Raw genomic sequence first — 49005 nt, forward strand, 5'->3', positions numbered from 1 at the left:
TTTTTTTAATAAGGAACCGCCTACCACCATATCCTACACCTTTCTATTCTTCGGCAGCGTCAGATGTTTATAAAAGACAGGGGCGGGGGTATCCCAGCGGTTCACCTCGAAATCGCTGCCGCCGCAGAAGGCGATGCGGTCGTCGATGACGAGGATCTTCTGGTGCTGGCAGGCGCCGAAGGGCAGCGTGCCGTCGATGCGGACATCGATATCGGGGCCCAAGCTCGCGCGGACGCTCTCGGGGGTGTGGTCGTTGCCCGCCGAGATCGGCCAGGGCATGTCCCAGATCAGGATGCGGATGGCGAGATCCGGCCGCTCCGCCTTCAGGCATCGCAGCAGCTCCGCCAGGGTCTGGCCGGCTTCGGGCGTCTCCGCCGCCGGCAGCAGGCGCACCCGCGGGTCGAAGCTCCAGCCGATCAGGGTGATGTGGCGGCGCGCCTTGAGCAGGGCGGCGCGGGCGGCGGCGAAATAGGCCGCCCCGTCGTGGAGCACGGCGACGCGTTCCGCCGGCTCCCGCCGCCAGCAGGTCAGACCGGGCCGCAACCAGCTCTCGGACACGCCGTCCCCCACCTCGATGATGTCCCGCCTCATGCGCCCGCGCCGGCCCTTCCCGCCTCGAGCTTGGCCCGCACCCGCCGCCGCGTCAGTTCCACCACCGCGACCGTGGCGACGAGCCCGAGGCCGAGGGTGATCCAGTGGGTCGGCTCGTCGCCCCCTGCCCGGCGGCCGATGGCGCCGAGATAGACGCAGACCACGGTGCCCGGCAGCATGCCGATCACCGTCGAGATCAGATAGGCCGGCGTGCCGACCTCCGTGACCCCGAGGGCATAGTTCTGCGCGTTGAACGGCACGAAGGGGCTGAGGCGCATCAGGGTGAGCAGCCGCCAGCCGCCGTCCCCCACCGCCTCCACGGTCGCCTTGAAGGCCGGCCGCCGCTCGATCAGCGCCCGCACCCGATCCCGGAACAGGTAGCGGGCGGCGAAGAAGGCGAGCCAGGAGCCGAGCGTGGCGGCGAGGAGCACCACCGGCATCACCGCCCAGCCGAAGGCCACCGCCCCCGCGATGGTGAGCGGCGTGCCCGGCACGACGAGGAGCGTCGCGACGAAGAACAGCAGGCCGAAGGCGAGAAGCCCATAGGGACCGAGCCCGTTCGCCCAGGCCGAGAAGGCGCGCAGCCATTCCTCGATTGGCAGGAGGAACCACACCCCCACCGCGAGGGCGGCGGCGAGCGCGGCGACGGCCCAGGTGCCGAGGGAGGAGAAGCGGGCTGGTTGACCGGCCGACCGGCGGGCAGGATCCATCGGGGGCTCGGGCGGGGCTCGGCAAGAATGCGGGACGGGCGCGGGACGCGAAAGTCGGACGCGAGCGCAAAGCGCGAGACCGCGCATCTGTTCCCGCGAGCCGCCCGATCCATGTCGCCGGCTCACCAGTCCCGGTCGAGCCGGACGGCGATCCGGCTGGGACGCGCCCCGGCCAGGACCCGTTCGAGGGAGGCGAGCGCCCGCCGGGCCTTGCCGAGCCGAGGGCGGCGCCAGCGGCGCTCGTAGCCCCGCAACGCCACCGCCGCCTCGCCGAGGCGGTCTCCGGCGGCGGCGAGGCGGTCCACCGCCCGGCGGATCGGCGGAGTTTCCTCGGTCAGCACACAGAGATCGGAGAGATGGTTGCGCAGGGCGTGGAGGTCGTCGCGTCCCCCGCCCTCGTCCGCAAGGGCGGCGAGCGCTCCGTCCATCGCCAGGATCAGGCCCGCGAGCGGCTGCGGCAGCGGCCGAAGCCTTCCTTCTCCCAGAAGGAGGGACGGATCGTCCGGTGCAGGCCCCTGCGCGGCGACTCCCATGAACGCTCCGCTGACTGAACACGGGACGCGCGGGAAGCGCGTCGCGGCCAACGCCTCACGCGGTGAGTCGGCGCGGCCTCGGAGGGCATAACCACCGGATACGGCACACCGGAACCGTTCAGACGCAACCTCATATGAAAAGACTTTTCACGATGCGGGAGAGCGAGGTTGCGACCCCTTCGCCTCCGGCGCCGAACGCGGACGTCTCAGAGCATAGACGAGCGCGCCGGCCGTCATCAGCGCCAAGGCGTACCATGTCAGCGCGTAGACGAGATGGTTGTTATGGAAGGCCACCACGGTGAGGCCGCCGACCGGCAGGCCACCGCGATTGGGGGTGGCGTCGGCATCCACGAAGTAGGGGGCGGCGTCGGACAGGTTCCGGGCGGCGGCGATGGCCGCCACGTCGCGGGAATACCAGCGGCCGGCCCCCGGATCGTTGCGGCGCAGGAAGCCGCCGCCCGGCTCGGACAGGCGCAGCAGGCCGGTGACCGTCACCTCCCCCTCCGGCTCGCCCGCGGCGCGGGCGGAGCGGTCGCGGGCCTCCGTCGGCACGAAGCCGCGATTGACCAGAACGGGAAAGCCCCGCTCGGTGTTGAGGGGGACGAGAACCCAGAAACCGCCGCCGCGCTCGGTCACGGCCTGGACCAGGGTGGCGCGGTCATGGGCGAAGCGGCCGGTGAGGCGGACGCGCCGGTACTCGGCGGACGGCCCGGTGAGACCGGCCCATTCCTCCGGTCCCGGCGCCGCGACCGGATCGGCGTGGATGCGCGCCGCGACGCGGTCGATCAGGTCGAGCTTCCAGGCGCGACGCTCGACCTGCCACGTGCCGAGGCCGAGAAACACCCCGACCAGCGCGAGGCCCGCCACCGCCAGGAGGATCCGGGCGAGAAGCGGGCGGCGCCGGCCCGGAGCCGAACCGGCCTCTGCTTCGGCGGCGCGCGCTCTGGGCGATCCGTCAGGGGGCGTGGCGCATCTCCTCGGCGGAGACCGGCATCATGTTGGCGTTCAGGTGGTGCATCACCCAGATCGAACCGCACAGCGTGATGACCACGATGGTGACCGTGAAGATCAGCGCCAGGAAGGTCCAGCCGCCCTCCGATTTGGTGTTCATGTGCAGGAAGTAGATCATGTGAACCACGATCTGCACCACGGCGAGCCCGAGGATGACGACGCCGGTGACGAGCTTGTCGCCGAGCACGTCGGCCATCACCAGCCAGAACGGGATCGCCGTCAGGATGACCGAGAGCACGAAGCCGGTCACGTAATCCTTGAACGAGCCGTGGCCGTGAGCGTCCTGCCCGTGATGGCCATGGTCGTGACCATGGCCGTGCGTGTGCGCTGCCCCGCTCATTGCAGGACTCCCATCAGGTACACGAAGGTGAAGACGCCGATCCAGATGACGTCGAGGAAGTGCCAGAACATCGACAGGCACATCAGCCGGCGCTTGTTCTCGGGCACGAGGCCGCGCAGGCGAGTCTGGACCATCAGGGTGACGAGCCAGATCAGGCCGAAGGTGACGTGCAGGCCGTGGGTTCCGACCAGGGTGAAGAACGCGGACAGGAAGCCGCTGCGCTGGGGCGTGGCCCCCTCGTGGATCAGGTGGGAGAATTCCCACAATTCGAGCCCGACGAAGGCGGCGCCGAACAGGCCGGTGACCGCCAGCCAGAGCTGGGTCTTGGAGAGATCGCCCTTCTCCATCTCCAGCATGGCGAAGCCATAGGTGATGGAGGAGAACAGCAGCATCGACGTGTTCACCGCCACGATCGGCAGGTCGAACAGGTCCTTGGGCGAGGGCCCGGCCGCGTAGCTGCGGCCGAGCACGGCGTAGGTGGCGAACAGGACCGCGAAGATGAGGCAATCGCTCATCAGGTAGATCCAGAAGCCGAGCATCGTGCTCCCTTCCGGGTGATGCTCTCCCTCGAGATCGAGGAAGTTCGGCACGTCGGCCGTCGAGGCCTGGGTCATGGCGGGGTTTCCGTGAGTTGCCATGGCGTGATCAGGCCCGCACAGCCGCCAGCGCCCGGGTCCGCTCCTGCTCGGTGCGGCTGACCGTGTCGGCGGGGATGTAGAAGTCGCGGTTGTAGTTGAAGGTGTGCCCGATCGCGACGACGAGGGTCGCCACGAAGGTGAGGGCCGCCAGCCACCAGATGTACCAGATCATCGCGAAGGAGAAGGCGATGCCGAGCACGCCGAGGATCACGCCGGTGGCGGTGTTCTTGGGCATGTGGATCGGCTTGTAGCCCTGGAGCGGACGCTGGAAGCCGCGGCTCTTCATCTGCCACCACGCGTCGAGGTCATGCACCACGGGCGTGAAGGCGAAGTTGTAGTCCGGCGGCGGCGAGGAGGTGGACCATTCCAGCGTCCGGCCGCCCCACGGGTCGCCGGTCACGTCGCGCAGGGCCTCGCGGTTTTTGATCGAGACCGCGAACTGGACGATCATCGCGCCGATGCCCAGTGCGATCAGGCCCACGCCGATGGCGGCGATGACGAACCAGATCTGGAGCGAGGGATCGTCGAAGTGCTGGACGCGGCGGGTGACGCCCATCAGGCCGAGCACGTAGAGCGGCATGAAGGCGACGTAGAAGCCGATGGTCCAGAACCAGAAGCTGACCTTCCCCCAGAACGGGTCGAGCTTGAAGCCGAAGGCTTTCGGGAACCAGTAGTTCACGCCGGCGAACATGCCGAACAGCACGCCGCCGATGATCACGTTGTGGAAGTGCGCGATCAGGAACAGCGAGTTGTGGAGCACGAAGTCGGCCGGGGGCACGGCGAGCAGCACGCCGGTCATGCCGCCGATCACGAAGGTGACCATGAAGCTCACGGTCCAGAGCATCGGCACGTCGAAGCGGATGCGGCCGCGATACATCGTGAACAGCCAGTTGAAGATCTTCGCACCCGTCGGGATCGAGATGATCATCGTCGTGATGCCGAAGAACGAGTTCACGCTGGCGCCCGACCCCATCGTGAAGAAGTGGTGCAGCCACACGAGGTAGGACAGGATCGTGATGACGATGGTCGCGTAGACCATCGAGGTGTAGCCGAACAGGCGCTTGCCGCAGAAGGCGGAGGTGACCTCGGAGAAGACGCCGAAGGCCGGCAGGATGAGGATGTAGACCTCCGGGTGGCCCCAGATCCAGATGAGGTTGAAGTACATCATCGGATTGCCGCCGAGGTCGTTCGTGAAGAAGTGCGTGCCGACGTAGCGGTCGAGCGTCAGCAGCGCGAGAACGGCGCCCAGGATCGGGAAGGCGGCCACGATGAGCACGTTGGTGCACAGCGAGGTCCAGGTGAAGATCGGCAGCTTCATCATCGACATGCCGGGCGCGCGCATCTTCACGATGGTCGCGATCAGGTTGATGCCCGACAGGGTCGTGCCGATACCGGCGATCTGCAGGCCCCAGATGTAGTAATCGACCCCGACGCCGGGGCTCATATCCGCGCCGGAGAGCGGCGGATAGGCGAGCCAGCCGGTGCGGGCGAACTCACCGATGAACAGCGAGAGCATCACCGTGACCGCGCCCGAGACCGTCATCCAGAACGAGAAGTTGTTCAGGAACGGGAAGGCGACGTCGCGGGCGCCGATCTGCAGCGGCACGACGTAGTTCATCAGGCCGGTGACGAAGGGCATCGCCACGAAGAAGATCATGATCACGCCGTGGGCGGTGAAGATCTGGTCGTAGTGATGCGGCGGCAGGTAGCCCTCGTTGGCACCGAAGGCGATCGCCTGCTGCGAGCGCATCATCAGCGCGTCGGCGAAGCCGCGCAGCAGCATCACGAGCGCCAGGACGACGTACATGATGCCGATCTTCTTGTGGTCGACCGACGTCACCCAATCGCGCCAGAGCGGACCCCAGAAGCGGAAATAGGTGATCGCGGCCAGCACCGCGATTCCGGCCACGGCGACGCCTGCGAAGGTCACTTGCAGAATCGGCTCGTGATACGGGATGTCCTCCAGGGAGAGACGCCCGAACAGCAAGTGCTGCAGGTCGGTGTTTGCGAACATGGGTCGAAACTCGTCCGTGAATCCTGATGCGGCGACGGATCAGTTGTTGGTCTGGTCGGGGGCGGCGCGGCCTTGCCCGCTGCCCTCGTGGGTCTTGTCGGCGTCGGGCGCCTCGCTCTTGGGCGCGCGGTGCGAGGCCGGCGTCGTCGCGCCGGGCGGCTCGTCGCCCCGTTCGGTGTGGCGGTTGTCGTACTGGAGCCGCCCGGCGTTCTCGTGGCTCTCCTTGCCGGCGCCGCCCTTGGCGTCGATGGCCATCATCTCGCTCATGCACATCTTGCCGGGAACGGCGCACATGCCGACGATCTTGTCGAAGAGCCCGTCACTGAAAGAGGAATAATAGGTGACGGCCACCCGCTCGCTCGGGCGCTCCAACTGAAGATAAGCATCGCGGCTCAGGTCCGAACCCTGCTGCTTCACTTTGGCGACCCAACGGTCGAAGCCGTCGCCTTCAAGCCCGTGGAACTTGAAGGTCATGTGCGAGAAGCCGCTGCCGCTGTATTGCGAGGCGAGCCCGTCATACTCGCCCGGCCGGTTGATCACCGCGTGCAGCTGCGTCTGCATGCCGGGCATGGCGTAGATCATGCCGGCGAGCGCCGGGACGTAGAAGGCGTTCATCACCGAGGAGGCGGTGAGCTTGAAGGCGATCGGCCGGTTCACCGGCGCGGCCAGCTCGTTGACGGTGGCGATGTTGTATTCGGGGTAGAAGAACAGCCACTTCCAATCGAGGGCGACGACCTGCACCTCGAGCGGCTTGACCTCCGCCGCCACCGGTTTGCCCGGCTCGATGCGCGAGAGCGGCCGGAACGGGTCGAGGGTGTGGGTGCTGATCCAGGTCAGCGCCCCGAGGGCGATGATGATCAGCAGCGGCGCGGTCCAGATCACGACCTCGAGGGCGGTCGAGTGATCCCAGTCGGGATCATGGCGCGCCGCCGTGTTCGAGGCCCGGTAGCGCCACGCGAAGAGCAGGGTCAACACGATCACCGGGATGATGATGAGGAGCATCAGCCCGGTCGAGGCGAGGACGAGGTTGCGCTGCTGCACGGCGATGTCGCCGGAGGGCTGCATCACCACGAGGTTACAGCCGGCGAGCAGGCCGAACAGGGGCAGCAGGACGAGTCCGCGCAGGATCCGGCGCGCGGAGCCGGCCCCGGCAGGAGCCCTGAGTGAACGGTCGGCGGTCATGGCCAAGAATCTTCGTTCCATCGCAAGGGCCGCGCGGGTCTTCTCCCGCACGGCGACGGTTCGTTTCGCTCAACAATCCGGGCGGGCGGACCCGAATCCGCCCGCGACGGGGATCACATCTGGCGCATCTCGGAGCGATCGAGGCTGAGGGCGAGCAGCGTCGCCAACGCACCCGACAGCAGGTACACGCCGACCATCGCGAGCCCGTATTCGGTGGAGAGGTACAGCACCACGAGGGGAGCGAAGCCGGCGCCGAACAGCCACGCGAGGTCGGAGGTCAGCGCCGCGCCGGTGTAGCGGTAGCGCGCACCGAGCCGGGAGGTCACGGCACCGGCGGTCTGGCCGTAGGACAGGCCCAGCAGCATGAAGCCGATATTGACGTAGATCGTCTGGCCGATGGCGTTCTCGCCGAAGATCAGCGGCGCCAGGATGCTGCCGCAGGCGAAGGCGGCGATCAGCCCGGCGCTGATGAGCAGCATGTTGCGGCGCCCGATCTGGTCGGCGATCAACCCCGAGGCGGCGATGGCGCCGGCGCAGACGATGGCGCCGGAGAACTGCACCATCAGGAACTCGCCGGCGGAGCGGTCGCTCGACAGGGTGAGCCAGGCGATCGGGAAGATCGTCACGAGGTGGAACAGGGCGAAGCTCGCCAGCGGCACGAAGGCGCCGATCCACACGTCGAGGGCGTGGTGGCGGGCCAAATCGACGACGCCGACCGGCTCCAGCTGGCCCTTGTCGAGAAGCCGGGTGAATTCCGGGGTAGCGACGAGCCTGAGCCGCGCGAACAGGGCCACGACGTTGATGGTGAAGGCGCAGAAGAACGGGAAGCGCCAGCCCCAATCGATGAAGTCGGCCTGGGTCAGGTTGACGACGAAGAAGGAGAACAGGGCGCTCGCCACCATGAAGCCGATCGGCGCGCCGAGCTGCGGGATCATCGCGTACCAGCCGCGCTGCTCACGGGGAGCGTTGAGGGCGAGCAGCGAGGCCATGCCGTCCCAGGCCCCGCCGAGGGCGAAGCCCTGCGCGACCCGCAGCACCGCGAGCAGCTCGATGGCGACGACGCCGATCGAGTTGTAGCTCGGCAGGAAGCTGATCGCGGCCGTCGAACCGCCGAGCAGGAACAGGGCGATGGTGAGCTTCACCCCGCGCCCGTGCTGCTTGTGGATCTTCATGAAGAAGATCGATCCGAGCGGGCGGGCGACGAAGGCCAGCGCGAAGATGCCGAAGGAGTAGAGCGTCGCCGCCAGCGGCTCCGCGAAGGGGAAGAACACCTTCGGGAACACCAGCACCGAGGCGATGCCGAACACGAAGAAGTCGAAATATTCCGACGCGCGCCCGATCACCACGCCGAGCGCGATGTCGTTGGGGTGGACGTCGTGGTGGCTCATGGCCACTTGCGCGTCCCGCTCGAGGGGATGGGAAGTGGCCGTGGCGTTGTCGGTGTTCATCGCGGGCAGCCGGCTCGCCTGAAGGTGCATCGATGCCGCCGCCTTGCCGCGGCGTTCGGCACGTGCCTAGCGGATGGGTTCACATACGCAAAGAGATTTTGGCGTCGCAACAGAGCGCACAGGCCGGCCATGCAACCAAAGCAGGGGTCATGCGCTCACGCGTGCATGGAGAGCTGCGCTAGGCACAGGATGCATAATAGATCCGGATCGGCAGGATAAATCGTCTCCGAAGGCGCCCTGGAACGATGCAGCCGGCCTCACATCGCGTGTCGACGCCCGTGGATTCGGGCCCGACCGGACCGTGCCTGCGGCATCCCCGCGCCCCGGTGAGGGTGGCCGCGGGGCGGATACGGGGGTCAGGGATGCGCCCCGCCGCGCGGCGGAGCCTTGATCCGGTACCAGCCGACGTAGAGCGCCGGCAGGAACAGCAGGGTCAGCAGGGTCGCCGCCAGGATGCCGCCGATCATCGCGTAGGCCATCGGCCCCCAGAACACCTCGCGGGCGATCGGGATCAGGCCGAGGCTCGCCGCCGCCGCCGTCAGCAGGATCGGGCGCATGCGGTGGCGGGTGGCCTCCACCACGGCGTCCCACGGACCCATCCCCTCCGCCTCGCATTCCTCGATCTGGCTCACCAGGATCACGGCGTTGCGGACGATGATCCCGATCAGCGCCAGGATGCCGAGGATCGCGACGAAGCCCATCGGCTTGTCGAAGAGAAGAAGGGCCGGGACCACCCCGATCAATCCGAGCGGCGCGACCGAGAACACCAGGAACAGCTTCTGGAAGCTCTGGAGCTGGATCATCAGGAACAGGGCCATGGCGAGCAGCATCACCGGCACCACGGCGGCGATCGGCCCCTGTCCCTTGCCCGCCTCCTCGACCGCGCCGCCGGTGGCGAGCGTATAGCCCTCCGGCAGCGCCTTCACGTAGGCGTCGATGGCCGGCTGCAGGGCGGCGACGACGGTGGGCGGCTGGGTCGCGTCGGTGATGGTGGCGCGCACCGTCAGCGTCGGCACCCGGTCGCGGCGCCAGACGATCGGCTGCTCCAGGTCGTAGTCGATCTTGGCGAAGGCCAGGAGCGGCACGACCGCGCCGTTGGAGAGGGCGACCTGCAGGCTCTGGAGCGTGTCGAGGGAGGTGCGCTCCACCGTGCGGGCCCGGCCCACCACGTTCACGAGATAGATCGAATCGCGCACCTGCGTGATCGCCTGACCGCCGACGATGCCGTTGAGGATGCCGGCGATGTCCTGGCTGGTGACGCCGAGCTGGCGCGCCTTGTCCTGAAGGATCTCGACGCGCAGCACCTTGCCGGGCTCGTTCCAGTCGAAGGTCGGCACCGCGAGGCGCGGGTCGGTCGCCACCACGTCGGCGAGCTTGAGGGCGAGGCGGCGCACCTCCTGCACGTCGGGCCCTGAGAGGCGGTACTGGATCGGGCGGCCCACCGGAGGGCCGAGATTGAGCGGCTGCACCAGCACGTCGGTGCCGACGAAATCGCGCCGCCCGATTCCCTGCAGGCGGGCCATCACCCGGTCCCGCACCTCCAGCGACTTCGTGACGATCACGATCTGCCCGAAGAAGGCGTTGGCGAGCTGCTGGTCCAGGGGCAGGTAGAAGCGCACCGCGCCCTGGCCGACATAGGAGGACCAGCGGTCGATATCGGGATCGTCCTTCAGATAGGTCTCGAAGCGGTCCATCTGCGCCCTGGTCTCGGCGATGGTGGCGTTCTGCGGCAGGGTCAGGTCGACGAGGACCTCGCTGCGGTCGGAGGACGGGAAGAATTGCTGCTGCACATGGCCCATCCCGACCACGGCGAGCCCCATCAGGGCGACGCAGAGGATCACGGTGACCCAGCGCAGCCGCATCGCCACCCGCAGCACCGCCATGAAGGCGCGGGTGAACAGGCCCTGCTTCTCGGCATGGTGCTTCATGGTCCTGGGCAGGATGGTCACGCCGAGCAGCGGCGCGAACAGGACCGCGACCACCCAGGAGACGAGCAGCGAGGCGGCGATCACCACGAACAGCGAGTAGGTGTACTCACCCGCCGAGGAGCCGTTGAAGCCGATCGGCAGGAAGCCCGCCACCGTCACCAGGGTGCCGGTGAGCATCGGGAAGGCGGTGGAGGTGTAGGCGAAGGTCGCCGCCTTCTTCAGGTTGTCGCCGAGTTCGAGGCGGGCCACCATCATCTCGACGGTGATCATCGCGTCGTCGACGAGCAGGCCGAGGGCGATGATGAGCGCGCCGAGCGAGATGCGCTGCAGCGTCACGCCCATCACCTGCATGATGACGAACACGATGGCGAGCACCAGCGGGATCGAGACCGCGACGACGAGGCCGGCGCGCAACCCGAGGCTGACGAAGCTCACCACCAGCACGATGACGACCGCCTCGACCAGGGCCTTGGTGAAGCCGCCGACCGCCTCCTCGACGATCTTGGGCTGGTCGGAGACGAGATGGATGCCGACGCCGATGGGCAGCTTGCCCTCGACGAGGTGCATCCGCTCCTTCAGATCCTCGCCGAACTTGAGCAGGTTGGCGTTGGGCCGCATGGCGATGGCGAGCCCGATCGCCGGCTGGCCGTCCACGCGGAACAGCGCCGCCGGCGGATCCTCGTAGCCGCGGGAGATCTCGGCCACGTCGGCGAGGCGGAAGAAGCGGTCGTTGAAGCGCAGGTTGACGTTGCGCAGGGACTCCTCGGAGGTGAACTGGCCGCTCACCCGCAGGGAGACCCGCTCCGGCCCGGCCTGGACCACGCCGGAGGCCGCCACGGCGTTCTGCGATTGCAGCGCCTTGATCAGCGCCTGGATGTCGATGCCGTAGCCCGCGAGCTTGCGGGTCGAGAAATCGAGGTAGATCGTCTCGCCCTGCACGCCCATCAGCAGGGTCTTGCCGATATTGGGCACCTTCAGGATCTCGGTGCGCACGCCCTCGACATAATCGCGCAATTGCCGGTGGGTCAGGCCGTCGGCGGTGAAGGCGTAGACATTGCCGTAGACGTCGCCGAACTCGTCGTTGAAGGCCGGCCCCTGCACCCCTTGCGGAAAGGTGTGCTGGATGTCGCCCAGGCGTTTGCGCACCTGATAGAACGCGGGCTGGATCTCCTCCTTCCGCGTGGTGTCGCGGAACTGCACGAATACCGTCGCCTGACCCGGCGTGGTGTAGCTCCTGACGTAATCGAGGGCGTTGATCTGCTGCAACTCCTTCTCGATCCGGTCGGTGACCTGATCGAGGGTGTCCTTGATGGTGGCGCCGGGCCAAGTCGCCTGGACCACCATGGTCTTGATGGCAAACGGCGGATCCTCCTCCCGGCCGAGCCGGGAATAGGCCATCACGCCGGCCACGAGGCAGACCAGCATCAGGAACCAGACCAGCGAGCGGTGGCCGAGCGCCCAATCGGAGAGATTGAAGTCCTTCACGCGCGAAAACCTCCGCAGGAACCCCGAACGCGCGTCAGTGGCGCTCGTCGGTCAGGCGCACGGCCTGACCGTCGCGCAGGGAATGGACGCCGGCCACGACGACCCGCTCGCCGGGCGTCAAGCCCGTCCGCACGGCGATGCGCCCGTGCTCGCCGTGGCCGTCCCCGTCGAGGGTCACGTCCCGGCGCGCGACATGCAGATCGCCCTCGCGCGTTCCCTCGCCCGGCACGATCCAGACCGAGCGCCGCCCCTCGGCCTCGAGCAGGGCGGTGGCGGGCAGGAGGAAGCGGCGCTCGGTGCGGCGCTCCAGCGAGACGGTGATGGTGGCCCCGAGCCGGAAGGCCGGGCCGGGCTCCTCCAGCGTCAGCCGGACGCGCCGGGTGCGCGTGCCGGCCTCGGCGAAGGGCGCGACCTCGCGGACGCGCCCCCGCGCGGTGATCTCCGGCGCGCTCTGGAGCACCACCGTGAACAGGCCGTCCTTGGGCATCGCCCCGGCCAGGGTGTCGGGGATGTCGACCACCGCCTCGCGGGTTTCCGGCCGGGCCAGCGTCACGATTCCCTGCCCCGGACTCACCACCTGACCGATCTCGGCGAGGCGCTGGGTGACGACGCCGTCGAAATCGGCGTGGAGTTCGGTGTAGCCGATCTGGTCGCGGGCCTTCTGCAGGCTGGCCCCGGCCTGGGCGAGGCGGGCCTGGGCGGTGTCGCGCCGGGCCACCGCCGCGTCGAGCTGGGCCTGGGTGACGTTGCCGCCCTCGGTCAGGCGCCGGGTGCGGGCCTCGGTGGCGCTGGCATTCTCGGCCTGGGCCTTGGCATCGGCGAGTTCGGCCTCGGCCCGGCTGAGATCGAACCGCGACACGATCGGATCGAGGGCGGCCAAACGCTGCCCCTTCTTCACGACATCGCCCACGGTGACGTCGCGCGCCACCACCCGCCCGCCGATCTGGAAGCCCAGCTGCGATTGGTAGCGCGGCTCGACGGTGCCGGCGAAGGGGCCGAAGATCTCGCTGTCGGTCGGCTGGGCCAGGGCGGTCAGCACCGGCCGCACCGGCGGCGGGGCCTGACTCTCCTGTGACGGCTGGCAGGCGGCCAACGCGACCGGGCCGACGAGGGCGCCGAAAACAGCGATACGCCTCATTGTCCGCCCTTCCCCGCCGCCGGGATCCCCTGCCCGGTCGCGGCTTCCCGCCCTCCGGCGACGGCGACGCGCTGGCCGGGGCGCAGGAACTGGATGCCGGCGACCACCACCGTCTCGCCGGGCTCGACGCCCGCTTTGAGCACGATGTCGTCGAAGCCGTAGCGGTCGATCTCGACCCGGCGGATCGAGACGGTGCCGGTGGCCGGATCGTGGATCCACACCGCCGGCCGGTCGTCGGAGCGGTAGAGCGCCGACCAGGGCAGCACCACCGCCTCGCGGGTGGCGAAGCGGCCCCGGCCGATCACCACCGCGCCCAGCGACATGGAGGGCGGCGTCGCCTCGAGCCCGACCTTGACCCGCACGGTGCCGCTCGTCGCGTCCACCGTCGGCGAAATCTCGCGCACGCGCCCCGTCGCCGCCACGGCGGGATCGGATTGGAGCGTGACGCGGATCGTCTTGTCGCCGGGCGGCTTGGCGGTCAGCGCTTCGTAGACGTTGAACACCGCGTCGCGCGGACCGTCCTGGGCCAGCACCATCACCGCCTGACCCGCCTGCACCACCTGCCCGACCTCGAAGGTCCGGCTCATGACGATGCCGGGCACGCCCGCGCGCAATTCGGTATAGGAGAGCTGCTCCTCGGCGGTGCCGAGGGCCGCCTTGGCCGAATCGACCGCCGCCTGGGAGGTCCGCAACTGCTGCTCGGCATTGTCGTAGGATGGCCGCGTGGTGTAGCCGCTGCCGATGAGCTGCTTCTGGCGCTCGAAGGTGACCTTGGCCTGGGTCAATTGCGCTTCCGCCGAGACCAGGGCGGCGCGGGCATTGTCGAGATTGGCTCGCTGCGTCAGCGGTTCCAGCACGGCGAGCACCTGATCGGCGCCGACATGATCGCCCACCTCGACCCGGCGCTCGGCGACCTTGCCGTTGGTGCGGAAGGCGACGTTGGTCTGGGCCTGGGCCTGGATGTCGCCGGTCAGCACCACATCCGAGGCGACGGGGGTTTTCTGCGCCTGCCGGACCCGGACCAGCACCACCGCGAGATCCTCCGCCGGCGCATCGGCCGGCGTATCGACCGGCGCGGCCTGAACCGGACGCTCCCCTGCGAGGAGGGCGGCCGCCATGACGAGAGTCAGGAAAGCGACAGGGGGACGGAGCCGTGAGGTCATCGGCCGAGTTTTCCGAACGGCGACGGCATAGCGAAGGGCGCTGCTGCCGCGGGGCGACTTTCGCGGCGCAGGCTTATCGCGTATCTTACCGACCGTCCAGACGGTTTTTAATCGGAGTTCGGGAGCGACCATGTCGCAGAGGACGCGCGGCCGGCGCGACGAGCGGGCGGGAGTGATCCTCGACGCGGCGAGTGCGGTGCTGCGCCACGGCGGCTCGCGGGCCCTGACGATCGACGCGGTGGCGGCGCAGGCGGGCCTGAGCAAGGGAGGCGTGCTGCATCATTACGCCTCGAAGGATGCGCTGATCCTCGCGCTGGTCGCCCGCGAACTCAAGGAGCTGCGGGAGGGCATCGCTGCCTGCGAGACCGAGCATCCGCCCGGACCCTCCGGGCTGGCGCTGGCCATGGTCACCCATCTGCGCCGCAGCTATTGCGGCGAGGACGAGTCGTCCCGCGCCCTGCTCCTCGCCGCCGTCGAGAATCCGGAGGCGCTCGCCGGCTACCGCGCCTTCGTGGCCGAGCGGCTGGCCCGGCTCGACGCCGCGCCTGGCGCGCCCGGCACCGGGATGGCCCTGTTCTTCTCCCTGCTCGGGGTGGTGATGGGGCGCACCCTCGGCTTCCACGACCTCAGCGCGGCGCAGATCGAACCGATTCTGAACGCCCTGGAGCGCACGGCACGGGATCTCGGCTGACGGATCGCCGCACCCTCGGACAACGCCATGGAGGGCTTTCCGGGGATGAGCGCCAGGATGGTGCGGAAGCAGGGCCTTTTCAGGCAGACCGGCCGCCACCATGCGAGGCCCGGCCCGACTCCGGCCTCGTTCCGGATGCCCGAGCCCCGCAGCCGGCGTCCGGCAAGTCGGGATGACGGATGTCGTCGGCGCTCGAGCGCCGCGCGGGCCGTCCGATACGGTTTCCGCTTGATCAAGCGGAAACCGTATCGGACGATGTTCTTACACCGAATCCTTGCATGGCACGTAACGATGGATGGCGGGAGCCAATCCATCATATGTTCTTTCAAAGAAAAGCGTCTCGCTATCGAAGGACGTTGAACGGCCTGTACCGCCACTCTAGCTTCGATGCCGCCCTCCGGATGCGGGAAGGACAATGCCGACGAACGACACCGATGCCCTCGCCGAAGTCGCCGCTTTGTGCGCGGCCGCTCGAGCGAGGCTTCCGGTTTCGGGCTTCCACCGGCTCCGCGTCCTGCTCGACATGATCCTGATCGATCTCGACCGCGAGGGTCCGCCGAAGGATCATGCGGCGGAGGAGCCGGACAAGCTCTGATACGGTCACCGCTTGGCGCAAGCGGTGACCGTATCAGAGCCCGCGCGGTGCCGCGCCGCGGCGGCTCGCGGGCCCGGATTCGACGACCGGAACGAGGCGCCGGATCAGGTGTCGTCGATCTGGCAGACGAGGCGGATCGTCATCACGCCGTCCCCGCTCTCATCGCGCACGGTCAGGACCAGGGTGCAGTCCTGGCTGTCCTCGGCCTCCGCCGCCATCAGCGCCGTCATCACCCGCAGGGCCTCGCGCCGCAGGGCGAGCGGCTCCCGGATCTCGCGACCCACCTCGTCCTTCAGATCCGCGCCGTCATTGATGTCGAAGAAATAACGCGGCATCGGGCAAGCGCTGTTCGAAAAGGGGCTCATCCGCCCGGCCGAGCGCCGAACGGCCGCATGGCGCAACCCGTCCGCCCGGCGCGGGCGCCCTCCCCGCGCCTCGGATTAACGGGCTGGAAAAGGGCCGGTTTCGGCCATGTGCGCCACGACTATACAGCCGCGATATCCATTTCGGGAGTGCCTGTCCGTCCTGGCCCATCATCAATGCGCGAGGATCTTCGACAAAAACTGCTGAGCCCGCTCGCTGCGGGGCCGGGAGAAGAAGGCGTCCTTCGCGGCATCCTCGACGATCTCGCCGCCATCCATGAACACCACCCGGTCGGCCACCTTGCGGGCGAAGCCCATCTCGTGGGTGACGACCATCATGGTCATGCCGTCGCGGGCGAGTTCCACCATCACGTCGAGCACCTCGCCGACCATCTCGGGATCGAGCGCCGAGGTCGGCTCGTCGAACAGCATCACCACCGGATCCATGGCGAGCGCCCGGGCGATGGCCACCCGCTGCTGCTGCCCGCCCGAGAGCTGGCCCGGAAACTTTTCCGCATGGGCCGAGAGGCCGACCCGGGCGAGGAGATCGAGGCCGCGCCTCCGCGCCTCCTCCCCGGAGCGCCCGAGCACCTTGCGCTGGGCGAGCGTCAGGTTGTCGGTGACGCTCAGGTGCGGGAACAGCTCGAAATGCTGGAACACCATGCCGACCCGTGCCCGCAGCCGCGGCAGGTTCGTCGCCCTGTCCTTCACCCGCGTGCCGTCGACGGTGATCTGCCCCTGCTGGAACGGCTCCAGGGCGTTGACGCATTTGAGCAGCGTCGACTTGCCCGAGCCCGAGGGGCCGCAGACCACCACCACCTCGCCCCGGGCGACCGCCGTGGTGCAGCCGGAGAGGACGGCGAGGTCGCCGTACCATTTCGAGACCGCCTCGACGACGATCATCGGCCCACCGGCAGCGGCCGGTCCCGGCGGCGCGGTCATGGCGCAGTCATGGGGACAAGCCCTCCCGAGATGTCACCGCACGACCGCGATGCGGGCCTGGAGGCGGCGCACCAGGAGCGAGGCGGCGAAGCAGACCGCGAAATAGACCAAAGCCGCGAACAGGTACATCTCCACCAGCCGGCCGTCGCGCTGGGCGACCTTGGAGGCCGCGCCGAGGAAATCGGTCAGCGAGAGCACATAGACCAGGGAGGTGTCCTGGAAGAGCACGATCGTCTGGGTCAGCAGCAGCGGCAGCATGTTGCGGAAGGCCTGGGGCAGCACCACGAGCCGCATCGTCTGGGCGTAGCTCATGCCCAGCGCCCGGGCGGCCGCGCTCTGGCCCTTCGGGACCGACTGGATGCCGGCGCGCATGATCTCGGCGAAATAGGCCGCCTCGAACAGCGTGAAGGTGATCAGCGCGCTGGCGAAGGGGCCGACTTGGATCGGGCTGGCCGCGCCCGTCGCCCAGGCGCCGAGATAGGGCATGAGGAAGTAGAACCAGAAGATCACCAGCACGAGCGGCAGGGCGCGCATCAGCTCGACATAGAGCTTGGCCGCATGGGTCAGGCCCGGCACGCCGGAGAGCCGCACCAGGGCGAGGCCGGTGCCGAGCACGAGGCCGCCCGACGCCGCCAGCGCCGTGAGGGTGAGCGTGAACACCATGCCCTCGCCGAACAGGTAGGGCAGCGAGGCGGCGACGACGGAGAGGTCGAGGCTCGCGAGCATCAGCGGCCTCCCGGCACGGCCAGGCGCCGCTCCAGCAGGGTCGCGCCCGCCACCACCACGAGGTTGACGGCGAGGTAGAGCAGGGTGGCTGCGGTGAAGGCCTCGAACACCTGGAACGAGAATTCCTGCATCGCGCGCGCCCGCGCCGTCAGTTCCAGCAGACCGATGGTGAGGGCGACGGAGGTGTTCTTGAGGTTGTTCAGGAATTCCGAGGTCAGCGGGGGCAGGATGATCCGGTAGGCATGAGGCAACAGCACGAAGCGGTAGGTCTGCGCCACCGTGAGGCCGAGCGCCGTGCCCGCCAGCGCCTGGCCCCGCGGCAGGGAGCGGATGCCGGCCCGCACCTGCTCGGCCACCCGCGCGGCGGTGAAGAAGCCGAGGCACAAAACCGCCGTGTAGAACGGCGCGTCCGGCATCTGCTTGACGGCGGCGCCGATCCGCGCGGGCAGGAGTTCCGGCAGCACGAAGTACCAGAGGAACATCTGCACTAGCAGCGGCACGTTGCGGAACAGCTCGACATAGGCCGCGCCCACCGCGTTGGCGGCCCGCGAGGGCAGGGTCCGCATCACCCCGATCACCGAGCCGAGCCCGAAGGCGATGGCCCAGGAACCGAGGGCGGTGAGCACGGTCCAGGCGAGCCCCGAGAGCAGCATGTCGGCATAGGTGCCGGTGCCCTCGGGCGAGGGCTCGAACAGGACGCCCCAGTTCCAGTGATAGGTCATCGGGAGCGGCCGCCGGTTCAGTAGGCGGCCGGGTCCGCGCTGTCGCTCGGGCTGGACAGAACCTTCCGCATCGCCTCGCTCAAGGGGAGATGCAGGTTGATGCCCCGCGGCGGGATGGCCTGCGTGAACCACCTGTCGTAGAGCGCCCTGCCCTCCGGGCTCGTGTAGAGCGCGGCGGTCGCGGCATCGACCACGGCCTTGAACGGCGCGTCGTCCTTGCGCAGCATGATGGCGTAGGGCTCCGGCCGCGACTGGGCCTCGGAGGAGATCGCGTAGGCCTCCGGCGTCTTCGCCCCGGCGACCAGGGCGGCGAGCAGCACGTCGTCCATCACGAAGGCGTCGGCGCGCCCGGTCTCGACCATCAGGAAGGCCTCCGCATGGTCCTTGGCGGGCAGGATCCGCATTCCGAGCCCGCGGGCCGCGTTGATCTCGTTGATCTGGCGGATGCTGGTGGTGCCCGAGGTCGAGACCACGGTGCGGCCCTTCAGGTCGTCGGTCCTGTCGAGCCCCTTCTCCTTCTTGGCCACGAAGCGCGTGGCGGTGAGGAAGTGGGTGTTGGTGAAGGCGGCCTGCCGCTGGCGGTCGGCGTTGTTGGTGGTCGAGCCGCATTCGAGGTCGATCGTCCCGTTGGCGATCAGCGGGATGCGGGTGGCGGAGGTGACCGGATTGAGCTTCACCTCCAGCTGGTCGAGCTTGAGATGGGCTTTGACCGCCTCGGCGACCTTGAGGCAGATCTCGTAGGCGTAGCCCACCGGCTTCTGGTTGCCGTCGAGATAGGAGAAGGGCACCGAGGCGTCGCGGTAGCCGAGCGTGAGGGCGCCCCTCTCCTTCACCTTCCTCAGCGTCCCGGTCAGCTCCTGCGCCTGGGCGGGAAGGCAGGGGGCCGCGAGGAGAGTGAGCAGGAGCGCGGCCTTGAGGCGCATCGGTGGAGTGTCCCAACCCTTGGCCGCCCGGCGGGCGGCGGCGGCACCATAGTGAGGCCGGCGGACGGGCTTGTCATCCGCCGGCCGCACGATGGCGTCGCCGAACACCGGACGGAGGCGGTTCAGGTCGGGCTCGATCAGGCCGTGCCGCCGCGCGCTCTCCGCCCAGAGCGGGGCGGCGCCCGCCAGGTGATGCTCCAACGTTCACCGTGCCGTCGAAGGGCGCCGTCGGCACCGGAGCCGCGCCCCTGTGCCGGGCAATCCAGGGGCGGCGGACCCTTGTTCCGCGACGATCGTCCCGGCCCGCCGCCCCGGCCGGCGCTCAGACCAGGCCGGTCAGGTAATAGACCCCGATCACGACGAACACGGCCACGGTCTTGATGATCGTGATCGCGAAGATGTCGCCGTAGGATTGCCGATGGGTCAGGCCGGTGACGGCGAGCAGGGTGATCACCGCGCCGTTATGCGGCAGCGTGTCCATGCCGCCGCTCGCCATCGACGCGACCCGGTGCATCACCTCCAGCGGGATGCCGGCGGCCTGCGCCGCCTCGATGAAGCGGCCGGACAGGGCGGCCAGCGCGATGGAGAGGCCGCCCGAGGCGGAGCCGGTGACGCCGGCCAGCACGTTGACCGTCACCGCCTCGTTGATCAGCGGGTTGGGGATCGCCGACAGCGCATCCGAGATCACCTTGAAGCCGGGCAGGGCGGCGATGACCGCACCGAAGCCGTATTCGGTGGCGGTGTTCATGCCCGCGAGCAGCGCCCCCGCCACCGCCGCCTTCGAGCCCTCGGAGAAGCGCGCGGCGAGGTTGCGGAAGCCGAGGAGCACGGTGGCCAGGATGCCGGCGAGCAGGGCGCCCTGCACCGCCCAGATCGCCGCCACCGTCTTGATCGGCACGGTGACCGGGTTGGCGGCCATCTCCGGCGTCAGCGCGGCGCTCGCCTGATCGCCATAGGTGCCGGTGATCCAGGCGAGCAGCAGCCGGTTGCCGATCCCGACGATGAGCAGCGGCAGGATCGCCACCGCCGGGTGGATCACGACCCGGTCCTCGACCGCCTGCGGCTCGTTGCTGTGGCCCTCGCCATAGCCCTCGTCCCCGGCCCGGCGGCGGCGCCATTCGAGATAGGCGACGCCCGCCGCGAACACGAACAGCGCGCCGATCACCCCGAGCCAGGGAGCGGCATAGGCATCGGTCTTGAAGAAGGAGGCGGGGATGATGTTCTGGATCTGCGGGGTGCCCGGCAGGGTGTCCATGGTGAAGGTGAAGGCACCGAGCGCGATCGTGCCGGGGATCAGGCGCTTGGGGATCCGGCTCCTGCGGAACAGCTCGGCGGCGAAGGGGTAGACGGCGAACACCGCCACGAACAGCGAGACGCCGCCATAGGTGAGGATGGCGCCCACCAGCACGATGGCGACGATCGCCCTGCCCTCCCCCAGCAATCCGGTCACGGCGCCGACGATGGAGCGGGCAAAGCCTGAGATTTCCACGAGCTTGCCGAACACGGCCCCGAGCAGGAAGACGGGGAAGTAGAGCTTCAGGAAGCCGACGAGCTTCTCCATGAACAGGCCGGAGAACAGCACCGGCACCGCCGCCGGATCGGTGAGCAGCACCGCCCCCATGGCGGCGACGGGGGCGAACAGGATCACCGAGAAGCCGCGATAGGCGATCCCCATCAGGAAGAAGAGCGCGGCGAGGCAGATCAGGAAACTCAAGGCGGACGTCCTCCCCCCGCACCGATTCTCTCCCGGTGCGCGGCGCCCACTCTGCCCCAAGCGCGGCCGTGTTCAATGGAGAGGCGGGTCACAGGCTCCGATGCATCACCAGGGCATCGACCGGTCCGCGCTCCGGATGGCGGAAGACGCCGGGCAGGCGACCGATCTCCCGGAGGCCCAGGCTGGTCCAGAGCGCGACCGCGCGGGTGTTGGTGGCCACCACGAGGTTGAACTGCATCGCGGAAAAGCCCAGTGCCCGGGCCGTCTCGAAGGAATGCAGCCCCATGGCGCGGGCGATTCCCCTGCCCCGCGCCTCGGGGTGGGTCGCGTAGGCGCCGTTGGCGACGTGGTCGCCGGCTCCGAGCTGGTTGGCGCGGATGTAGTAGCTGCCGAGGATCGCGCCGGCGCTCTCCGCGACGAAGACGTGATGCCCCGGCGAGAACCAGTAGGCGAGCGCCCTGCCCCGGTTCCAGTCCCGGGGCAGGGCAAAGGTCTCTCCCTCCCGCAGGATCGGTTCCAGGATGGACCAGATCGCGTCGTGGTCGGGCGCTTGAGCGAGGCGGATGGAGAGGTCGGTCATCGTGTCCGTGAGAGGGGCGGAGGCGGTGAGCGGCCTCATATACCAGTCCAGCGTGATCCCAGCCGATGATCGCGGGGAGACAGCGGGCGTCTTGCGGGAGCCATGAATACGGCCCGGATGCCGCCCTCGAAGGCGGCGCAGAGACAAGCGGGCGGATCTTTCGGAGTAGACAAGCCATCCTTTTGGAGGGCAAGCGCCAATTGGAAAGATTTTTCCGCCCAATGTTCGCAACATTTATTCGATACATTCAATCCGTTCATCTTACACAATATTGACAGAAAATCTCTTTCGCCTGCGTCCTCTTCCGAGGCCGGCCGTTCGCGCCGGCTTCGCGAAACGCTGTCGGAGGGAGCAAACGCCATGTTTCGGAAATCGACGATCCTGAGCGCCACCCTGGGCGCCATCTTCGCTGCCACCCTGTCACCGGCCCTTCCGGGCACGGCCATCGCCATGCCGATGGGCGGAAGCTTCAGCGGCCGCGTCGACACCCAAGAACCGCAGGTGCTCGGGCCGAACGAGGTCCGAGTCCAGCAGACCGCATCCGGCATCAATTCCGGTCCCGGCACGCCCCTCGACGGCGCCCGGGTCCAGTGGGTGGAAACCGTCACGCTCAAGAACGGGCAGGGACCGGTGGAGGGCACCATCACCTTCACGACGCCCGGCGGCTCGACGTCGAGCCTCTACCGGGGCACGGTCAGCACGGACGCGCAGGGCCGGATCACGGCGACGGGGACTTACAGGGACAGTGCGGCCACGGGCGAATTCGCCGGCGTCAAGGGCAAGGGCACGTTCTCCCTCGCCTACACCTCGAAGACGGATTTCTCGGGGCAATGGCAGGGTGACGTGACCTTCCCCGGCCGGAAATCGTCGCGGCGCTGAAACCGCGACCGGATCCTGTGTCAGCCGGAGACGGAACCGGGCGCCGGGCGGCGCTCCGGCTCCGTGACCGGCGCCGCTCGATCCATTTGGTTCGCTTGGCGCGCCTCCCCGCCGGGGATCGGCGCGATCCGACCCCAGCCCGGCAGCTTGAGGGCGGGGCGGCGCCAATCGAGGCCCGCCACCGCCCCGAGCAGGTTGATCTCCAGCCCGTCGACCCAGCCGACGGTGAGACCGACATAGCCGCGCCAGGACAGGCGCAGGCCGGTGCCGCTCGGGGTGCGCTCGATGACGCGGCCCGGCGGCGTCCAGTCCTTGCCCAGGGCGGTCGGCGGCAGCGGCACGTCGTTGTCGGGAATGCGCGCGACGACGTGGGCGGCGAAGGTGTTCGAGTTCGGGCCCGGCCAGGCCCGGTAGGAGCCCTGGCTCCGGTAGGGATAATCCGCCACCGCCGCCCGGATCGGCGGGATCGCCCGCGCCGCCGCCTCGCCGTCGAGTGCGAGCACGATCTCCGGCGCATTGCCGAACCAGCGCCCGTCCGGGGCATAGGCATCGGTGCGCACCGGATGGCCCCAGCCGACGACGTCGTAGCGGGTGTAGCGGGGCGCGCCCGCCTCCTTCACCACCACCCAGCTGTGATGGGCGACGATGCCCCGCCAGCGCCCGACCCGGGCGGCGTAGACCCGCACCATCGCCCCCGGCACGGCGGCGGCCGGCGGCAACAGGCCGGCGCTCGACCAATCCGCCGTCGACCAGTTCTCCGCCCGTCCGCCCTTCACGCTCCACCACAGGGCGTGGGTCGCGAGCGGAACCAGGAAGAGGAGGACGAGCGCGAAGAGAAGGAAACGCAGGGCGGGAACAAGCAGGTCGGCGAGCATCGAACCCAATGTCACGGTCGGGCGCGCCCGGAACAAGCACGGCGACGCCACGGACCGTGTCCCAGCGCACGCCTCGCCCCGGCCCCCTCTGATGCAGCTCGGCCACATCGCCCGAGGATCGCATCGCGCGCCGCGTCAATGACTGATTGCGCGGAGGCCAAGCCTTGCAACGTTGTAACATCCCTGTGATGAAACATTGTAACGTAGCAAGTTGGAAGACGGGTATGCGGCGCGGGCGCTCGGGACGAATGCTGCTGGTGACGGGGGCCATGCTGACGGCGGGCACCGCCCCGGCGGCGCAGGCGCAGGAGACCACCAAGCAGGAGGCCACCACGCTGGAGGAGATCAGCGTGACCTCGGTCAGCCCGATCCAGACCAGGGCCGCCGCCCCGGCGACCGCCGCCGATGCCCTGCCCCCGGCGGCCCGCACGGCCGAGGTGCTGCCGGTGGTGACCAACACCTTCTCCCCGGTCACCGTGATCCCGCAGGACCGGATCGCCCGCGACCAGCCGCGCACCCTCGGCGACGCCCTGTTCGACCGGCCGGGCATCTCGTCCTCGACCTACGCGCCGGGGGCGGCCTCGCGCCCGATCATCCGCGGCCTCGACAATGCGCGGGTGCGCATCCAGGAGAACGGCATCGTCAATGGCGGCGTGTCGGATCTCGGCGAGGACCACGCGGTGCCGGTCAACCCGCTGAATGCCAGCCGGATCGAGGTGATCCGCGGCCCCGCCACCCTGCGCTACGGCTCGGGCGCCATCGGCGGCGTGGTCTCGGCCGAGAACAATCAGGTGCCGACCTTCATCCCCGCCCGCGGGATCACGGGCCAGGTCACCACCGGCTACACCACGGTCGATAACGGCCGGACCGGCGCGGCCAGCGTCGATGCCGGCGCCAACGGGATCGCCGTCCATGCCGACGGGTTCAAGACCGCCACCGATTCCTACGCGATCCCCGGCGGCATCCAGCGCAATTCGGCGACCGAGTCGCAGGGCGGCTCCTTCGGCCTCTCGGCGATCGGCGACCGCGGCTTCGTCGGCGTCGCCTTCAGCCATTACGACGCGCTCTACCAGATCCCCGGCGGCGAGGCCGAGGAGGCCCGCACGCGGCTGACCCCGAACCAGGACCGTCTGCTCGCCCGCGGCGAATACCGACCGCTGAACGGACCGTTCGAGGTGCTGCGGTTCTGGGCCGGCGGCTCGGTCTACCGCCACGAGGAGATCGGCATCGGCGAGAACGGGATCGAGGGCACGCAGGCGATCTTCAAGAACCGCGAGGTCGAGGCCCGCTTCGAGGCGCAGCACGTGCCGGTCTTCACCGCGCTCGGCACCCTCACCGGCGCGGTCGGCGTGCAGACGGGCCGGCGGGTGCTGAACTCGCAGCTCGAAAGCTTCCTGCCGAAGACCGAGTCACGCTCGCTCGCCGGCTACTGGTTCGAGGAACTGGCGGTGGGCCACGGCCTGCGCTTCCAGGCGGCGGCCCGGATCGAGGGCGACCGGCTCAACAGCACCGCGACGCTCTTCCCCGGCGATTATCTGCCTGACGGCAACGACCTGATCCACTATCCCCTGACCCGCCGCTTCGCCCCGAAGAGCGCGAGCATCGGCGCGTTGCAGGACCTGCCCTACGGCTTCGTGGCGAGCATCAACGGCTCCTATGTCGAGCGCGCGCCCACCGGCTACGAGCTGTTCTCGCAGGGCCCGCACGACGCCACCGCGACCTTCGAGATCGGCGATCCGACCCTGCGGCTGGAGCGGGCCCGCACCGTCGAGATCTCTCTCCGCCGGGCGGAAGGGCCGCTGCGCCTCGACGCCACCGGGTACTACACCCGCTATACCGGCTTCATCTACAAGCGCGACACCGGCAACCGCTGCGACGACGACTTCGCCTCCTGCGGCACCGGGGACGAGCTGCGCCAGATCGTCTACTCGCAGGCCAACGCCACCTTCTACGGCGCCGAGATCGGCGCGCAGCTCGACCTCTTCGCCGTCGGCGACGGCTGGGCCGGCCTCGAGGCGCAGTACGATTTCGTCCGCGCCCAGTTCGACGATGGCTCCTACGTGCCGCGCATCCCGCCCCACCGACTCGGCGGCGGCGCCTTCGTGCGGGCCAATGGCTGGTTCGCGCGGGTGAACCTGCTGCACGCCTTCGACCATACCGAGATCGCCCCGTTCGAGACGACCACGCCGGGCTGGAACGACCTGCGCGCGGAAGTCGCCTACACCCAGGCCCTCGATCCGGCGGTCTACGGCGCCACCGAGGTGACGCTGGGCCTGCAGGGCCGCAACCTGCTCGACGACGACATCCGCAACTCGGCCTCGTTCAAGAAGGACGAGATCCTGCTGCCGGGCCGCAATGTCCGCCTGTTCCTGACGGCGCGGTTCTGACGGGGCGGGCCGGTTCTACTTCCCCTTCGGCGGCTTGGCCGCCGGGCGCTCCGGCGGCGTGACGGCGCCCGCCACCGTCCAGTGGCACACCGCCATGCCCCGGAGGGTGAGGCAATCGTAGGCGCGGCCGTTGAGGGAGACGTGGTCGGCGATCTCCGTCACCGCCGCGCGGTCCAGCGGGTTGCAGCCGAGATCGGATTTCGGGTCGCGGATCAGGGCGAGGGCGGCGGCGCGGTCCTCGCCGGTCCTGAGCAGGAGGCTGCGCAGGTTGGCAAGCGAGGTGCAGCCGATCACGGTGTCGGCCGCGGCCTTCGGGGCCGCCTTCTGATCGCCGGGACGAGGCGCCGCCCCTTGCCCCGCCCCCTGCGCCGCCGCGCCGGAAACGGAGAGCACCAGGGCCGCGAGGGCCGGCAGGACGGAGGACGGCAGGCGGGGCATCGGCGGGTCTCGCGCGGGACGCCGCCCTCATATCACGCCCGCCCCCGACTGCCGAAAGCCGGGCGCCGGCCTCTCAGGATCCCGCCCGCGCCTGCTGCGCCTTCAGCTTGGCGAAGCGCTTGAGCACCCGGTCGCGGCGCAGCCGCGTCAGCCTGTCGATCCAGAAGATGCCGTCGAGCTGATCGATCTCGTGCTGCAGGCAGGCAGCCCGCAGGCCCTCCGCCTCCTCCTCGTGGGTCTCCCCGTCGAGATCGCGGTAGCGCACCCGCACCCGCGCGGGCCGCTCCACCGGTTCGACCACGCCCGGCATCGAGACGCTGCCCTCGGGATGCGAGGCCCGCTCCGCCGAGGCCCAGACGACAACGGGATCGACATAGGTGGCGTGCGGCTCGTCCGGCTGGAGGCGAATCACCACCAGCCGCTCCGGGCGGCCGATATGGGGCGCGGTGAGCCCCATCGCCGAGACGGCGCCCAGGGTGTCGAGCACATCCGCCGCCAGGGCGCGCAGGGCCTCGCCGGTGGCGGAGACGGGATCGGCCGGCCGGTTCAGGCGTGCATCGGGATAGAGGATCAGCGGTCGGACGGGCATGCGCGGGCCTTCGGGGCAAGGGCGTGCCTGCCGCGAGCCGGCGGGCATCGTTGTCGCGCCGCCCCTTACCAGGCCCCTTACCAGAAAGCGCGTGGGCGAAGGCAGGCTTGGCACGCCGCCGGAGCGGCATCGGCAGCCATGAAGCCCCGGGCCGGCTCGGAATTGCTGGCCGACGATGTCTTGGCCGCCCGCAATGGAGCGCAAGACTTCGCGGCTCATCACGCCAAATATCCAATATCGGAACCCGTTCGGCGCCGATGCATTGATCACCGAAGCCCAGGATAGCACCCCAAGATCGCGCCCGACCCGACGGATCGGCCGCGGCTTGCCATTGTTCGATGTGAGGCGCGCGGCCGCATGAGGCCGATCCGGCCCTGGCGCGGCCGGGCGCGCTCCGGAGGGAGCCAGACAGTATGATGAAATCCATGACGGCCCTGCTCGCCGGCACCGTCGTCGCCGCCACCATGGCCGCGGCGGCCCCCGCTTCCGCCCAATCGATCACCATCGGCCCGGACGGGCGGCCGGGCATCGACCTCCGCTCCCGGGGACAGCGCGAGCGGGATTACGACCGCGAGATGCGCCGCCGTGACCGGGACGATTACTACCGCGAGCAGCGCTACCGGGAACGGGATCGCTTCGAGCGTCGCGGCTACGACCGGCGCGGCTACGATTACTGACCCCGCGATCCGTTCTCGAAGCGACACCGTGCGCCCTGCCCCGATCCCCGGTGCTCGGGGCAGGGCGCCGGCTCAGAGGGACGAGATCGGGGATGAGATTGCAGGATCAATCCGCCACCCCACGATGGCGTGTGGATGAGCCCAGAACAGAACCAAATCTCTCGAGAGCAACAAATGTTGCACCTATTTCAATCAGGTGAAGAACGCGTCGAAGCGAATTTCCCGCACCATCCAACGTCTTCACCGAAAATTGCCAAGCTTCTGTCGTACCGCCATGCCTGAGGTGACGACCACAGCGTCGCTGAAACCTTTGCGCCGCTTGCACGGTTGCCTCATCGAACATAACTATGCCTTGTCGATCGGTGGCCGACCCTGACAAGGCCTTCGATGCCCCCGTAAGGGACGCGGCACCGGCTCATTTCCTCGCTCGCTTCGACGAACGGGACGGCCTTCCGGCCGATGGCGGGCCGCATTCCGCGCGGGGTGCCGCGGCGCGTGGAGGAGGAACCCGGATGAATACTGGTACGGTGAAGTGGTTCGACGAGATCAAGGGGTATGGGTTCATCCAGCCCGATAACGGCGGGAAGGACGTGTTCGTGCACATCTCCGCCGTCCAGCAGGCGGGTCTGCGCGGCCTCGCCGAGGGCCAGAAGGTGACGTTCGATATCGAGAACGACCGCCGCAGCGGCAAGCCGGCCGCGGTCAACTTGCAGACCGCCTGAAACGGCGGGTGGCCGGGACCTTCCGGCCGGAAGACTCGGTTCTATACCGCAACAGGTTCGAAAATGTTACCGGCGCCGCCCCGAACAGGGGCGACATCTGTTGCATGCTGCGGCGCACTCGTGCATCGACTGCGCCGGTTCTATAATGACTCGCGCCGCGTCCCGGCCACCCGGATCGTGATCGATCCGGGGGTCGACCGTGTCACTGTATGAGAAAGGTCATATGAGCGCATTCGACTTCAGGAACTTCGAAGACCGCCGTCAGCACTCCCAGTCCGCCAAAGCGGCATTGCTCGAAAAGTTCAAGGCCCGCCCGGCCCTGGATGACCCGGAGATGGTCGCCAAGGCGCAGGCCCGTGCCGAGATCGCCCGCGCCCGCGACGAGCGCGCCCGCGAGCGTGAGCGCATCCGCATCGAGGCCGAGCGCAAGGCGGCGGAAGAGAAGCGCCTGCGCGAGGAGGCGGAACTGGCTGCCCAGCTCGCCCGTGAGGCCGCCGAGGCGGCCGCGCTCGCCGAGCGCAGGGCGGCGGAAGCCGCCGCCAAGAAGGAAGCCCGCGACGCGCGCTACGCCGCCCGCAAGGCCAAGGTGAAGATTCGCCGCTGAGGCACTGACCCTCGGGATCCGACCCGCATTCAGCGAACGGGCACCCGCTTCGAAACAACCAAACGCGCCGGACGCTGCGAGCCCGGCGCGTTTTCTTTTGCTCAAGACTCTTTTCCTCGAACATCAGGACGCGACGGCGCACGGCGCTCCCGATCCGCGGAACAAGCCTGGCTCAGGTTCTTTTTCCTTGGGAGAGACGACACAATCCGCATTCCGGGCCGGTCGGCGACGCTTGGCAAGCTCCGCCTTTGCCTCCACGCTTCCGGTCGTCTCCGGCAAAACCGGCCGAACACGAGTCGCGTCAGGAAGGCTCAAGCCTTGCGCATCATCCGGTTCCATCCCGGCCAGCAGGCCCGGCCCAAGCTCCGCCCTGCCCTGGCCGGGCTGATTCTCGTCCTGGGGCTCGGGGCGGGGCTCGCCCCGTATCCCGGCCTCGCGCAGAGCGAGCCGCCGATCCGCAGCGCGGAAGACGCGTTCTGCCGCAGCGAGGCACGGGCCCAGGTCTTCTCGGCACCCGACCCGCTCAATCTGGGCCTGCGCGAGATCGGCCGCCGCATCTGGGCCAGCTGCATGGAGCGGACCGCCAAGAGCCATCACGGCAAGAAGCAGAAGCCGCACAAACGACGCCGGCACCACTGATCCACCGGCCTCGCCGGACGAGGCGGCCATCCCCACATCCCGACCGAAGCAGCAGGAGGCGGGCGATGGGCTTTCTCGACGGGCTGCTCGGGCATGGCAGCGACCTGTCCGCGGACGAGGTGGACCGGCAGCTCGCCGGAGTACTGGCACCGGGCGAGAGCGTGCGCGTCGCCTTCAAGGTGATCCGCGACCTCATGGTCTTCACCGACCGCCGGCTGATCCTGGTCGACCGCCAGGGCGTGACCGGGCGCAAGGTCGAGTACCTGACCGTACCCTACCGGGCCATCACCGCGTTCTCGGTGGAGACGGCAGGGAGCTTCGACATGGATTCCGAACTCAAGATCTGGATCTCGGGCCGGCCCGAGCCGATCCAGCGCACCCTCCGGCGCGGCGCCGACATTTTGGGCATTCAGCAGGCCATCGCCGGCTCGCTTAAATAAGCGCCCTGCCGCGGCTTCGCCTCCGGCGGGGCCGCCGCGAAGAGGGCTGGAAACCGGCACCCCCACCCTTGCCTTGGGCGGCGAATCCGTTTAAGCGCCCAGCCTTCGCGTTCGCTCCGGCCGGGGGCTGAACGGGCGGTGCCGTTTCGCGGCACAGGGTTCCTCGAAAAAACCCGTCGTCCGGTGTCTCCGCCTTCGATCAACCGCTCGGGCCATCATCAAGGGCTCGAAGGGCTTGGCGCCGAGAGAATGCGAGACGAACCGGCCCGATACACCCGCGCTCCGCGGGCGGGCTTCCTTATGGCAAGGAAAGGCCCAAAAATGCCTCTCTACGAGCACGTCTTCCTGGCGCGCCAGGACGTGACGTCGCAGCAGGTCGAGACCATGGTCGAGACCTACAAGGGCGTCATCGAGGCGGGCGGCGGCACGGTCGAGAAGATCGAGTCCTGGGGCGTCAAGTCCCTCGCCTACCGCATCAAGAAGAACCGCAAGGCGCATTTCACGCTCCTCAACATCTCCGCCCCCCCGGCCGCCCTGGCCGAGATGGAGCGCCAGATGCAGATCTCCGAGGACGTGCTGCGCTTCATGACCGTTCGCGTCGAGCAGCTGGAGGCCGAGCCTTCCGCGATGATGCAGAAGCGCGACCGCGACGACCGCAAGGACCGCGACCGCGGTGACCGTCCGCGCCGTCGCGACGACGAGTTCGGTGGCGGCTTCGGCGGCGACCGTGACCGTGGCGACCGCGGTGATCGCGGCGACCGTCCCGAGCGCACCTTCGGCGGGGAGAACTGATCATGGCCTTCGGTGCTGGTGGTGGCGGCGGTGGCCGTCGTCCGTTCTTCCGTCGTCGCAAGAGCTGCCCGTTCTCGGGCGAGAACGCTCCCAAGATCGACTACAAGGACGTGAAGCTGCTCTCCCGCTACGTCTCGGAACGCGGCAAGATCGTGCCGTCGCGCATCACGGCGGTGTCGGCCAAGAAGCAGCGCGAGCTCGCCCAGGCGATCAAGCGCTCCCGCTTCCTCGGCCTGCTGCCCTACGTCATCAAGTAGGACGGTTCCGGCCCGCGTCCGCGCGGGCCGTCATTCACCGCGAGGGCGGCCTCTTGACCAAGGGCCGCCCGATCGTTGGGGCCTCGTTCGGCCCCTAACCCTGCCCATCGCGGGACAGCGGGACAGCGGATTTCATGACCAAGGACATCTCCGTCGGCGCAGGCGCCGGCCTCGTGGCGGCGCTGCTGTTCGGCGTGCTGCTCAAGGCCACCACCCTCGCCATCCTCCTCTACCTGCTCGCCCCGCTGCCGATCCTGATCGTCGGCCTGGGCTGGAGCCACCGCGCGGCGCTCGCCGCCGTCGTCGCGGGCGCGCTGGCGCTCGCCCTCTTCGTCTCGCCCCCCCTCGGCCTCGCCTTCGCGGCCTATCTCGCCGTTCCCGCGTGGTGGCTCGCCTATCTCGCCCTGCTCGGCCGGCCGGGCGCGGAGGATGCCATCGAATGGTATCCCACCGGGCGCCTGCTCGCCTGGGTCGCGGCCACCGCCGCCCTCGCCTTCGTGGCCATCGCCGTGATCGCCTCGCCCGATTACGACACCTTCCGCTCGCAGCTCTCGGCGATGAGCCGGCGGGTCGTGCAGGTTCAGGTCCAGCGTGGCCGGATCCCCGCCCCCGCCCAGACGGAGAACAAGGCCGACAGCGCCGGGACGGCCGCTCCGCAGCCGAGCGACGAAGCGCACGATTCCGAGACCAAGTCCGACACCACGTCCAACGACCTCGCCGGCGAGGTCGCCGACGCCCTGGCGACCGTCGCGCCGGGACTGGCCGGCCAGGGTCTGACGGTCCTGTTCACCTTCTATCTCTGGGCCGCCGCCCGCATCGTGCAGATCTCGGGACGCCTGCTGCGGCCCTGGCCCGACCTCCCCTCGACCATGATGCCGCGCACGGCCCTTCTGGTCTTCGCCGCCGCCCTCGCCCTGGCGATGCTGCCGGGCTACGCCGGCGTGCTCGGCATCGCCCTGATCGGCGCCTTCAGCGCGGCCTTCGCCCTCCAGGGCCTCGCCGCCTTCCATGACCGCAGCCGCGGACGGCCGGGGCGCTTCGCCCTGCTGGCCGGCCTCTACGTGCTGCTGTTCCTCACACAGGGCGTGGCCATGCTCGCCCTGATCCTGTTCGGCATCGCCGATACCGCCCTCGACCGGCGCCGCCCGCGAGCCCGCGGCGGCGCCTGATCGAAACCCGCTTCCAAGCACCCCAAGGAGAAGTCAGATGGAAGTCATCCTGCTCGAACGCGTCGCCAAGCTCGGCCAGATGGGCGAGACCGTGAACGTGCGGCCCGGCTATGCCCGCAACTTCCTGCTCGCCCGCGGCAAGGCCCTGCGCGCCACCGAGAACAACAAGAAGCATTTCGAGGCCCAGCGCGCCCAGCTCGAGGCCCGCAACCTCGAGCGCCGCAACGAGGCCCAGACGGTGGCCGAGAAGCTCGACGGCCAGAGCTTCGTGCTGATCCGCCAGTCCGGCGAGACCGGCGTGCTCTACGGTTCGGTCTCGACCCGCGACCTCGCCGAGGTCGTCACCAAGGAGGGCTTCACCGTCGAGCGCGGCCAGTTCGTCCTGAACCAGCCGATCAAGACGCTCGGCCTGCACAGCGTGCCGGTGACGCTGCACCCCGAGGTCGAGGTCACCATCACCGTCAACGTCGCCCGTTCGCCGGAAGAGGCCGAGCGTCAGGCCCGCGGTGAGTCGGTCACCGAGCGCGAGCAGTTCAACCTCGACGACCTCGGCCTCGAAGTCGGTCAGGCGCTGGCCGATGCCGGCGAGGGTGCCGACGACCGCGGCTGATCCCAAGGCTCCGCCTGGACCCGCGAAAGGACTCAGTCCTTTCGAAACCCGTGACTCCAGCGGCGGAAGCGGTGGAGAACGGGGATGCGCCGGCCTTCGGCGTTGACTTGTTCTCAATCCGTTCCAGCATGACGCCCGTGATTCCCGTGCCCGGGAACCGCGGGCGTCTTTCGTTTCGGAGCATCGTCCCGAAAGGTGGTTTCCGGCTTTCGGGACGATGCGCGCGAGACCGTGGCGCGGGCGTCGCAGCCGGCTCGGGCAAGGTCGGCTAAAGAAAATTCATCATCCCGCGGCATGGTCCGGCGGGCATGACACGGGGCGGCCGAGACGGCCGCCCGCGCAACGGAGCGACGGACAAGCGCCATGGCCCTGCCCAACGCCCTCACGGCCAATCTGGAGACGGTGCAGCCCGAATACCGGGTGCCGCCGCACAACATCGACGCAGAGCAGGCCCTGCTCGGCGCGATCATGGTCAACAACGACGCCTATTACCGCGTCTCGGACTTCCTGCTCCCTGAGCACTTCATGGAGGCGGTCCACCGCCAGATCTTCGAGGTGTCGGTCTCGCTGATCAAGGCGGGCAAGCTCGCCACGCCGATCACGCTCAAGACCTATCTCGGCGACGCGGATCTCGGCGGCGTCACGCCGATGCAGTACCTGGCCCGGCTCGCGGCAGAGGCGACCACCGTCATCAATGCCGGCGAGTACGGCCGCACCATCTACGACCTCGCGATCCGCCGCCGCCTCATCACCATCGGCGAGGATCTGGTCAACGGCGCCTACGAGGCGCCGGTCGAATCCGCGCCCCGCGACCAGATCGAGGCGACCGAGCGCCGGCTCTACGAACTCGCCGAATCCGGCAAGTACGACGGCGGCTTCCAGAAGTTCTCCGACGCGCTGACCGCCGCCATCGACATGGCGGCCAAGGCCTATCAGCGCGACGGCAAGCTCTCGGGCATCTCCACCGGCCTCACCGACCTCGACGCCAAGATGGGCGGCCTTCAGCCCTCGGATCTCATCATCCTCGCGGGGCGCCCGGCCATGGGCAAGACCTCGCTCGTGACCAACATCGCCTTCAACATCGCCAAGGCCTATCGCGGCGAGAAACAGGCCGACGGGACGATGAAGACCGTCAACGGCGGCATCGTCGGCTTCTTCTCCCTGGAAATGTCGGCCGAGCAATTGGCGACCCGTATCATCGCCGAGCAATCCGGCGTGCCCTCCTACAAGATCCGCCGCGGCGACATCCGGCCCGAGGACTTCTACAAGATCACCGACGCCGCCCGGGACATGCAGACGATCCCGTTCTACATCGACCAGACCGGCGGCATCTCCATCGCCCAGCTCGCCGCCCGGGCGCGCCGGCTCAAGCGGCAGAAGGGCCTCGACCTCCTCATCATCGACTACCTGCAGCTCCTCTCCGGCAGCGGCAAGAAGAGCGACAACCGCGTGCAGGAGATGACGGAGATCACCACCGGCATGAAGGCGCTGGCCAAGGAGCTGGCGGTGCCGATCATCGGCCTGTCGCAGCTCTCCCGTCAGGTCGAGAACCGCGACGACAAGCGGCCGCAGCTCTCGGACCTGCGCGAATCCGGCTCGATCGAGCAGGACGCCGACGTGGTGATGTTCGTGTTCCGCGAGGAATATTACGTCGGCAACAAGAAGCCCCGCGAGGGCACCGAGGAGTTCTTCGCCTGGGAAGCGGAGATGCAGCGGGTCCACGGCAAGGCCGAGGTCATCCTCGGCAAGCAGCGTCACGGCCCGACCGGCACGGTGGAGCTGCAGTTCGACGCCAACATCACCCGGTTCTCGAACCTCGCCCAGAGCGATCGGATGCCCGAGCAGATGTGATATCGGTGCCCGGATCCCTCATCCGGCCCCGCCTCCGTCGAGGCTCTTCCGGCAGGAGCCTATCATAGCGTCCGCACAGTCCACCGCCGAGACGACCGCCCAGCACCGGGCCGGACACGGCGCCCGCCTGACGGTCGATCTCTCGGCCGTGACCGCGAACTGGCGCCGCCTCGCGGCTCACGCGCCGCAGGCGGAGTGCGGCGCCGTGGTGAAGGCCGACGCCTATGGCTGCGGCCTCGCCGCCGTGGCCCCGGCCCTGTGGCGGGCGGGCTGCCGCACCTTCTTCGTCGCCCATCTCTCCGAGGGGATCGCCGCCCGCGCCCTGCTGCCGGAGGCGGCGATCTACGTGCTCAACGGCCTCCCCCCCGGCGGCGCGGAGGCCTTCCGTGCCCATGCCCTGCGCCCGGTCCTCGGCAGCGGGGAGGAACTGGCCGAGTGGGCCGCCGCCACGCAGGGCGCGAGCCCGGCCGCGCTCCATGTCGATACCGGCATGAACCGGCTCGGCCTGCGGGTCGAGGAGGCCCTCGCCCTCTCCGGCGATCCGGTGATCGCGCGGGCCGGGATCGACCTCGTGATGAGCCATCTCGTCAGCGCGGAGCAGCCGGACGATCCCCTCACTGCACATCAGGCCGAGGCCTTCGCCCGGGTGCGGGCGGCCTTTCCGCATCTGCGGGCCTCGCTCGCCAATTCCTCCGGCACCTGCCTTGCGGACGATGCCCGCCACGACCTGCTGCGGCCGGGCTATTGCCTGTTCGGCGGCAATCCCGAGCCCGGCCGGGCGAATCCGATGCGGCCGGTGGTGCGGCTCGAGGCGACGATCCTGCAGGTCCGGCAGGTCGAGGCCGGCGAGACCTGCGGCTACAACGCCCGCTGGCGGGCTCCGGCCCCGCGTCGCCTCGCCACCCTCTCGCTGGGCTATGCCGACGGCTATCCCCGCTCGGCCAGCAACAGCGGCCACGCCTTGGTCGGCGGCGTGCTCTGCCCGATGCTCGGGCTGATCTCGATGGACCTCATCATCCTCGACGTCACCCACGCGCCCGAGGCCCGGCGCGGCGGCACCGCCACGCTGATCGGCGACAGCCTCGATATCGACACGGTGGGGCAGGCGGCGGGCACCATCGGCTACGAGATCCTGACGGGGCTGGGTTCCCGTTATGTTCGCATTGCTATAGAGTGACGGCCGGCAGCTTTCCCCGTTCACGCCCTCATCCTGAGGCGCCGCAGCGGAGCGGGGGCTTCGGCGGATCCTCCAACCGGCCGCGCGATCCCTGGAGGATCCTTCGAGGCCGCCTCGCGGCACCTCAGGATGAGGGCATGGGTGGGACGCCCCAAGCATCCGCCGTCTCACGTCTTTTGCGCCCGAGTCCCCATGGCGAAAATCCAACAGACCTTCGTCTGCCAGTCCTGCGGGGCGGTCTACAACCGCTGGCGCGGGCGCTGCGAGGCCTGCAACGGCTGGAACACGATCCAGGAGGAGGTCGCCTCCGCCGGCCCGCAATCCGGCCCGGCCTCGACCCGGGCCTCGCGGGCGCGGGGCCGCGTCTTTCCCCTCGAAGGCCTGACCGGCGAGGCCAAGGAGGCGCCGCGCACGGCCTCGGGGATCGACGAACTCGACCGCGTCACCGGCGGCGGTTTCGTGCGCGGCTCGGTGATCCTGCTCGGTGGCGATCCCGGCATCGGCAAGTCGACCCTGCTGATGCAGGCCTCCGCCGCCATGGCGAAACGCGGTGAGCGCGTCGCCTACATCTCCGGCGAGGAGGCGGTGGGGCAGGTGCGCCTGCGGGCCGAGCGGCTGGGGCTGGCCAAGCACCCGGTGGAGCTGGCGGCGCAAACGAATGTCGAGGACATCGTCGAGACGCTGTCGCAGGGCCATCCGCCGGCCCTCACCATCATCGACTCGATCCAGACCATGTGGACCGAGACGGTGGAATCGGCACCCGGCACCGTCACCCAGGTGCGCTCGTCGGCCCAGGCGCTGATCCGCTTCGCCAAGACCACGGGCACGGCCGTCATCCTCGTCGGCCATGTCACCAAGGACGGGCAGATCGCCGGCCCGCGGGTGGTCGAGCACATGGTCGATGCCGTGGCCTCGTTCGAGGGCGACCAGGGCCACCATTTCCGCATCCTGCGCGCGGTCAAGAACCGCTTCGGGCCGACCGACGAGATCGGCGTGTTCGAGATGACCGATGCCGGGCTGTCCGAGGTGCCGAACCCCTCCGCCCTGTTCCTGGCCGGCCGCGACCATGCCGCGCCGGGCACCGCCGTCTTCGCCGGGATGGAGGGCACCCGGCCGCTGCTCGTGGAGATTCAGGCGCTGGTCGCCCCCTCCTCTCTCGGCATGCCGCGCCGGGCCGTGGTCGGCTGGGATCCGAACCGCCTGTCGATGGTGCTGGCCGTGCTGGAGGCCCATGGCGGCATCCGGCTCGGCGGCCACGACGTCTATCTCAACGTCGCGGGGGGCCTGCGCATCTCCGAGCCCGCCGCGGATCTGGCGGTCGCCGCCGCGCTCGTGTCCTCGCTCTCGGGGGCGGCGCTTCCCTCCGACTCGGTCTATTTCGGCGAACTCGGCCTGTCGGGGGCGGTGCGGCCGGTGTCGCAGGCGCCCGCCCGGCTGAAGGAGGCGCTCAAGCTCGGCTTCGGCAAGGCGATCACCCCGCAGGGCCGGGGTGAGAGCGGCGAGCGGGCGCTGCCGACGGAGGCTTTGCGCCACATCGCCGACCTCGTCGCCGGCATCGCCTCGGGCGCGCCGCGCCGGGTCGGGGGCAGGCGGGACCGCGAACGGGAGCACGCGGTGCCGGACGATCCGTTCTGACGGGCGGCTCCACATCCCCGCTTCGCCGTCGGCGAGCCCGAAGGTGACGGCCGAGGTTCGCCGGGCTATATCGTTAAGGATCACCGAGGACGCGCGGCCGGGGGGAGCCGTCGCCGTCCGGGCAAGGCTGCCCCGTCCCGCCCCTGCGATGCGTAATTTGCGATGCCGTTTTCCGTCCTCGACCTCGTGGTGCTCGGCATCGTGCTCGTCTCGGCGCTGCTCGCCGCCGTGCGCGGTGTGACCCGCGAGGTGCTCGCGATCATCGCCTGGGTGGCCGCCGCCGCCGTGGCGTGGTCGCTCCACCCGCTGCTGCTGCCCACCGTCAAGCAGCACGTCTCCAGCGATACCGTGGCGCTGGTCGCCTCCATCGCCGCGATCTTCCTCGCCACCCTGATCGTGGTCTCGCTGGTGACGGTGAAGATCTCCGACCTCGTGCTGGATTCGCGCATCGGGGCGGTCGACCGCTCCCTCGGCTTTCTGTTCGGGGCCGGCCGCGGCTTCCTGATCTGCGTGATCGGCTGGGTGTTCCTGGCTTGGCTGGTCCAGGGCAAGGTTCCGGATTGGGCCGCGCAGGCGAAGAGCCGTCCCCTGCTGGAAAGCTCGGGCGATGCGCTGGTGGCGCAGCTGCCCGACAACCCGGAGGGGTTCCTCAAGCAGTTCCGCAAGCCGAAGGGCGATGCCCCGGCCGAGGAGCCGCCGCCGGAGACCGACCTGCCCGCCCAGCGCCGCAGCGATGCCGCGCCCGCGCCCAAGCGCTGAAGCCCCCCGAACCGCCCTCCCGTGACAATCCGCGTTGCCGCAGCAATGCGCGCAGGCGACGAAGGATATGCTGGAATCGGTCTTGGTTGCGACGAAATCCGCGCATAGGTAACGGTTTCACGACGGTCTCGGCGCCCCCTCGCGGCCATGGCTGCGGGTGGAAGCGCCTATGGCCGTATCCCGCCGTGCCGGACGTGAGGCCCGCGATCGTCGTCGGCGCCTCCAGGATTCGAGATCGACATGTCAGCTGTCTGCGCGAGCGCCGATGTCCGTGACCTGGACATCGAGGGTGATACGCTTCGCGAGGAATGCGGCGTCTTCGGCATCTACGGGCATGACGACGCCTCGGCCATCGTCGCGCTCGGCCTGCACGCGCTGCAGCATCGCGGCCAGGAGGCGGCGGGCATCGTCTCCTTCGACGAGGGCGTGTTCCACTCCGAGCGCCGCCAGGGCCTCGTCGGCGATTCCTTCTCCGACCGCACCACGATCGAGCGGCTCGCCGGCCGTTCCGCCATCGGCCATGTGCGCTACTCGACCACCGGCGGCACCATCCTGCGCAACGTGCAGCCGCTCTTCGCGGAACTCGCGGGGGGCGGCCTCGCGGTCGCGCATAACGGCAACCTCACCAACGCCCTGTCGATCCGCCGCGACCTCGTGAAGGACGGCGCCATCACGCAATCGACCTCGGACACCGAGGTGATCCTGCATCTGGCCGCCCGCTCGCGCAAACCGCGCATCGTCGAGCGCTTCATCGACGCGCTGCAGCAGATCCAGGGCGCCTACGCCATCGTCGCGCTCACCAACAAGAAGCTGATCGGCGCCCGCGACCCGCTCGGCATCCGCCCCCTGGTGCTGGGCGAACTCGACGGGCGCTACATCCTCGCCTCCGAGACCTGCGCCCTCGACATCATCGGCGCCCGCTTCATCCGCGACGTCGAGAACGGCGAGGTGGTCGTCATCTCGGAGGAGGGCGTCGAGTCGGTGCGCTTCTGCGAGAAGCAGCCGATGCGGCCCTGCATCTTCGAGTACATCTACTTCGCCCGCCCCGATTCGGTGGTGAACGGCAAGAGCGTCTACGGGGTGCGCAAGGCCATCGGCCAGGAACTCGCCCGCGAGGCCCTGCCGCAGGCCGACGTGGTGATCCCGGTGCCGGATTCCGGCGTGCCGGCGGCGCTCGGCTTCGCCCAGGAAGCGGGCCTGCCCTTCGAGATGGGCATCATCCGCAACCATTATGTCGGGCGCACCTTCATCCAGCCGACCCAGACCGTGCGCGAACTCGGGGTGCGGATGAAGCACTCGGCCAACCGCGCGGCGGTCGAGGGCAAGCGCATCGTGCTGGTCGATGACAGCCTCGTGCGCGGCACCACCTCGGTGAAGATCGTGCGGATGATGCGCGATGCCGGCGCCCGCGAGGTGCATTTCCGCATCGCCTCGCCGCCGATCACCTATCCCGATTTCTACGGCATCGACACGCCGGAGCGCGAGAAGCTGCTCGCCGCCACCCACGACCTCGAAGGCATGCGCCAATATATCGGCGCCGATTCCCTGGCCTTCCTGTCGATCCCCGGCCTCTACCGGGCGATGGGCGAGGTGGAGCGCAACAGCGCCTGCCCGCAATACACCGACCATTGCTTCACCGGCGACTACCCGACCGGGCTGACGGATCTGGCCATTGCCGGGCCGAAGCGCTTCGCGATGCTGGCCGAGGCGGATTGAGGCGGATGGCGGAGAAGACCCTCGACGGCCGCGTCGCCGTCGTCACCGGCGCCTCCCGCGGCATCGGCCGCGCCGCCGCCCTCGCCCTGGCGCAGGCCGGCGCCCATGTCGTCGCGGTCGCCCGCACCCAGGGCGGCCTGGAGGACCTCGACGACGCGATCCGGCAGGGGGGCGGGAACGCGACCCTGGTGCCCCTCGACCTGACCGATTTCGACGCCATCGACCGCCTCGGCGCGGCGCTCAACGAGCGCTGGGGCCGGCTCGACGCGGTGGTCGGCAATGCCGGCATCCTCGGCAACCTGATGCCGGTCAGCCATGTCACGCCGAAGGTGTGGGATCAGGTGATGGCGATCAACGTCACCGCCAATTGGCGCCTGATCCGCTCGTTCGACCCGCTGCTGCAGCGTTCGGATGCGGGCCGGGCGATCTTCGTCTCCTCCGGGGCGGCCTCGAAATGCCGGGCCTATTGGGGCCCCTACTCCATCTCCAAGGCGGCGCTGGAAGCGATGGTGCGGACCTACGCCGCCGAGAACGCCAACACGCCGGTCCGCGCCATGCTGCTCAATCCGGGGCCCTTGCGCACCCGGATGCGCGCGGCGGCGATGCCGGGCGAGGATCCGGCGACGCTCAAGACCCCGGAGGATCTGAGCCCGCACTTCGTGCGTCTGGCCTCCCCCGCTTGGAACGAAACCGGCAAACTCTACGATTTCCCCAGCGACCGGGTTCTGGATTTCCAGAGTCCCCAGTAAGGGGGTCCGGGGCCTCAGGCCCCGGCGGGTGACGGGCAGAGCCCGTCTTCTTGGGCTTGTAGGGTTCTGCCATGATCGACGTCCGCTGCATCTGCGCCATCGGCCAGCGGGGCCAGCTCGGCCTCAACGGGCAGCTCCCCTGGGAAGGCAACACCGATCCGGTCTTCGTCGAGGACGTGACCCGCTTCTTCGCCCTGACCATGGGCCACGTCCTGATCGCGGGCCCCAAAACCGTGGCCTCGGTGCCGGAATTCGCGTTCAAGGACCGCACCATCGACGTGATCCGCTCGCACGAGGATCCGGAGGCGGTGCTGAAGCGCTATCCCGGCCGGCGCATCTTCGTCGGCGGCGGCATCGCGGTCTGGAACGTCTACGCCAAGTACATCCAGCACTGGGACATCACCCGCCTGCCCTATGACGGCGAGGCCGACCGCTGGTTCGATCCGGCCTGGCTGGTCGGCGGGGCGCTGCGGACCTGATTTCCCGAAACGCGCGTCCACCCGACACCGCATCCTCGCTGCCGCATGGCGGTGGCGGCCGGCATTCGCTATGAGGCTCGGCCGGACCCCGTCGTCGGCATGGGCTCGGAAGTGCAGGGTGTGATCGGATGAGCGGAACGGACACCGGAACCGCCGAGACGGAGACCACGGCCGATTTCGGCTACGAGCGCGTGCGCCTCTCCGAGAAGCAGGGCAGGGTGGACGAGGTGTTCCGCTCGGTCGCCCGCCGCTACGACCTGATGAACGACCTGATGTCGGGCGGCCTGCACCGGGCCTGGAAGTCGCACCTGATCTCGATGCTGCGCCCGTCGCGGACGCGGCCCTACCGCCATCTCGACGTGGCCGGCGGCACCGGCGACATCGCCTTCCGCACCCTCGCGGCGGGCGGGCCGGAGACCCACGTCACCGTGCTCGACATCAACGAGGCGATGCTGCGGGTCGGCGCCGAGCGGGCCGGGCAAAAGTACGACGGCCGCATCGATTTCGTCACCGGCAATGCCGAGACCCTGCCCCTGCCCTCCGGCCATTTCGACAGCTACACCATCGCCTTCGGCATCCGGAACGTGCCGCGCATCGACCTGGCCCTGCGCGAGGCCCACCGGGTGCTCAAGCCCGGCGGACGCTTCCTCTGCCTCGAATTCTCGCGGGTCGACCTGCCGGTTCTGGAAAAGATCTACGACGCCTACTCTTTCCACGTGATCCCGCGCATCGGCGAGCGGGTGGCGGGAGACCGCGAATCCTACCAGTACCTCGTCGAGTCGATCCGCAAGTTCCCCTCCCCCGACAGCTTCGCCCGGATGATCGAGGCGGCGGGCTTCGCCCATGTCAGCCATCGCCGGCTCTCCGGCGGCATCGTCGCGATCCATTCCGGCTGGAAGATTTCTTGATCTCCGCCGCGAAGGGAGCGCGATAAATGCTCGGCGCGGTCTTCCACCTCGCCCGCGGCGCCCATGTCGGCTTCGTGCTCGCCCGCGAGGGCGGGCTGGCGCTGATCGATCCGGCCCCGCTGCCGCCGCATCTGCGGCTCGCGCTGAAGCTCGGCCGCTCCCTGGAACGGCGCGGCATCGCCGAGGCCCCCGGCGCCAGCCCGCTGGAGCGGGCGATGACCCGGCTCGGGCCGTCCTACGTCAAGTTCGGCCAGTTCCTGGCCACCCGCCCCGACATCGTCGGCATGGCCGCCGCCCGCGACCTCGAACGGCTGCAGGACCGGGTTCCGCCCTTCCCGCAGGAGATCGCCCTGAAGGTGGTCGAGCAGGAGCTGGGCAAGCCGGTGCCGGCCCTGTTCTCCTCCTTCAGCGCGCCGATCGCGGCGGCCTCCATCGCCCAGGTCCACAAGGCGACCGTGCTCGACGCCGACGGCACGCAGCGCAGCGTCGCCGTCAAGGTGATGCGGCCCGGCGTGCGTGAGCGCTTCGCCAAGGATCTGCAGGCGATGCGGTTCATGGCCCGCATCGTCCACGCGCTGCTGCCCGATGCCGAGCGCCTGCGCCCGCGGGAGGTGGTCGAGATCCTGGCCCGCTCCGTCACCATGGAGATGGATTTCCGCCTGGAAGCGGCGGCGATGTCGGAACTCGCGCAGAACACCGCGGGCGACGAGGATTTCCGCACACCCAAGCCCGAATGGGGCCTGACCGCGCGGGATGTGCTGACCAGCGAATGGATCGACGGGGTGCGCCTCAACGACCGCGCCGGCATCGTCGCGGCCGGGCACGATCCGAAGGCCCTCGGCCGGGTGGTGATCCAGTCCTTCCTGCGTCAGGCGATCCGCGACGGGTTCTTCCACGCGGACATGCATCCGGGGAACCTGTTCGTCGATCCGCAGAGCCGGCTCGTCGCGGTCGATTTCGGCATCATGGGCCGGCTGGGACATGCCGAGCGGCGGTTCCTGGCCGAGATCCTGCTCGGTTTCATCACCCGCGATTACCGCCGGGTGGCGCAGGTGCATTTCGAGGCGGGCTACGTGCCGCGCCACCACTCGGTGGAGGATTTCGCCCAGGCGATCCGGGCGATCGGCGAGCCGATCCACCAGCGCCGGGCCGACGAGATCTCCATGGCCAAGGTGCTCACGCTCCTGTTCGACGTGACCGCCCTGTTCGACATGAGCACCCGCACCGAATTGGTGATGCTGCAGAAGACCATGGTGGTGGTCGAGGGCGTCGCCCGCTCGCTCGATCCGCAGCTCGACATGTGGACCGGGGCCGAGCCGGTGGTGCGCAGCTGGATCACCCGCCATCTCGGGCCCATCGGTCGCCTGGAAGGGGCGGGGCGCGCGGCCCTGACCCTGTCGGAGGTCGTCTCCGACATCCCCGACATCGCCCAGCGCATCCGCCGCATCATGATCCGCCTCGACGAGGAGGGCTCGCGCGATACCAGGGCCATCGAACGGCTGGTCAAGCTGGAGCGGCGCCACGCCTTCTGGACGACGGCGGCGCTCTGGGCGATCGCGGTGGGGGCGCTGGCGCTGGCCTTCCGGTGAGGACGCCCTTTCCCCGCTCTTGACGCGAGCCCCGCGAATCCCCGTGGTGACGCCATGGCTCCCTCTGCTTCAGGCTCCCTCGCCGGCCGCCGCATCCTCTTGATCGTGGGCGGCGGCATCGCCGCCTACAAGGCGCTCGACCTGATCCGGCGCCTGCGCGAGCGCGGCGCGCAGGTGCGCCCGCTGCTGACCGAATCCGCTCAGGAATTCGTCACGCCCCTGGCCGCCGCCGCGCTGGCGGGAGAGCGAAGCCATACCGACCTGTTCGACCGGGAGACCGAGGCCGATATCGGCCATATCAAGCTGGCGCGGGATGCGGACGCCATCGTGGTGGCGCCGGCCACCGCCAACCTGATCGCGCGGATGGCGACCGGCCACGCCCCGGACCTCGCCGCGACGGTGCTGCTCGCCACCACACTGCCGATCCTGATCGCCCCGGCGATGAATGTGCGGATGTGGCTGCACCCGGCGACGCAGCGGAACGTCGCCACCCTGAAGGCCGACGGCGTCACGGTGGTCGGCCCCAACGAGGGCGCGATGGCCGAGGCCGAGTTCGGTCCCGGCCGGCTGGCCGAGCCGCACGAGATCGCCGATGCCCTCGAAGCGCTCCTGGCGCAGCGCACCGAGAGCCCCGGCTTCGGGTTTCTGGCGGGACGCGAAACCGCACAAAAGCCGCTGGCGGGACGGCACGTGCTGGTGACCTCGGGGCCGACCCACGAGCCGATCGACCCCGTGCGCTACCTCGCCAACCGCTCCTCCGGCCGCCAGGGTCACGCGGTCGCCGCCGCCGCGGTCGAGGCCGGCGCCCGGGTCACCCTGGTCTCGGGGCCGGTGGCGATCCCGGATCCGCCCGGCGTCACGGTGGTGCGGGTGGAGAGCGCCCGCGAGATGCTCGCGGCGGTCGAGGCGGCCCTGCCCGCCGACCTCGCGATCTTCGCCGCCGCGGTCGGCGATTGGCGCCCGGCCGAGATGCGGCCGGGCAAGATCAAGAAGGACGGCAGCCTCCCCGCGCCGCTGCAGCTCGTCGAGAACCCGGACATCCTCGCCACCATCGCCGGGCGCAGCACCGGACGCCCGCCCCTGGTCGTGGGCTTCGCCGCCGAGACCGACGCCGTCCTCGACAACGCGCGGAAGAAGATCGCCCGCAAGGGCTGCGACCTGATCGTCGCCAACGACGTCTCGGCGGAGGGCGGGGTGATGGGCGGGACCGAGAACAGCGTCCATCTCGTCTCCCGGGACGGCGGGGTCGAGACCTGGCCGAAGCTCGGCAAGGAAGAGGTCGGGCGGCGGCTGGTGGCGCGCTTCGCCGATCTGCTCGCACAGAGATCAAGCTGAGCCCGTCACACGGCATCACAGCGTATTCGCCGGATCAGACACAGAGCCGGTCTGACATCTGGCTTGCTGCGAAAAGTTCCGACCAGAAAGAGTATTTACTTTATCCCGGCTCCGCTTGCCCTTTCCGGCGCCAATCCCAGATCGTCTCTCCACGTCATCCATCGCGACAGGAGCGACATCATGGCCAAAGCCGACCGGCACAGCATGGGCCCCGGAGCGCAGGGCAAGGGCGATGGCACCGGTGCCATGACCGAGCTGCCCGAGGGGATGCTCGGCGAGAACGAGGTGCTGAGCAACCGCGACAAGTCGCGCCATTCCGACGAGCGCGGCCTCGACAGCCGCCATGTCCAGACCGAGCAATACCACGACCATGTCGGCGCCCGCCAAACCGGGAACCGCACGGGTGGGGAGGAGACGAATTCCAGCGGTCTCGCCGGACCGATGACCAACAGCTCGGGCGACACCGGCAGCCTGCGCTCGAAGCAGCGCGGCTAAGCACAATCCGAGCGGCCGGTCGGCAGCGATCCGGCCAGAGACGAACAAGCCCGCCGCGGCGAACCGGGCGGGCCGACAGGGCCAAGCTCAGGACGGCTTTCGCTTACCGGCGGAAGCTGCTCTGCGTGACCGTCTTCGTCTTGCCGCCGACCGTCTGGCTCTCCCGGTGGTAGCTCACATGGGTCGCGCCGTTGCGGATGCCGTGCTGGATGTCCTTGAACATGCCGTCGAAGTCTCCGAATGCCGGCCGGGCGCCGCCGTTGACCTGATCGAGAGTGTCTTCGGAAAGGAGAACAGGCTGGGCGCCGATGGCCTGATCAATGGTCATCGCGGTAATGCCGTGATGGGACATGGGACGATCTCCTGGTTTCGGTGCGACGTCTTGTTGGCGTCTGTCGCGATTGACACCGGATCGCCCCAGCTTGGCTGTGTTCGGGAGCACGTGGCCACGCTTCGCCAAAGCGGCGATCCACAGCGGCACCGGATCCGCCGCCCGTCACCTGTCTGAACCCTTCGGCAGGCAAGATCAGGCCGGCATGAGCCTCGATCCGATAGGAGCCCGGACGCTTCCGCTCTGGAGAATGCTCCAGCGCATCGTCCCGAACGACGGGCGGCCGGTGCCTCGGGAGGAGGATGGGATCAGACTCTCGCCCTCCCCCATCATCGGCCCGCCGGCCGGTCAGCCGCTGCGCAGGGTCAGGAGGGTCGCGGCCCCGGTGCGGATCCGGCGATGGCGGGCATAGAGCCAGAGCGGGCCGCCCTGGACGATGTTGCGGCACAGGCCGCGCTTGAAGTCGAAGACGCCCCGGTTGTCGATCGGATCGACACCCCCGAGATCGAGCACGCGGGCGCCCTGCTCGCAGGCATGCTCCACGATTCGCCACAGGGCGAACGGCGCGGCGCCGGTGGCCCGGGCCCGGTCGTTCGAGGCCGCGAAGAAATAGGTCCAGCGCTGGCGGGCGGTATGGGCCAGGCACACCGTGACCGGCGCGCCGTCCTCTCGGATTTCCAGGATCAGAAGATGGGGGTCGGCGACGGCGAGGTCGCGATAGACCGCCGTATCGAGACCGTCGGCGAAACCCTTGCGCTGCTGCAGGTCGGCATGCAGGCCCGCGAAGGCATCGAAGGCCCGCAGGCGCTCCTCCGGATCGGTCGGGACCACGCTGGTGAGGGCGGGATTGGCCTGCGCCTTCCGGATCGTCTGCCGCCAGGTCGAGTTGGCGTCGGCCAGGATCGCCTTGGTGCCGCGGGAGAGGTCGATCTCGATGGTGTGGTCCTGTCGGGTGATCACCGGCAGGAAGTTGTGCGCCAGCAGGGCCGACACTCCCTCGGCATCGTGGAACTGGTAGTGCTTGATCGCCAGAACGTCCGCGGGGCCCAGGGCGAGGTGGTCGAGGAAGGCGGCGAGCACCGCCTCCGCCCTGGCCCGGCCCCGCGCCGTCAGGATCGGGCCTCCCTGCACGAAGATCCGGCGCAGGAAGCCGCGTTTGCGCTCCTGATACTGGACATAGGCGAGGTCTCCGCCGGAATCCCGCAGGGCGATTCGCCGGACCGACCAGCCGAGCCGGCCCTTGTAGCTGCCCCAGAACCGGGACGCGTAGATGTTGGCGTTCGGCTGCTGCCAGACCGCCTCGTCCCAATCCGCGGCATCCGAGCGATCGACGACGGCAACCTCAGTGGCCATGAACTGTGATCCCTCTGTCTGCACCGGAACGACGGCCGCTCCCGTTCCGGGCGCGACCCGGCCCCTCGCCCGATGCCATCCGCACCCATATACCGACTGACGCGGCCGTCACTCCGTAGAGTCCACCGCCCCGCCCGCCGGCAACGCGGACACGCTTGCGGGCGCAGGCCGCCGGCGGCTTGATGCGATGAAGCGAACAGGCGTGCCTCACGACATTCCCGCAGCACCGTCGCCGCCAGAGGGGAAGCGGTGCATCCTCGGGCGTTTTGTGAGAGACACTCGGCACCGGGAAGGATCGTCATGACCGAGGGCGGAGCGGACGATACGGCGGGCGCGCGGACCGAGCGGCTGGCCCGCTTCCGTCCGGCTTCGGGGATGGAGACGCCGCGCTTCTCCGGGCTTTCGAGCTTCATGCGACTTCCGGTGATCGATCCCCGGGCGGCGCCCGGCCTGATCGAGATCGGCCTGATCGGCATCCCCTTCGACGGCACCACCACGAACCGCCCGGGGGCCCGTCTCGGCCCCCGGGCGGTGCGCGAGGCTTCCACCGGCACGCGGGCGCTCAACCATGCCACGGGGGTGGCGCCCTACGATCTCGCCGCCTGCGCCGATCTCGGCGACGTGCCGGTCAATCCCGTGGACGCCGCCGAGACCGACCGGCGGATCGAGGCCTTCTACCGGCCGCTGGCCGAGGGCGGGATCGTGCCGCTCTCGGTCGGCGGCGACCATTTCGTCACCTACCCGGTGCTGCGGGCGCTGGGCGCAGACCGGCCCCTCGGCCTGATCCATATCGACGCCCACAGCGACACCGACGACGCGCAATACGGTGGCGCGCGCCTCACCCACGGCACGCCGTTCCGCCGGGCGGTCGAAGCCGGCGTCCTCGATCCGAGGCGCTGCGTGCAGATCGGCATCCGCGGCAGCATGGACGCGGCCGACGAGCGGGCCTGGGCCCTGGGCCAGGGCATCCGGATCATCGAGATGGAGGAGGTCTGCGCCCGCGGCCTGCCGGAGGTGGCCGCCGAGGCCCGGGCGGTGGTGGGCGAGGCGCCGGCCTATCTCAGCTTCGACATCGACGCCCTCGACCCTGCCTTCGCCCCCGGCACCGGCACGCCGGAGATCGGCGGCTTCACCACCCGGGAGGCCCTGCACCTGCTGCGCGGCTTTCGCGGCCTCGACCTCGTCGGCGCGGATCTGGTGGAGGTCGCGCCCCCGCTCGACCCGGCGGGGATCACGGCGCTCGCCGGCGCGGGGCTCGCCTTCGAGATCCTGTGCCTGCTGGCCGAGCGGGTCGCCGCGCGGCACCGCGCGGCGCGGGAGGGCGAGGTTTGATCGGGAGAGCGGTCCCGGAAGGATCGGAGCCACCTCAGGCCGGCGGGGCGGAGCCGGCGCGCGCGACGATCGGGCGATAGACCCGCAACAGGTCGGGATCGAGCTGGCCGGCCTGGGCGTCCATGATCTCCAGGGCCGCACGGGCGGAGAGGCCGGGCCGGTAGACCCGGCGCTCGGTCAGCGCCGAATGCACGTCGCAGATCGCCACCAGCCGCACGAGATCGCCGATCTCGTCCCCCTTCAGGCCGTCCGGATAGCCCGACCCGTCGAGGCGCTCATGGTGGGAGCGCACCACCGCGAGGATATCGGGCGCGAAGGCGCCCTCCCTCGCCAGCAGATCCGCGCCGAGGGCCGCATGGGTGCGCATCACCCGCATCTCCTCGGGCGTCAGGGGGCCCGGCTTGTCGAGGATGGCGTGCGGGATCAGGGCCTTGCCGACATCGTGCAGGAGCGCGGCTTTGGCGAGGCGCTGCCGGTCGCTCCGGGAGAAGCCGAGTTCGGCGGCGAAGGCGGCGGCGAAGCCCGCCACGCTCAGGGAATGCTGGTACACCTGAAGGTCGTGGCGCCAGACGAGGTCGAGCCAGGAGCGGATGCCGACCTCGGACACCGTGTCGAGCACGATCTGCGTGCCCTCCTCGGCCTCGGCGGGGCTCGGGGGCCGGCCCCGGGCGGCGGCCTGGAACAGGTCGGTGATGACGGCGGTCGCCCGCTCCACCCGCGCCTGCCCGTCTCTTTTTCAAAACTCCCAGGCCCCGAGACAGGCGGAAATCTCTGATGCCGGT

50 protein-coding genes are annotated in these 49005 nt (G+C 69.5%); 25 read left to right on the top strand and 25 right to left on the bottom strand.

Going from position 1 to position 49005, the window contains the following annotated elements; genetic code table 11:
* Positions 1-33: 33 nt before the first annotated feature.
* From MZTS_RS01170 to MZTS_RS01225, 12 genes are all read right to left on the bottom strand, one after another.
* A complete protein-coding gene (locus MZTS_RS01170) occupies positions 34-591 on the bottom strand; it encodes a phospholipase D-like domain-containing protein (RefSeq protein WP_246481937.1) in 558 nt (185 codons plus the stop codon).
* Entirely contained in the window at positions 588-1301 is a 714-nt protein-coding gene (locus MZTS_RS01175) for a TVP38/TMEM64 family protein (RefSeq protein ID WP_192280569.1), read from the bottom strand. Before MZTS_RS01175 ends, MZTS_RS01170 begins: the two co-directional genes overlap by 4 nt.
* A gap of 122 nt (positions 1302-1423) precedes the next feature.
* Positions 1424-1834 carry a hypothetical protein gene (locus tag MZTS_RS01180; RefSeq protein ID WP_192280572.1) on the bottom strand — a complete coding sequence of 137 codons (411 nt, stop codon included), beginning with the start codon at positions 1832-1834 and terminating at the stop codon, positions 1424-1426.
* A gap of 147 nt (positions 1835-1981) precedes the next feature.
* On the bottom strand, positions 1982-2701 hold the full coding sequence (locus MZTS_RS01185) for an SURF1 family cytochrome oxidase biogenesis protein (RefSeq protein WP_192280575.1): 720 nt from the start codon (positions 2699-2701) through the stop codon (positions 1982-1984).
* An 88-nt stretch (positions 2702-2789) separates the two neighbouring features.
* Positions 2790-3185, bottom strand: a complete 396-nt coding sequence (gene cyoD / locus MZTS_RS01190; protein ID WP_192280577.1) for a cytochrome o ubiquinol oxidase subunit IV — start codon at positions 3183-3185, stop codon at positions 2790-2792.
* On the bottom strand, positions 3182-3799 hold the full coding sequence (gene cyoC / locus MZTS_RS01195; protein ID WP_192280579.1) for a cytochrome o ubiquinol oxidase subunit III: 618 nt from the start codon (positions 3797-3799) through the stop codon (positions 3182-3184). Before cyoC ends, cyoD begins: the two co-directional genes overlap by 4 nt.
* A 31-nt stretch (positions 3800-3830) precedes the next feature.
* Positions 3831-5837 carry a cytochrome o ubiquinol oxidase subunit I gene (cyoB, locus tag MZTS_RS01200; protein WP_192280581.1) on the bottom strand — a complete coding sequence of 669 codons (2007 nt, stop codon included), beginning with the start codon at positions 5835-5837 and terminating at the stop codon, positions 3831-3833.
* Between the two features lie 39 nt (positions 5838-5876).
* A complete protein-coding gene (cyoA, locus tag MZTS_RS01205; protein ID WP_246481938.1) occupies positions 5877-7019 on the bottom strand; it encodes a ubiquinol oxidase subunit II in 1143 nt (380 codons plus the stop codon).
* A gap of 113 nt (positions 7020-7132) precedes the next feature.
* Entirely contained in the window at positions 7133-8467 is a 1335-nt protein-coding gene (locus MZTS_RS01210) for an MFS transporter (RefSeq protein ID WP_192280585.1), read from the bottom strand.
* 356 nt (positions 8468-8823) lie between these two features.
* On the bottom strand, positions 8824-11880 hold the full coding sequence (locus MZTS_RS01215; protein WP_192280587.1) for an efflux RND transporter permease subunit: 3057 nt from the start codon (positions 11878-11880) through the stop codon (positions 8824-8826).
* Positions 11881-11914: 34 nt separating this feature from the next.
* Positions 11915-13018 carry an efflux RND transporter periplasmic adaptor subunit gene (locus MZTS_RS01220; RefSeq protein WP_192280589.1) on the bottom strand — a complete coding sequence of 368 codons (1104 nt, stop codon included), beginning with the start codon at positions 13016-13018 and terminating at the stop codon, positions 11915-11917.
* Positions 13015-14181 carry an efflux RND transporter periplasmic adaptor subunit gene (locus tag MZTS_RS01225; RefSeq protein ID WP_192280592.1) on the bottom strand — a complete coding sequence of 389 codons (1167 nt, stop codon included), beginning with the start codon at positions 14179-14181 and terminating at the stop codon, positions 13015-13017. Before MZTS_RS01225 ends, MZTS_RS01220 begins: the two co-directional genes overlap by 4 nt.
* A gap of 130 nt (positions 14182-14311) precedes the next feature.
* Here MZTS_RS01225 and MZTS_RS01230 point away from each other — a divergent pair, with 130 nt between their 5' ends.
* The gene (locus MZTS_RS01230; RefSeq protein ID WP_192280595.1) at positions 14312-14872 is read left to right on the top strand and encodes a TetR/AcrR family transcriptional regulator; all 561 of its coding nucleotides are present in this window, start codon (positions 14312-14314) and stop codon (positions 14870-14872) included.
* A gap of 415 nt (positions 14873-15287) precedes the next feature.
* The gene (locus tag MZTS_RS01235; RefSeq protein WP_192280598.1) at positions 15288-15467 is read left to right on the top strand and encodes a hypothetical protein; all 180 of its coding nucleotides are present in this window, start codon (positions 15288-15290) and stop codon (positions 15465-15467) included.
* A 104-nt stretch (positions 15468-15571) separates the two neighbouring features.
* Here the strand turns inward: MZTS_RS01235 and MZTS_RS01240 are convergent, their stop codons facing one another.
* From MZTS_RS01240 to MZTS_RS01270, 7 genes are all read right to left on the bottom strand, one after another.
* Positions 15572-15802: a DUF6894 family protein gene (locus tag MZTS_RS01240; RefSeq protein ID WP_009862483.1), complete on the bottom strand. Its 231-nt coding sequence runs from the start codon at positions 15800-15802 to the stop codon at positions 15572-15574.
* A 201-nt stretch (positions 15803-16003) separates the two neighbouring features.
* Positions 16004-16732, bottom strand: a complete 729-nt coding sequence (locus MZTS_RS01245; RefSeq protein ID WP_192280654.1) for an amino acid ABC transporter ATP-binding protein — start codon at positions 16730-16732, stop codon at positions 16004-16006.
* 72 nt (positions 16733-16804) lie between these two features.
* Entirely contained in the window at positions 16805-17497 is a 693-nt protein-coding gene (locus MZTS_RS01250; RefSeq protein WP_192280601.1) for an amino acid ABC transporter permease, read from the bottom strand.
* The gene (locus MZTS_RS01255) at positions 17497-18219 is read right to left on the bottom strand and encodes an amino acid ABC transporter permease (RefSeq protein WP_009864253.1); all 723 of its coding nucleotides are present in this window, start codon (positions 18217-18219) and stop codon (positions 17497-17499) included. The genes MZTS_RS01250 and MZTS_RS01255 overlap by 1 nt, the downstream gene beginning before the upstream one ends.
* 17 nt (positions 18220-18236) lie before the next feature.
* On the bottom strand, positions 18237-19142 hold the full coding sequence (locus tag MZTS_RS01260) for an amino acid ABC transporter substrate-binding protein (protein ID WP_192280655.1): 906 nt from the start codon (positions 19140-19142) through the stop codon (positions 18237-18239).
* 322 nt (positions 19143-19464) lie between these two features.
* Complete coding sequence (locus MZTS_RS01265) at positions 19465-20856, bottom strand: GntP family permease (RefSeq protein WP_192280604.1); 1392 nt, start codon at positions 20854-20856, stop codon at positions 19465-19467.
* An 88-nt stretch (positions 20857-20944) separates the two neighbouring features.
* Positions 20945-21436, bottom strand: a complete 492-nt coding sequence (locus MZTS_RS01270) for a GNAT family N-acetyltransferase (protein WP_192280606.1) — start codon at positions 21434-21436, stop codon at positions 20945-20947.
* Between the two features lie 360 nt (positions 21437-21796).
* On the opposite strand from MZTS_RS01270, the gene MZTS_RS01275 reads away from it, so the two are divergent.
* The gene (locus tag MZTS_RS01275; protein ID WP_192280609.1) at positions 21797-22315 is read left to right on the top strand and encodes a hypothetical protein; all 519 of its coding nucleotides are present in this window, start codon (positions 21797-21799) and stop codon (positions 22313-22315) included.
* Between the two features lie 20 nt (positions 22316-22335).
* Here the strand turns inward: MZTS_RS01275 and MZTS_RS01280 are convergent, their stop codons facing one another.
* Positions 22336-23190 carry a DUF3750 domain-containing protein gene (locus MZTS_RS01280; protein ID WP_192280613.1) on the bottom strand — a complete coding sequence of 285 codons (855 nt, stop codon included), beginning with the start codon at positions 23188-23190 and terminating at the stop codon, positions 22336-22338.
* Positions 23191-23438: 248 nt separating this feature from the next.
* Here MZTS_RS01280 and MZTS_RS01285 point away from each other — a divergent pair, with 248 nt between their 5' ends.
* Positions 23439-25577, top strand: coding sequence for a TonB-dependent receptor (locus MZTS_RS01285; protein ID WP_192280657.1), 2139 nt, complete (start codon positions 23439-23441; stop codon positions 25575-25577).
* 15 nt (positions 25578-25592) lie between these two features.
* Here MZTS_RS01285 and MZTS_RS01290 read toward each other — a convergent pair whose 3' ends face one another.
* Together MZTS_RS01290 and MZTS_RS01295 are read right to left on the bottom strand one after the other, a co-directional pair.
* Positions 25593-26015, bottom strand: a complete 423-nt coding sequence (locus tag MZTS_RS01290; RefSeq protein WP_009863661.1) for a hypothetical protein — start codon at positions 26013-26015, stop codon at positions 25593-25595.
* 73 nt (positions 26016-26088) lie between these two features.
* Positions 26089-26604 carry a peptide deformylase gene (locus tag MZTS_RS01295; protein ID WP_192280616.1) on the bottom strand — a complete coding sequence of 172 codons (516 nt, stop codon included), beginning with the start codon at positions 26602-26604 and terminating at the stop codon, positions 26089-26091.
* A 416-nt stretch (positions 26605-27020) separates the two neighbouring features.
* Here MZTS_RS01295 and MZTS_RS01300 point away from each other — a divergent pair, with 416 nt between their 5' ends.
* The 20 genes from MZTS_RS01300 to MZTS_RS01395 all read left to right on the top strand — a co-directional run bounded on the left by MZTS_RS01300 (position 27021) and on the right by MZTS_RS01395 (position 45207).
* A complete protein-coding gene (locus MZTS_RS01300) occupies positions 27021-27281 on the top strand; it encodes a hypothetical protein (protein WP_192280660.1) in 261 nt (86 codons plus the stop codon).
* Between the two features lie 512 nt (positions 27282-27793).
* Positions 27794-28003 (top strand): cold-shock protein, encoded by a 210-nt coding sequence (locus tag MZTS_RS01305; RefSeq protein WP_009864495.1) that lies wholly within the window; start codon positions 27794-27796, stop codon positions 28001-28003.
* Between the two features lie 223 nt (positions 28004-28226).
* Complete coding sequence (locus MZTS_RS01310) at positions 28227-28607, top strand: DUF6481 family protein (protein ID WP_192280619.1); 381 nt, start codon at positions 28227-28229, stop codon at positions 28605-28607.
* Positions 28608-28925: 318 nt separating this feature from the next.
* The gene (locus tag MZTS_RS01315; RefSeq protein WP_009863697.1) at positions 28926-29246 is read left to right on the top strand and encodes a hypothetical protein; all 321 of its coding nucleotides are present in this window, start codon (positions 28926-28928) and stop codon (positions 29244-29246) included.
* A gap of 65 nt (positions 29247-29311) precedes the next feature.
* Positions 29312-29686, top strand: coding sequence for a PH domain-containing protein (locus MZTS_RS01320; protein ID WP_009863698.1), 375 nt, complete (start codon positions 29312-29314; stop codon positions 29684-29686).
* A gap of 321 nt (positions 29687-30007) precedes the next feature.
* Positions 30008-30478 (top strand): 30S ribosomal protein S6, encoded by a 471-nt coding sequence (rpsF, locus tag MZTS_RS01325; protein ID WP_192280622.1) that lies wholly within the window; start codon positions 30008-30010, stop codon positions 30476-30478.
* A 2-nt stretch (positions 30479-30480) separates the two neighbouring features.
* A complete protein-coding gene (gene rpsR / locus MZTS_RS01330; RefSeq protein ID WP_004446294.1) occupies positions 30481-30735 on the top strand; it encodes a 30S ribosomal protein S18 in 255 nt (84 codons plus the stop codon).
* Between the two features lie 134 nt (positions 30736-30869).
* Positions 30870-31904 carry a DUF2232 domain-containing protein gene (locus MZTS_RS01335; protein ID WP_192280625.1) on the top strand — a complete coding sequence of 345 codons (1035 nt, stop codon included), beginning with the start codon at positions 30870-30872 and terminating at the stop codon, positions 31902-31904.
* Positions 31905-31941: 37 nt separating this feature from the next.
* Entirely contained in the window at positions 31942-32514 is a 573-nt protein-coding gene (gene rplI / locus MZTS_RS01340) for a 50S ribosomal protein L9 (protein ID WP_192280628.1), read from the top strand.
* A gap of 363 nt (positions 32515-32877) precedes the next feature.
* Positions 32878-34365, top strand: coding sequence for a replicative DNA helicase (locus MZTS_RS01345; RefSeq protein ID WP_009867078.1), 1488 nt, complete (start codon positions 32878-32880; stop codon positions 34363-34365).
* A 64-nt stretch (positions 34366-34429) separates the two neighbouring features.
* Positions 34430-35542, top strand: a complete 1113-nt coding sequence (alr, locus tag MZTS_RS01350; RefSeq protein WP_192280665.1) for an alanine racemase — start codon at positions 34430-34432, stop codon at positions 35540-35542.
* A 192-nt stretch (positions 35543-35734) separates the two neighbouring features.
* Entirely contained in the window at positions 35735-37177 is a 1443-nt protein-coding gene (gene radA, locus MZTS_RS01355) for a DNA repair protein RadA (RefSeq protein ID WP_192280631.1), read from the top strand.
* A gap of 162 nt (positions 37178-37339) precedes the next feature.
* Positions 37340-37936, top strand: coding sequence for a CvpA family protein (locus tag MZTS_RS01360; protein ID WP_009866943.1), 597 nt, complete (start codon positions 37340-37342; stop codon positions 37934-37936).
* 240 nt (positions 37937-38176) lie between these two features.
* A complete protein-coding gene (purF, locus tag MZTS_RS01365) occupies positions 38177-39652 on the top strand; it encodes an amidophosphoribosyltransferase (RefSeq protein ID WP_192280634.1) in 1476 nt (491 codons plus the stop codon).
* Between the two features lie 5 nt (positions 39653-39657).
* On the top strand, positions 39658-40401 hold the full coding sequence (locus tag MZTS_RS01370) for an SDR family NAD(P)-dependent oxidoreductase (protein WP_192280637.1): 744 nt from the start codon (positions 39658-39660) through the stop codon (positions 40399-40401).
* 71 nt (positions 40402-40472) lie between these two features.
* Positions 40473-40880 (top strand): dihydrofolate reductase, encoded by a 408-nt coding sequence (locus MZTS_RS01375; RefSeq protein WP_192280640.1) that lies wholly within the window; start codon positions 40473-40475, stop codon positions 40878-40880.
* Between the two features lie 128 nt (positions 40881-41008).
* Positions 41009-41788, top strand: a complete 780-nt coding sequence (gene ubiE, locus MZTS_RS01380; protein WP_009865280.1) for a bifunctional demethylmenaquinone methyltransferase/2-methoxy-6-polyprenyl-1,4-benzoquinol methylase UbiE — start codon at positions 41009-41011, stop codon at positions 41786-41788.
* A gap of 26 nt (positions 41789-41814) precedes the next feature.
* The gene (gene ubiB / locus MZTS_RS01385; RefSeq protein ID WP_192280643.1) at positions 41815-43377 is read left to right on the top strand and encodes a 2-polyprenylphenol 6-hydroxylase; all 1563 of its coding nucleotides are present in this window, start codon (positions 41815-41817) and stop codon (positions 43375-43377) included.
* Positions 43378-43431: 54 nt separating this feature from the next.
* Positions 43432-44712, top strand: coding sequence for a bifunctional phosphopantothenoylcysteine decarboxylase/phosphopantothenate--cysteine ligase CoaBC (gene coaBC / locus MZTS_RS01390; RefSeq protein ID WP_192280646.1), 1281 nt, complete (start codon positions 43432-43434; stop codon positions 44710-44712).
* Positions 44713-44892: 180 nt separating this feature from the next.
* Complete coding sequence (locus MZTS_RS01395) at positions 44893-45207, top strand: hypothetical protein (protein ID WP_009865993.1); 315 nt, start codon at positions 44893-44895, stop codon at positions 45205-45207.
* A 103-nt stretch (positions 45208-45310) separates the two neighbouring features.
* Here MZTS_RS01395 and MZTS_RS01400 read toward each other — a convergent pair whose 3' ends face one another.
* Positions 45311-45559 carry a hypothetical protein gene (locus MZTS_RS01400; RefSeq protein WP_009865992.1) on the bottom strand — a complete coding sequence of 83 codons (249 nt, stop codon included), beginning with the start codon at positions 45557-45559 and terminating at the stop codon, positions 45311-45313.
* Between the two features lie 327 nt (positions 45560-45886).
* A complete protein-coding gene (locus MZTS_RS01405) occupies positions 45887-46891 on the bottom strand; it encodes a lipid II:glycine glycyltransferase FemX (RefSeq protein ID WP_192280649.1) in 1005 nt (334 codons plus the stop codon).
* A gap of 300 nt (positions 46892-47191) precedes the next feature.
* Here MZTS_RS01405 and speB point away from each other — a divergent pair, with 300 nt between their 5' ends.
* Positions 47192-48223 carry an agmatinase gene (speB, locus tag MZTS_RS01410; protein WP_192280652.1) on the top strand — a complete coding sequence of 344 codons (1032 nt, stop codon included), beginning with the start codon at positions 47192-47194 and terminating at the stop codon, positions 48221-48223.
* Positions 48224-48257: 34 nt separating this feature from the next.
* On the opposite strand, the gene MZTS_RS01415 is transcribed toward speB, so the two are convergent.
* Entirely contained in the window at positions 48258-48938 is a 681-nt protein-coding gene (locus tag MZTS_RS01415) for an HD-GYP domain-containing protein (RefSeq protein WP_425492729.1), read from the bottom strand.
* Positions 48939-49005 lie beyond the last annotated feature (67 nt).

Origin of the sequence: Methylorubrum zatmanii (genome assembly GCF_014845115.1) — a bacterium.
GTDB classification, from domain to species: Bacteria; Pseudomonadota; Alphaproteobacteria; order Rhizobiales; family Beijerinckiaceae; genus Methylobacterium; species Methylobacterium zatmanii.

Excerpts from the sequence above, each read along its gene's own strand:
- MZTS_RS01170 (WP_246481937.1), bottom strand. The coding sequence starts at position 591 with ATGAGGCGGGACATCATCGAGGTGGGGGACGGCGTGTCCGAGAGCTGG.
- MZTS_RS01175 (WP_192280569.1), bottom strand. The coding sequence starts at position 1,301 with ATGGATCCTGCCCGCCGGTCGGCCGGTCAACCAGCCCGCTTCTCCTCC.
- MZTS_RS01180 (WP_192280572.1), bottom strand. The coding sequence starts at position 1,834 with ATGGGAGTCGCCGCGCAGGGGCCTGCACCGGACGATCCGTCCCTCCTT.
- cyoD (WP_192280577.1), bottom strand. The coding sequence starts at position 3,185 with ATGAGCGGGGCAGCGCACACGCACGGCCATGGTCACGACCATGGCCAT.
- cyoC (WP_192280579.1), bottom strand. The coding sequence starts at position 3,799 with ATGACCCAGGCCTCGACGGCCGACGTGCCGAACTTCCTCGATCTCGAG.
- cyoB (WP_192280581.1), bottom strand. The coding sequence starts at position 5,837 with ATGTTCGCAAACACCGACCTGCAGCACTTGCTGTTCGGGCGTCTCTCC.
- cyoA (WP_246481938.1), bottom strand. The coding sequence starts at position 7,019 with ATGACCGCCGACCGTTCACTCAGGGCTCCTGCCGGGGCCGGCTCCGCG.
- MZTS_RS01210 (WP_192280585.1), bottom strand. The coding sequence starts at position 8,467 with ATGAACACCGACAACGCCACGGCCACTTCCCATCCCCTCGAGCGGGAC.
- MZTS_RS01220 (WP_192280589.1), bottom strand. The coding sequence starts at position 13,018 with ATGAGGCGTATCGCTGTTTTCGGCGCCCTCGTCGGCCCGGTCGCGTTG.
- MZTS_RS01225 (WP_192280592.1), bottom strand. The coding sequence starts at position 14,181 with ATGACCTCACGGCTCCGTCCCCCTGTCGCTTTCCTGACTCTCGTCATG.
- MZTS_RS01230 (WP_192280595.1), top strand. The coding sequence starts at position 14,312 with ATGTCGCAGAGGACGCGCGGCCGGCGCGACGAGCGGGCGGGAGTGATC.
- MZTS_RS01235 (WP_192280598.1), top strand. The coding sequence starts at position 15,288 with ATGCCGACGAACGACACCGATGCCCTCGCCGAAGTCGCCGCTTTGTGC.
- MZTS_RS01240 (WP_009862483.1), bottom strand. The coding sequence starts at position 15,802 with ATGCCGCGTTATTTCTTCGACATCAATGACGGCGCGGATCTGAAGGAC.
- MZTS_RS01245 (WP_192280654.1), bottom strand. The coding sequence starts at position 16,732 with ATGATCGTCGTCGAGGCGGTCTCGAAATGGTACGGCGACCTCGCCGTC.
- MZTS_RS01250 (WP_192280601.1), bottom strand. The coding sequence starts at position 17,497 with ATGCTCGCGAGCCTCGACCTCTCCGTCGTCGCCGCCTCGCTGCCCTAC.
- MZTS_RS01255 (WP_009864253.1), bottom strand. The coding sequence starts at position 18,219 with ATGACCTATCACTGGAACTGGGGCGTCCTGTTCGAGCCCTCGCCCGAG.
- MZTS_RS01260 (WP_192280655.1), bottom strand. The coding sequence starts at position 19,142 with ATGCGCCTCAAGGCCGCGCTCCTGCTCACTCTCCTCGCGGCCCCCTGC.
- MZTS_RS01270 (WP_192280606.1), bottom strand. The coding sequence starts at position 21,436 with ATGACCGACCTCTCCATCCGCCTCGCTCAAGCGCCCGACCACGACGCG.
- MZTS_RS01275 (WP_192280609.1), top strand. The coding sequence starts at position 21,797 with ATGTTTCGGAAATCGACGATCCTGAGCGCCACCCTGGGCGCCATCTTC.
- MZTS_RS01280 (WP_192280613.1), bottom strand. The coding sequence starts at position 23,190 with ATGCTCGCCGACCTGCTTGTTCCCGCCCTGCGTTTCCTTCTCTTCGCG.
- MZTS_RS01285 (WP_192280657.1), top strand. The coding sequence starts at position 23,439 with ATGCTGCTGGTGACGGGGGCCATGCTGACGGCGGGCACCGCCCCGGCG.
- MZTS_RS01290 (WP_009863661.1), bottom strand. The coding sequence starts at position 26,015 with ATGCCCCGCCTGCCGTCCTCCGTCCTGCCGGCCCTCGCGGCCCTGGTG.
- MZTS_RS01295 (WP_192280616.1), bottom strand. The coding sequence starts at position 26,604 with ATGCCCGTCCGACCGCTGATCCTCTATCCCGATGCACGCCTGAACCGG.
- MZTS_RS01300 (WP_192280660.1), top strand. The coding sequence starts at position 27,021 with ATGAAATCCATGACGGCCCTGCTCGCCGGCACCGTCGTCGCCGCCACC.
- MZTS_RS01305 (WP_009864495.1), top strand. The coding sequence starts at position 27,794 with ATGAATACTGGTACGGTGAAGTGGTTCGACGAGATCAAGGGGTATGGG.
- MZTS_RS01310 (WP_192280619.1), top strand. The coding sequence starts at position 28,227 with ATGAGCGCATTCGACTTCAGGAACTTCGAAGACCGCCGTCAGCACTCC.
- MZTS_RS01320 (WP_009863698.1), top strand. The coding sequence starts at position 29,312 with ATGGGCTTTCTCGACGGGCTGCTCGGGCATGGCAGCGACCTGTCCGCG.
- rpsF (WP_192280622.1), top strand. The coding sequence starts at position 30,008 with ATGCCTCTCTACGAGCACGTCTTCCTGGCGCGCCAGGACGTGACGTCG.
- rpsR (WP_004446294.1), top strand. The coding sequence starts at position 30,481 with ATGGCCTTCGGTGCTGGTGGTGGCGGCGGTGGCCGTCGTCCGTTCTTC.
- MZTS_RS01335 (WP_192280625.1), top strand. The coding sequence starts at position 30,870 with ATGACCAAGGACATCTCCGTCGGCGCAGGCGCCGGCCTCGTGGCGGCG.
- rplI (WP_192280628.1), top strand. The coding sequence starts at position 31,942 with ATGGAAGTCATCCTGCTCGAACGCGTCGCCAAGCTCGGCCAGATGGGC.
- MZTS_RS01345 (WP_009867078.1), top strand. The coding sequence starts at position 32,878 with ATGGCCCTGCCCAACGCCCTCACGGCCAATCTGGAGACGGTGCAGCCC.
- radA (WP_192280631.1), top strand. The coding sequence starts at position 35,735 with ATGGCGAAAATCCAACAGACCTTCGTCTGCCAGTCCTGCGGGGCGGTC.
- MZTS_RS01360 (WP_009866943.1), top strand. The coding sequence starts at position 37,340 with ATGCCGTTTTCCGTCCTCGACCTCGTGGTGCTCGGCATCGTGCTCGTC.
- purF (WP_192280634.1), top strand. The coding sequence starts at position 38,177 with ATGTCAGCTGTCTGCGCGAGCGCCGATGTCCGTGACCTGGACATCGAG.
- MZTS_RS01370 (WP_192280637.1), top strand. The coding sequence starts at position 39,658 with ATGGCGGAGAAGACCCTCGACGGCCGCGTCGCCGTCGTCACCGGCGCC.
- MZTS_RS01375 (WP_192280640.1), top strand. The coding sequence starts at position 40,473 with ATGATCGACGTCCGCTGCATCTGCGCCATCGGCCAGCGGGGCCAGCTC.
- ubiE (WP_009865280.1), top strand. The coding sequence starts at position 41,009 with ATGAGCGGAACGGACACCGGAACCGCCGAGACGGAGACCACGGCCGAT.
- ubiB (WP_192280643.1), top strand. The coding sequence starts at position 41,815 with ATGCTCGGCGCGGTCTTCCACCTCGCCCGCGGCGCCCATGTCGGCTTC.
- coaBC (WP_192280646.1), top strand. The coding sequence starts at position 43,432 with ATGGCTCCCTCTGCTTCAGGCTCCCTCGCCGGCCGCCGCATCCTCTTG.
- MZTS_RS01395 (WP_009865993.1), top strand. The coding sequence starts at position 44,893 with ATGGCCAAAGCCGACCGGCACAGCATGGGCCCCGGAGCGCAGGGCAAG.
- MZTS_RS01400 (WP_009865992.1), bottom strand. The coding sequence starts at position 45,559 with ATGTCCCATCACGGCATTACCGCGATGACCATTGATCAGGCCATCGGC.
- MZTS_RS01405 (WP_192280649.1), bottom strand. The coding sequence starts at position 46,891 with ATGGCCACTGAGGTTGCCGTCGTCGATCGCTCGGATGCCGCGGATTGG.
- speB (WP_192280652.1), top strand. The coding sequence starts at position 47,192 with ATGACCGAGGGCGGAGCGGACGATACGGCGGGCGCGCGGACCGAGCGG.